Consider the following 57,671-nt stretch of genomic DNA (forward strand, 5'->3'; position numbering starts at 1 on the left):
CAAGCTCGCCGGCGGTGTCCATCGCCTCGACGGCCAGCTCATGGTCGTCCTCGACGTCGATCGCGTCCTCGAGCTCGAAACCAAAGTGCAGATGGCTGCGTGAGCCAACGAAACATCGAAGCCGGAGAACCAAAATGAAGACCTGCTTGGTGGTTGATGATTCCAGCGTCGTTCGCAAGATCGCGCGCCGGATCCTGGAAGGCCTGGAATTCCAAGTCACCGAAGCCGAGGACGGCTCGAAGGCGCTCGAGATCTGCCAGCGGCAGCTACCCGATGCGGTGCTGCTCGACTGGAACATGCCCGTGATGGACGGCTTCGAATTCATGGGCCACATGCGCCGCCTGCCCGGCGGCGACCGGCCCAAGGTGGTGTTCTGCACCACCGAGAACAACGTGGCTCATATTGCCCAGGCGCTCAGCGGCGGCGCCAACGAGTACATCATGAAGCCTTTCGACAAAGACATCATCGCCGACAAGTTCGCTGAAGTTGGTTTGATCCCGGTCGGACAAGCCATGGTCTGAGTGTGTCTGGCCCGCGTATTTAGGCCAGAGTGTTCCAGTACAGCTTCGAAGAGGCCATCCGTGACCCCGACCGAGTATGAGTATCTGCGTAAGTTCCTAAAGGACAATTCCGGTCTCGATCTCTCCGCAGACAAGCAATATCTGATCGAAAGCCGCCTGCTGCCACTGGCCCGCAAGGCCGGACTCTCCGGCATCGGCGAGCTCGTGCAGAAGCTGCAAGGCGGCTCGCGCACGGTGATCACCGACGTGGTCGAAGCCATGACCACCAACGAGACCTTCTTCTTCCGCGACAAGGTCCCGTTCGATCATTTCCGCGACACCATCATGCCCGAGATTATCAAGGCGCGGGCCGCCCGCCGCAGCATACGGATCTGGTGCGCCGCCGGCTCGACCGGGCAGGAGCCCTATTCGCTGGCGATGTGCCTGAAGGAAATGGGCGCGGCCCTCACCGGCTGGCGCATCGAGATCATCGCGACCGATCTGTCGCAGGAGGTGCTGGAGAAGGCCAAGGCCGGAATCTACAGCCAGTTCGAGGTGCAGCGCGGTCTGCCGATCCAGATGCTGATGAAATATTTCAAGCAGACCGGCGAGACCTGGCAGGTCAATCCCGAATTGCGGGCGATGATCCAGCACCGGCAGCTCAACCTGCTGCACGATTTCGCGCAGCTCGGCACCTTCGACGTCATCTTCTGCCGCAACGTGCTGATCTATTTCGATCAGGACACCAAGATCAACATCTTCAACCGGCTGGCGCGCCAGATCGAGCCCGACGGCTTCCTTGTGCTGGGGGCGGCCGAAACCGTGGTCGGCCTGACCGATACGTTCCGGCCTATTCCGGAGCGGCGCGGCCTCTACAAGCCGAACGATCCGCGTGCCGCAGCCGCCAAGCCGGCTCTCGCCGGCGCCGCGCCGCGCATGGCGGCCATGGCAGGGCGATAGACATGGCCGAGGATGGCAAGGGTACGGAACGCGTGACTTTCAGTCGCGGCTACGATGTCTGCATCATGGCCATCGACGGCACCTGGCGCCGCGACTGCAAGCTCAACGCGATCTCGGATACCGACGCCATCCTCACGGTGGAAGGCTCGATCCAGGGGTTGAACCTGAAAGAGTTCTTCCTGCTGTTGTCGTCCACGGGCCTCGCCTACCGCCGCTGCGAGCTGGTCCGCGTCAACGGCGCCGAGATGGACATTCAGTTCCTGCGCGGCAAGAACAGGAAGAAGCGCGGCGCAGCCGGCGGCCGCGACGAAGCGGCGTGATCTGCCCGCATCCGTCGCCGTCTTTTCCGGCCCGTTGCTTCACATTTTCTGAAAACATCCGAATGAATTCGCGACAGGACCTTTACGTGGCCTAAGCGCGAACCGTGTATCCATCGATGGTCCCAATCTCAGGATACTGAAATGCCCAGAAGTTCTCTTTCCCCCATCACCTCAAACCTGCCCGACGGCGCCGAGCGGCGTGCGCTTCAGCTCCTTGTGGTCGATGACGACGCCACGCAGCGCAGCCTGATCACGGTCGCCGCCAAGCAGGCCGGCCACGAAGTCACCGTGGCGCCGTCAGTGGCGGATGCGATCGAGAAGCTCCGCGCCGCGCGCTTCGACTGCGTGACGCTCGATCTCGTGCTGGAGGATGGCGACGGCATCGACGTGCTGCGCGAGATGGCGGCGGCGAAGTTCGGTGGCGCCGTGATCGTCATCAGCGGCATGGACGGCAAGCGTCGCAGCGCCGCCCGCAGCTTCGCCCGGTCCGTCGGGATCGAGCTCCAGAGCCTGCCGAAGCCGCTCGACCTCGCGGCCTTGCGTATCAGCCTCGCCAATCTCGGTAAGACCGCGATGGGCCTTCCGGCGATCCATACCTGGGGTGGTGTCGCCACTGACGCGATCGTGGAACGGCACCGCGCCTAGGCCGCGGAGCTGCCATGCGGCCGCTGCGCCGCGCTGATCGCGATTTATGCCGGGCTACCGGATTCCGTGAGGCATTGCAGGGCGTGGCCAAGGCCCGCCCGGCAGGTGTTGAGGGCGGCGCTCGCCGTCGCATAGCGCGGCGTGACGTCGTCGAGCACGAAAATGCCGGTGGAACCGGCCGGATCGCCGTTATCGTCGTGCGCCAACCCCATTTCCAGCAGGCCAGCTTCCATCATGGCTGCGTCGATCAGGCGCATGCTGCTCTCGATCCGTGTGATCAGGGCGCGAAGATCGGCAACGATCAACTGACGGCTGTCAGTTTCAGGCATCGCGATGAGCGGGGGTGTGCTAGCGAAATTTAGCATGGATATTCTCCGTACCCCGCAATTAGGCACCCTGCCGCTACTTGTGCGTTAAGTCCATGTCCCGTACAAATACGGGTGGGCCGAATCCGCGCCGAACGCCATAACGGTTGGCGCGGACGCGAGTCCTTCATGCCAACTGGATGTGGCACATGGCCGAACAAAGCTCTCGCGGTGAAATCTTCGTGGTCGACGACGACCCTGCCGTTCGCGACACCCTGTCGATGGTGTTGAAGGCGGCGGGCTATGAGGTGATCTGTTTTGCGGACGGCGCAGCGCTGCTCTCCGTCGCGCGAAACCGCACACCGGCTGCGATCCTGCTCGACGTGAACATTCCCGGAAAGTCGGGCCTCGACATTCTGAAGGAGCTGCACGGCGAGGATTATCCGGCGCCGATCTTCATGATCTCCGGGCAGGGCGACATCGCGATGGCGGTGGGCGCGATCAAGAGCGGCGCGCTGGACTTCATCGAGAAGCCCTTCCGCGGCAGCGAGATCGTCGGCCGGCTCGACGAGGCGATCGGCGCCTATGCGCGCAGGCAGGCGGAGAACGCCTCGCCGAAATTCGGCTCCCTGCATTTCCCCGGACGTGAGCCGCTGACGCGCAGGGAGCGCGAGGTGCTCGAGCAGTTCGCCTCCGGTGCGTCCAACAAGGAAGCCGGCCGCACCCTCGGCATCAGCCCGCGCACCATCGAGGATCACCGCGCCAACATCATGAAGAAGCTCGGCGCGCGCAACGCCGCCGATCTGATCCGCATCGTGATGACCGCGGCCCAGCGCGCGTCGTAACTCGTGCCCCGGACGCAGCGCATCACGCAATGATGCGCTGCGTCCGGGGCCCATCTCTCAAATTTCACCGCTGATAGTTCTGGGTCCCGGCTCTGCGTCGCAGCGTTGCACGCTGCGCCTTGTTCGGGACACAAGAGCAATCAAGCGCTCAGCGCCTTGCGGATGATCCGCGCGAGATCCGATTTGCGATAAGGCTTGGCCAGCAGCAGAACGCCGGAATCCAGCCGGCCGTGATGGATGATCGCATTCTCGGTATAGCCTGACGTGTAGACCACCCTGAGATCGGGGCGTGTCTTCATCAGTTCGTCGGCGAGCTGCCGTCCGTTCATCTTGCCGGGCATGATGACGTCGGTGAACAGCAGGTCGAACGGCTTGCCGGCGGCAACGATCGCCAGCGCCTCCGCCGCGTTCGCGGCCTGCAGGGTGACGTAACCCAGCGCATGCAGCTGCGCCAGCACGTAATCGCGCACCAGCCGGTCGTCCTCGACCACCAGGATCGTCTCGTGTCCACCCTCGATCGTCGCCGGCGTCACGCCCTCGCCGATGGCTGTCGGCGTCGTGCCGGGCGGCAGATACATCTTGATCGTGGTGCCGTGGCCTTCCTCGCTGTAGATCTTGATGTGGCCTGCGGACTGCTTGATGAAGCCGTAGACCATCGACAGCCCGAGCCCGGTGCCCTTGCCCGGTCCCTTCGAGGTGAAGAAGGGGTCGAACACCCTGGGCAGCATGTTTGCAGGGATCCCGGTGCCGGTGTCGCTCACGGCGATCAGCACGTAATGGCCGGGACGGACGTCGTTGCCGCTGGCATAGACCTCGTCGAGATAAGCGGCGCCGGTCTCCACGATCAGCTTGCCGCCGCCGGGCATGGCGTCGCGGGCATTGAGCGCGAGATTGAGGATCGCAGTGGTGAGCTGGTTGGGATCGACGATCGCAACGCAATTCTCGTCCTCGAACACCGATTCGATCTGGATCTGCTCGCCGAGCGTCGGCCGCAACAGCTTCGCGGTGTCTACCACCAGCGAGTTGATGTCGATCTCGCGCGGCTGGAGCGGCTGCTTGCGCGCGAAGGCCAGCAGGTGCTGGGTCAGATCGGCGCCGCGCGCGGCGGCCTCGTCGATCATCTTCGTGATGGCCGCAAGCTGCGGCTCCTTCTCGACGGCCTCCGCGAGAATCTCGATCGTGCCGGTGATGACAGTGAGGATGTTGTTGAAATCGTGCGCCACGCCGCCGGTGAGCTGGCCGACCGCCTCCATCTTCTCGGCATGGCGGATGCGCTCCTCGGCGGCGATCTTGTCGGTGAGGTCGCGGTAGAAGACGTTGAACAGCAGGCCTTCGCGGCGCTTCAGCGCGGTGACGCTCAGCTCGGCCTTGAATTCCTTGCCGTCGCGGCGGCGGCACATCAGCTCGCGGCGGCGGTTCAGCGTCCTGCCGTCCTCGTTCTCCAGGAATTGCTTCAGGCCGGCCCTGACCCTGTCGCGTTCGCTCTCGGCGACGATGAGGTCGATCGTGCTCTTGCCGAGCACCTCGTCGCGGCGCCAGCCGAACAGCTGCTCGGCCTGCGAGTTCCAGTTCAGGATGCTGCTGGTCTCGTCGGTCTGGATGAAGGCGTCGAGCGAGGTCTCGACGATGTTTCGGGCGAGTCGCTCGCTCTCGCGCAGCGATTCCTGCGCGAGCCGCGCTTCCGTCATGTCGCGCCCGACGAAGAAGAAGCGCTGCGCCTGCTCGGACCAGTTGCCGAGCCAGGACAGCCAGACCTCGTGCCCGCTCTTGTGGAAGCAGCGGGTGTCGGCGAGCTTGGGGCGCTCGCCGCGCCGCAGCGCGCGCATGTCCTCGCGCGATTGCGCCAGATGGTCGGGGTGAACGAAGTCGGCGCCGCTGCGGCCGATCATCTCGTCCGGCCGGTAGCCGAGAATGGTCTCGCTGCTCGGGCTGATCTGCGCGACATGGCCCCGCGGGTCCATGACCATGATCAGATCCTGCGAGGTGTCGAAGATCTGCCGGCGCTCTTCGCGCTGCTGCTGCAACTGCCGCTCGGCCCGCCGCGCCTCGGTGAGACTATGCGCGGTCCCGGAGACGCCGATGATCTCGCCGGACGGCCCCCGGATCGGCGAGAGGCTGAGCGAGATTTCGACCGGCGTGCCGTCCTTGCGCAGGCGCACCGTCTCGAACCGCTCGATCGGCTCGCCCCGCGCGATCCGCGCCAGATAGCCCTTGCCATGCTCGCGGCGGTCGGGCGGCACGATGATCGCGGTGGATTTCCCGATCGCCTCACTCGCCGAATAACCATAGAGCCGTTCGGCGGCCGGATTCCAGCCCGTGATGATGGCATCGAGCGTTTGCATCACGATCGCATCGTCGGATGATTCGACGGCGGCGCTGAACAATTGCTCGCGTGCTGCATGATGGCTTCGTGCGGCCTCGGTGCGTCGATGCTCGCGGATCTCGCGCTCGAGAGCGGCTGTCTTCGCCCGCGTCTCTTCGACCATCTGGGCGAAAGCCCGCGCCAGCACGCCCGTCTCGCCGCTCGCATCGACGGGAATGTCGGCTGGCCGTCCGTTGCCGATGGCCTCCACCGCCGCGGTCAGGCGACCGATCGGACGAGTTAGCGAGCGCGCAAGCAGCACCGCGAGTAAGGCCGCGGCGAGGACAGCGAGGATACCGACGAGTAAGGACGTTCTTTGAATCGCCGCCGGTACGAGGCCGAACACCGGCGCGGGGATCGTCTCGATGATTGCGACCCATTCTTTGCCCACGAGCAGCGCCGGCGCGATCGCCGCCCCGCTCGGCCGGCCCGACCCGTCGGTCATGAGGCGCGTGGATCCCTCCAGCGTACCGGTCAAGGCACCAAAATACGGAAAGTCCTTGCGCCAGTCGTTGGGACGATCATGCAATGCGCCGAATTCTCGCGTGCGATCCGGATGAACGAGATAGTCGCCGCGCGAATTCACGATGTAGATCTCGCCCCCCGAGGTCGATGTCGCGCGGACGCGGTCGAGCGCCGGACGCATGTCGATATTGGCGATGATGATGCCGAACGGCTTGCCATCCGGCGTGAACAGTGGCGTTGCGACCCGCAGCGTCGGAACGTGCAGGGCGGTGGTGCCTCCCTGGCGGGTCGCGAGATCGATGGGTGAAACGTAAATCTCGCCCGGCGCCAGACGTATCGTGTCCTCAAAGTACGTTCGTTCGCCCTTGCGCTCCAGTTCGCCGCTGGGGACGATCCGTGCCGTTCCATTCGGGCCAGAGCGGTCGACGCGGACCAGCTCGCGCTGATCGTCGTCGAGACCGATGATGCGAAACTGCCCGTAGATGGGTTTGGCCTCGATCTCGGCCGCGAGCCGCGTGGCGATACGCTCGCGCCAGGTTTGCTCCGAGACGCCGTCTGAAGGGTCAATTCCACCGGCCACGTGAGCGCGGATCAGGCCATTGATCGCCGCGGCAGAGCGATAGCCGATCAAATCGCCGCGGGCCCCGGCAACATAGGATTCCAGATTGGCCGCGAGCAGGCGCGATTGGGCCCCGACCCGCTCCAGGACGCGCGGAATCACCGCTTGCGTGGTGTTGCGAAAGCCGAGCCATCCGACTGCGGCCACGGTGACCGCCACCAGCAGGATCATCGCGATCGCCAGCCGCGTTGCGAGCGTCATGCGGATGTTCGCAGGGCTTCCCGGATGACCGCGCCTGGTCTGGCCTGGAGCAGAAGCGCCGCCGTCATCGGTGGCCGGAGCTGACATCGGACCCCTCCGGCTCGCCTGCTTTCAGGCAGCCATCGACCGCGGCGAGCAGGGCGTCGGGCCGGAACGGTTTTTGCAAACTTGCCACCGCGCCGAGCTTGGTCGCCATCTTCAGGAAGTCCGGCTCCGCATAGGCATCCGGCGTGATCGAACGGCCGGAAATGACGATGATCGGAATGGCCGGCGCCAGCACCCGGATGTGACGCATCGTCTCCAGCCCGTCCATGCCGGGCATGAAGATGTCGAGAAACAGGAGGTCGAACCGGCTGGCCTCGAACAGCGCAAGTCCCTTGCGGCCATCGCCCGCGACGGTGACGTGATGACCGGCCCTCTCCAGGAGCAGCCGGATCGTGAGTTGGACGGCCGGGTCGTCATCCACAATCAGGATGTTGGCCACGTCAGAATTCCTCCGGGTCGCATGGCACGCTCCCGCGACCTCAAATCAAAGCAACAAATGCGAAATTGTTGCGCGGATTCTGGCCGCGCCGCAAGCGCCTCGCGTCTGCCGCGATTGCCTTTCCCTGGCGCGCCGGTAGCCAACGCCGTCGAATACCATACGCACTCTTGCGTGCATATGAGTTCAAATTTCGGCTCCGAATACCGTAACCCATTTCAAAAACGAGAGATATTACTCTCGCCGTAGTTGTACGGAACCTCGGCCTTCACGATGGATTAAAGGCCGTGGACTACAATCTCCGATAGTTTCCGAACGTATTTCGCGCATTTCATTTCCGCATTCTGGCAACCGACGAAGCCGTCTCCCCAACCGGCATCAGCACGAGACCTCTCATGTTCAAATCGATCGCGAACACCGGAATTCGCACCCGGCTGCTCGGCGGCTTTGCGTTGATCTGTGGCCTGCTCGCGGCGACCGTGATCTACACCGTTGCCGCCGTCTCGGACATTTCGTCGCGGATCAGGGCGGTGGTGGACCAGCGCGCGCCGGTCGCGATCGCCAGCACGGAGCTCGTCGGCAATCTCTATTCCACGCTTTCGACGCTGCGCGGCTACCTGCTGACGGGCGATGCGCAGGGCAAGCGCGACCGGGCCGCGGTCTGGGCCGAGCTCGATCGCACGGCCGCCGCGGTCGACCGCATGGCGGAGGGCTTTTCCAATCCGCAGAACAAGACCAACTGGAGCGAAGCCAGGGCGCTGATGGCGGAATTCCGCCAGGCCCAGGACAAGGCCGAGCTGGCTGCCTTCACCCCATCGGCCTATCCGGCGAGCGAGCTCCTGGCGAAGGAGGCCGCGCCGCTGATCGCGACCATGTTCGCCGAGATCACCGCGATGATCGACGAGGAGGAGGCGCTGGAGGCGACGCCGCAGCGCAAGCGTCTGCTCAAGACCTTTGCCGATGTGCGCGGCAATCTCGCCGCCGCGGGATCGCAATTGCGCCTGTACGTGGCCTCGGGCGAGGCCGCCGATCGTGACAAGTTCGAAAAGCCGCTGGCGACCTTCAGGGCCGCGCTCGCATCGGTCGGCACCCAGGCGGATCTGCTCACCGAACGGCAGGCGACCGCTTACCGGGCCATCGTCAAGGCGAATGAGGCCTTCACCCCGCTGCCGCAGAAGATCTTCGCGCTCCGCCAGACGCCGCAATGGAACATGCCGGTCTTCATCCTGTCCACCGAAGCCGCGCCGCGCGCCGCCCGCATCCTCGATCTGCTCGACGGCCGCAAAGACGCTGACGGCAAGCGCTCGGGCGGTCTGAAGAGCGACCAGCAGTCGAAGCTCGCCGACGACGCGCGCAATGTGGCCGACGCGGTCGAGCGGTTGCTGCTGCTGCAATGGATCCTGCTCGCCGCGGGGCTTGCGCTCGCCACAGTGATTGCGATCCTGGTTGCGCGCTCCATCACCCGTCCGATCGTCGAGCTGGTGAGCGATTCCGCGCGCCTGTCCGGCGGCGACACAAGTGTCGAATTCAGGACCGCCGAGCGCGGTGACGAGATCGGCGTGGTCTCGCAGGCGGTGGCCAAATTCCGGGACAATGTGATCGCCCAGCAGCAGGCGGCGGCGTCTCTCGCGCGCGAAGCGGAAGCGCGCGAAGCCGCCAACCGCAACATGGAGGACGCGGTCGAGGACTTTCGCGCGACCTCGCGCGACCTGCTCGCGCTGGTCGGCGAGAATGCGGGCACCATGCGGCAGACCGCGGAGAGCCTCGGCGGCATCGCCAATCATGCGACGAGCCAAGCCGCGTCCGCAGCGACCGCCTCCGAACAGACCGCGGTCAACGTCCAGACCGTCGCCGCGGCGGCCGAGCAGCTCGCGGGCTCCATCGTCGAGATCGGCCGGCAGATCGAACTGTCCAACAAGACCGTGCGCTCTGCGGGCGAGGTGACCGCGCGCTCGGAGAGCGAGATCGAGGGGCTCGCGCAAGCCGCGCAAAGCATCAGCTCGGTGGTCGATTTGATCCAGGCGATTGCGGCCCAGACCAACCTGCTGGCGCTCAACGCCACCATCGAGGCCGCGCGCGCCGGCGAGGCCGGTCGCGGCTTTGCCGTGGTCGCGTCCGAGGTCAAGGCACTGGCCGACCAGACCCGCAATGCGACGCAGGAAATCGCGCAGCACATTGCCGCGATCCAGAACTCGACCGGCAGCGCGGTCGCCTCCGTCAAGGAGGTCGCAACCGCCATGCGCCGGATCGACGAGGTGACCGCGGCGATCGCCAGCGCCGTGGAAGAGCAGGGCGCGGCGACGCGCGAGATCTCGCAGAACGTCCAGATGGCGGCATCGGGGACGCAGACGCTGGCAAGCAGCATCGGCACCGTCTCCGGCGCCATCGCGGAAACCAACCGCTCGGCCGATGACGTGATGGGGGCCGCGAACCACGTCTCGGGGGCGGCCGAACGCCTCGCCACCGAGGTCCAGGCCTTCTTCGTCAGGCTGCGCACCGGTCCGACGGAACGGCGCAGCGGCCGCGACGCGGCCTGATTCAATCGGTCAGATATTCCGGATAATGGCTCCGGATCTTGTCGAGTTCGCTCAGCGTGCCTGACAGATGCTTGCGCAGATGCTGTTGGGCGGCGTCGGCGTCGCCGGCCTCGATCGCGCGGGTGATCAGCTTGTGGTGACGGACGATGTTCTGGGCCTTGCCGGGCGAGGGCAAATGCAGCCGGCGCAGCCGGTCGATATGTCCGCTGCGGCTACGCACCAGCGTCCACAGCTCCTGCTTGCCGGCCGCGGCATAAAGCTGCGCGTGAAAATCATTGTCGGCGGCGATGAAGCTCTCGAAGTCTCCAGCCTTGGCGAACTGCTGCTGAAGCGCGATCACATGGTCGAGGCGGAGGACCAGGGCCTGGTCATGTTGCTCCGCGAGCAGCCGGACGATTTCGAGCTCGAGCGCCTGGCGCAGGAAATGGGCCTGTTCGGCGCGGCCGACATCGACCCGGCTGACCACGGTCGCGTGCTGTGGAAACACGTCCACGAGCCCTTCTTCCTCGAGCCGCATCAGGGCGTCGCGGATCGGCGTCGAGCTGACGCCGAATTGCGCGGCGAGATCGGTGCGTGACAGCGGCGAGCCCGGGGGCAGTTCGAGCGCGAGAATGGCGTTGCGCAGCCGCTCGAACACCTGCGGCGCGGCCTGCCGGGCCCGGTCGAGCCGCGCGCCGGGGCGGGTCGCGCGGGGCGCGGGATGGGCTGTTTCCATGACGACGGCTCCGGCGGACTTGCCTTTAATGCACTAATGCATTAGTGCATTAGCAGGATCGCTCGTCAATGGCGGTCGGAGGAAACGAACAATTATGATCAAGCCATTCCAGCGTGGCGCTGCCGCCATCGCCCTGATCGTCGCAACCGTGCTGGCGGCTTCGCCGGCGCGTGCGCAGCAGAAGTCCGAGATCGCGCTGTCGCGCCAGCCCGGCATTTTCTACATGCCGAGCCACATCATGGAGAAGCTGAAGCTGATCGAGAAGCATGCAGCTTCACTCGGCGTCGCAGGCATCACCACCAAATGGATCACTTTCTCCGGCGGCGGCGCGCAGACCGATGCGCTGCTCGCGGGCGGCGTCGACATCCTCAACACCGGCACCGGCAATCTTCTGCTGCTGTGGGACCGCACCCGCGGCGGGGTGAAGGGCATCGTCGCGACCTCGGCGCAGCCGATGACGCTGATCAGCCGCGACGCCAACATCAAGTCGATCAGGGATTTCGGCCCCTCCGACAAGATCGCGGTGCCGACCGTCAAGGTCTCGACCCAGGCGATCGTGCTTCAGATCGCGGCCGCCGAGGCCTTCGGCGCCGATCAATGGTCGAAGCTGGACGCCAACACCGTTCAACTCGGTCATCCCGACGCCTATGCGGCGCTGTCCAATCCCAAGCACGAGGTGCACAACCACTTCTCGATTCCGCCGTTCACCTTCCTGGAGCTGAAGAACGTGCCGGGCGCGCATATCGTGCTGTCATCGCCGGATGTGATGGGCGGGCCGCTCAGCCAGGCGCAGTTCTTCACCACCACCAAATTCGCCGAGGCCAATCCAAAGATCATCCAGGCCGTGCGCGACGCGACCAAGGAAGCGCAGGCCCTGATCCGCAGCGACACCAAGCAGGCGGTCGAGATCTACAAGGAGATCACCGGCGACAAGACCTCGGTCGAGGAGCTGCTCGATCTGCTCAAGGAGCCCGGCATGATGGAGTGGAATCTCGAGCCGCAGGGCACGATGAAGTTCGCCGCGCATCTGTTCAAGACCGGCACGCTGAAGAGCCAGCCCAAAGCCTGGACGGATTACTATCTCCCCGTCGCGCACGATCTGAAGGGCAACTGATGGCGCTGCTCGACGTCAGCTCCGTGACGCTGCGCTACAAGACCTCCAGCGCAGTCGTCACCGCCACCGAGAGGGTGAGTTTCACGGTCGACAAGTCCGACCGCTTCGTGCTGCTCGGTCCGTCCGGCTGCGGCAAGTCGACCCTGCTCAAGGCCGTCGGCGGCTACATGACCCCGAGCGAGGGCCGCATGACCATCGGCGATCGCGAGATCCACGGTCCCGGCGCCGACCGCATGATGATCTTCCAGGAGTTCGACCAGCTGCTGCCCTGGAAGAGCGTGCTCGCCAACGTCATGTTTCCGCTGCTGACCGCGCGAAAGCTGTCGCGCAGGGACGCCGAGGCGAAGGCACGGGCCTATATCGAGAAGGTCGGCCTCACCCGCGTGGTCGATGCCTATCCGCACACGCTCTCCGGCGGCATGAAGCAGCGCGTCGCGATCGCGCGGGGCATGGCGATGGAGCCTGATATCCTCTTGATGGACGAGCCGTTCGCGGCGCTCGACGCCCTGACGCGCCGGACCTGCCAGGATGAGCTGCTCCAGCTCTGGAGCGAGACCAAATTCACAGTGCTGTTCGTGACCCATTCGATCGCGGAAGCGATCCGCATCGGCAACCGCATCCTGTTGTTGTCGCCGCATCCCGGCCGCGTCAAGGCCGAGGTGATCGACGTCGACAAGGTCTCGAACGAGGACGGCAGCGCCGGCCGGCTGGAGAAGGAGATCCACGATCTCCTGTTCGCCGGCGAAGCCACCGCGCATTGAAGGAGCCTCTGATGGGCGAAGCCAAGATATTGCTGCGGACCGAGCCTGCCGCCGCCAGTTCAGCCGCGGGCGAGGTCGAGCGCAAGCTGAGCGTGCTCGAGCTGTTGTGGAACGACGGCTTCGTCCGCAAGTCGGTGATCATCCTGTTCCTGGCGGCGGTCTGGGAAGCCTACGGCGTCGCTCTCGACAATCCGCTGTTGTTCCCGACGCTGCACGATACCGCCATCACGCTGTTCGACCGCGTCAAGGACGGCACCATTCCGATGCGGGCGTGGACGTCGCTGAAGGTGCTGTTCATGGGCTATTCGGCCGGCATCGCGCTCGCCGCGATCTTCACCGTGCTCGCGATCTCCACCCGGATCGGCACCGACTTCCTCGAGACGGTGACGGCGATGTTCAACCCGTTGCCGGCGATCGCCCTGCTGCCGCTCGCTTTGATCTGGTTCGGGCTCGGCAACGGCAGCCTCGTTTTCGTGCTGATTCATTCGGTGCTGTGGCCGGTCGCGCTCAACACCCACTCCGGCTTCAAGAGCGTGTCCAACACGCTGCGCATGGTCGGCCGCAATTACGGCCTGCGCGGATTGCCTTACGTGGCGAAAATCCTCATTCCCGCGGCCTTCGGCTCGATCCTGACCGGTCTCAAGATCGGCTGGGCCTTTGCCTGGCGCACGCTGATTGCGGCCGAGCTGGTGTTCGGCGTGTCCTCGGGGCAGGGCGGGCTTGGCTGGTTCATCTTCGAGAACCGCAATCTGCTCGACATACCCGCGGTGTTCGCGGGCCTCTTGACGGTGATCATCATTGGGCTCTTTGTCGAGAACCTGATCTTCCGCGCCATCGAGCGGAACACCGTGCAGAAATGGGGCACCCAATCATGACCAAGAAGAAAATAACGCCCGACCAGCTCCGCAGCGCGCGCTGGTTCGCGCCCGACGATCTGCGCTCGTTCGGCCACCGCTCCCGCACCATGCAGATGGGCTACGCGCCGGAGGAGTGGAAGGACCGGCCGATCATCGCGATTCTCAACACCTGGTCGGATGCACAGCCCTGCCACATGCATTTCAAGTCGCGCGTCGACGACGTCAAGCGCGGCATCCTGATGGCCGGTGGATTGCCGCTGGAGCTGCCGGCGCTATCGCTGTCGGAATCGCTGCTGAAGCCCACCACCATGCTCTATCGCAATCTGCTGGCGATGGACGCCGAGGAGCTGCTGCGCAGCCATCCCGTCGACGGCGTGGTGCTGATGGGCGGCTGCGACAAGACCACGCCGGCGCTGCTGCTGGGTGCGACGTCGATGAACATTCCGGCGATCTATCTGCCGGCCGGCCCCATGCTGCGCGGCAACTGGAAGGGCAAGACCCTCGGCTCCGGCTCGGACGGCTGGAAATATTGGGACGAGCGCCGCGCCGGAAAGATTTCCGACAAGGACTGGCTCGATATCGAGGCCGGCATCGCCCGCAGCTACGGCACCTGCATGACCATGGGCACGGCCTCGACCATGACCGCGATCGCCGAAGCGATCGGCATGACGCTGCCCGGCGCCTCCTCGATTCCCGCGGCCGACGCCAACCACATCCGCATGGCCTCTGAATGCGGCCGACGCATCGTCGAGATGGTCTGGGAGGATCTGACGCCGAAAGTGATCCAGACGCGCAAGGCGTTTGAAAACGCCATCGCGGTGGCGATGGCGATGGGCTGCTCGACCAATGCGATCATCCATCTGATCGCGCAGGCCCGCCGCGCCGGCCTCGACATCGGCCTCGACGATTTCGAGAAGGCCAGCCGCAAGGTGCCCGTGATCGCCAACGTGCGGCCGAGCGGCGATGCGTATCTGATGGAGGACTTCTTCTATGCCGGCGGCCTGCCGGCGCTGATGGGGCAGATCAAGCCGCATCTGCATCTCGATTGCATCACCGTCACCGGAAAGACCATCGGCGAGAATATCGAAGGCGCCGAAGTTCACAACGACGACGTGATCCGCGGAATCGACAATCCCATCTACAAGGAGGGCGCGCTGGCCGTGCTCAAGGGTAATCTCGCGCCCGACGGCTGCGTGATCAAGCCGAGCGCCTGCGCGCCGCGCTTCCTCAAGCACACAGGCCCCGCGCTGGTGTTCGACGACTATCCCTCGATGAAGAAGGCGGTCGACGATCCCAATCTCGATGTCACCGAGGACCACATTCTGATCCTGCGCAATGCGGGGCCGCAGGGCGGCCCGGGCATGCCGGAATGGGGCATGCTGCCGATCCCGACGAAACTGGTGAAGCAGGGTGTGCGCGACATGGTGCGCATCTCGGATGCGCGCATGAGCGGCACCAGCTACGGCGCCTGCATCCTGCACGTCTCGCCGGAATCCTACATCGGCGGCCCACTGGCGCTGGTGCAGAACGGCGATCGCATCACGCTCGACGTCGCCGCGCGCACCATCAATCTCGACGTCCCCGAAGCCGAGCTGGAAAAACGCCGCGCCACTTGGAAGCAGCCCGAGCGCCGCTTCGAGCGCGGCTATGGCTGGATGTTCACCAAGCACATCAAGCAGGCCAATGACGGCTGCGACTTCGACTTCCTCGAGACCGATTTCGGCGCGCCAATCGGCGAGCCGTCGATTTATTAGCCCCACTGTCATTCCGGGGCGCGCCCCTTGGCGCGAGCCCGGAATCCATACTCCCGATCGTGGTTATGGATTCCGGGCCTGGCCCTGCGGGCCATCCCGGAATGACGAAAGAGAGAGTTCGACCAAATGACAAAACTTTCCGAAGCCACCCGCAACAAGCTCAAATCCGTCTCCACGGCCACCGTCGCCACCGCGCTGTTCAAGCGCGGCCTGCGCATCCAGATGATCCAGGACGTGCATCCGCTCGGTGCCGACCAGCCGACCATGGTCGGCGAGGCCTTCACCCTGCGCTACATGCCGGCACGCGAGGATCTCAACACCATCGACGTGTTCAAGGATCGCTCGCATCCGCAGCGCAAGGCGGTGGAGGATTGCCCGGCCGGCAGCGTGCTGGTGATGGACAGCCGCAAGGACGCGCGCGCGGCCTCGGCCGGCGCGATCCTGGTGACGCGCCTGATGAAACGCGGCGTCGCCGGCGTCGTCACTGACGGCGGCTTTCGCGATTCCGCCGAGATCGCCAGGCTCGGCATCCCCGCCTATCACCACCGTCCCTCGGCACCGACCAACCTCACGCTGCACCAGGCGATCGAGATCAACGTTCCCATCGGCTGCGGTGACGCTCCGGTATTTCCCGGCGACATCATCCTCGGCGATGCCGACGGCGTGATCGTGATCCCCGCGCATCTCGCTGATGAGATCGCCAACGAGACCTTCGAGATGACGGCGTTCGAGGATTTCGTCACCGAGGAGGTCGGCAAGGGCCGCGGCATCTTCGGTCTCTATCCCGCCACCGATCCGCAGACGCTCACCGATTTCGCGGAGTGGCGGAAGAAGAACGGCCGGTAAGGCCAGCGCCAAACCGCGTCAAGAAACAGGCCGGCCACATCAAGCGCCGGCCTTTTATCACCAGGGAGGATTTTATGAATTTCACGCGACGCAATCTCGTGGCCGGCGCTGGCGCAGCAATGACGTCCACGCTTCTGGCCCGCGCCGCCGGCGCCCAGTCGTTCCCGTTCACGCCGAACCAGCGCTACCCCGACCCCGCCGTCCAGATCCTCGATCCCAGCTTCACAAAATATCGGCTCTACTCCTCGACGGTCGAGCAGGTCGCATCAGGCATGCGCTGGGCCGAAGGCCCGGCCTATTTCCCCGAGGGCGGCTATCTCCTGTTCTCCGACATTCCCAACAACCGGATCATGAAGTTCGACGAGAAGACCGGGCAGACCAGCGTGTTCCGCGCCAATGCCAATTACGCCAACGGCAATGCGAGGGATCGCCAAGGCCGTCTCGTCACCTGCGAGCATTCCGTCACCCGCCGCATCACCCGCACCGAAAAGGACGGGAAGATCACCGTGCTCGCCGACAAGTTCGAGGGCAAGCGGCTGAACGCGCCGAACGACATCGTGGTGAAATCCGACGACAGCATCTGGTTCACCGATCCCTTGTTCGGCATCAACGGCGAGTGGGAGGGCAAGAAAGAGAAGGCCGAGCAGGCCACCACCAACGTCTACCGCATCGCCAAGGACGGCAAGATCAGTGCCGTCCTCACCGACCTCGTCAATCCCAACGGCCTCGCCTTCTCGCCGGACGAGAAGAAGCTCTACATTGTTGAATGGAAGGGCACGCCCAACCGCAGCATCTGGAGCTACAATGTCGGCGACGATGGTTCGCTCAGCGGCAAGACCAAGCTGATCGACGCCGCCGACCAGGGCTCGCTCGACGGTGTCCGCGTCGACCGCGACGGCAATCTCTGGTGCGGCTGGGGCTCCAACGGCGCGCTGCAGGGCGAGCCGACCGATGTCGGCGGCCGCAAGGTGTTTCAGCTCAGGGCCAAGCCGGAAGATCTCGACGGCGTCATGGTGTTCAACGCGGACGGCAAGCCGCTCGCCTTCATCAGGCTGCCCGAACGCTGCGCCAATCTCTGCTTCGGCGGCCCGAAGAACAACCGGCTTTATATGGCGAGCAGCCATTCGGTGTATGCGCTGTATGTCGAGGCGCACGGGGCGGTGTGAGTCTTCGCCTCTCCCCGCGCTGCCGTAGGGTAGGCAAAGGCGCATTTGCGCCGCGCCCACGTTCTGTTCGAAACGGTCCGAGATCGTGGGCACGCTTCCGCCGTCGCTCTGCGAGCTACGGCGGACAAGTCGCTTTGCCCACCCTACAAGATTGTGGGTGTGGCTACACCCCGGCCTGCGCCATCCCCGCCGCCCACAGCGCGAACGCATAGACGATCGCCACCTCATCCAGCCGATCGAACCGGCCCGACGCGCCGCCATGGCCGGCGCCCATGTTGGTGCGGAGCAGGACAGGGCCGCCGCCCTTCATGGTGGCGCGCAGGCGCGCGATCCATTTGGCGGGCTCCCAATAGGTGACGCGCGGATCGGTCAAGCCGCCCATCGCCAGGATCGCCGGATAGTCCTTTGCCGCGACATTGTCGTAGGGCGAGTAGGACAGGATGGTTCGAAAATCCTGCTCGCTCTCGATCGGGTTGCCCCATTCCGGCCATTCCGGCGGCGTCAGCGGCAGGGTGTCGTCGAGCATGGTGTTGAGCACGTCGACGAACGGCACTTCGGCGACGATGCCGGCGAACAATTCGCCGGCGCGGTTGGCGACCGCCCCCATCAGCATGCCGCCGGCCGAGCCGCCATGGCCGACGATGCGTTTTGCGCTCGTGTACTTCGCGGCGATCAGCGCCTGCGCGCTGGCGGCGAAATCGTCGAACGAATTCGTTTTCTTCTCGCGCTTGCCGTCGAGATACCAGCCCCAGCCCTTGTCGGCGCCGCCGCGGATATGGGCGATGGCGTAGACGAAGCCGCGGTCGACCAGCGACAGGCGGTTGGCGTTGAAGGAGGCCGGCATCGCCATGCCGTAGGAGCCGTAGCCGTAGAGCAGCAGCGGCGCCGTGCCGTCGAGCTTGAGCCCACGACGGTAGAGGATCGACACCGGCACCTCGGCGCCGTCCTGCGCCTTCGCCGTGATGCGCGTGGTGACGTAATCGGCCGCATCGTGGCCCGACGGGATCTCCTGGCGCTTGCGCAAGGTGCGCGTGCGCTTGCCCATGTCGTAGTCATAGACTTCCGACGGCGTCGTCATCGACGAATAGGCAAAGCGCAAATTCGTCGTCTCGAATTCGTAGGAGCCCATCGTATCCAGCGAATAGGCGGCCTCATCGAAGGCGATGGCATGCTCCTCGTTCGAGACGAGATCGCGGATCACAATCGCCGGCAGCGCATTGGCGCGCTCCAGCCGCACCAGATGCCCGGCATAGAGATCGAGGTCGATGAGGTAGATGCCGGGACGATACGGGATCAGATCGCGCCAGTTCTTGCGCTCGGGCGAAGAAAGCGGCGCCGTGACGATCTTGAAGTCGATGGCGTCGTCGGCATTGGTGAGGATGAAGAGCTGGTCGCCGCGGTCGGCCAGCGAATATTGCACGCCTTCCTCGCGCGCCGCGACGAGGCGCGGCGGCGCCTCTGGGTTGGCGAGATCGATCAGCCGCTGCTCCGAGGTCTCGTGGTCGCCGCCGGCGATCACGCAGAAGCGGCCGCTGGTGCTCTCGTGCAGATGGGTGAACCAGCCGGCATCCTGCTCTTCGTAGACCAGCGTGTCGTCGGCCTGCTTGGTGCCGAGCCTGTGCCGCCACACCTGCATCGGCCGGTGATTGTCGTCGAGCTTCACATAGAAGAAGCTCTTGCAATCCGCGGCCCAGACGACGCCGCCATCGGTCTCCTCGACCACGTCGTCGAGATCCCTGGCCGTTGCCCAGTCGCGCACGCGGATCGAAAAATATTCCGAGCCCTTGGTGTCGGCGCTCCAGGCCTGCAACTTGTGATCGTAGGAGTGCCGGCTGCCGCCGAACCTGAAATATTTGTGATCCTTGGCGAGCGCGTCGCCGTCGAGCACGATCGCACCGTCGCCGCCGTCGCGCGGCATGCGGCCGAACAGCTCGTGCTGTCCGCCCTCGCGAAACCTGCGGAAATAGGCGAACGGGCCGTCGGGCGAGGGCACGCTGGAATCGTCCTCCTTGATCCGCCCGCGCATCTCCCGCACCAGCGTCTTCTGCAGGGATGCGGTGTGGCCGAGCAGGCTCTCGGTGTAGACGTTCTCCTCATCCAGATATTTGCGGATGTCGGGATCGAGCACCTTGGGATCGCGCAGCACCTCCTGCCATTGCGCGTCCTTCAGCCAGGCATAGTCGTCGGTCACGGTGATCCCGTGCCGCGTGAAGGAATGCGGCCGGCGCGGGGCGACGGGGGGCTGGGAAGGGGTTTTGGCCTGGGTCACTCGGTCCTCATCTCAATACGTGTTCCATCTTATATCGTCCCGCTTCCACGAATTGCCAGCGCAGCCAAAGACAGGAACGTGCCAAGTCGCCGGGTTGTTGATGGGGCGCTTGTATGCTTTACGGACCAAAATCCCCGCCGCTGGTCCAGCCTGATGCTGTTCAACTCCTACCCGTTCATCCTGTTGTTCCTGCCGGTCGTGCTGGCCGGCTATTTCTGGCTCGGGCGGCGCAGCAATCTCACCCCGGTGATCTGGCTGGCGCTGGCCTCGCTCGCCTTTTACGCCATCGGCAACTGGCAGTTCGTGGCCCTGTTGCTGCTGTCGATCGCCTTCAACTACGGCGTCGGCCATCTCCTGATCGTCGCGGAGCTCGGCCCGTCAGGCCGAAAGGTGGCGCTCGCGCTTGGTGTCGCCGGCGATCTGCTGGTGCTCGGCATCTTCAAATATGCCGGCTTCGTCACCGAGAACGTCAATGCGCTGTTCGGCTCGCATCTTGCGGTTCACATCCTGTTGCCGGTCGGCATCTCCTTCTACACCTTCACGCAGATTGCGTTCCTGGTGGACGCCTATCGCGGGCAGGTCGCGGCCTATGCGCTGCCGCATTACGCGCTGTTCGTGACTTATTTCCCGCATTTGATCGCCGGGCCCATCCTCCACCACAAGGATATGATCCCGCAATTAGAGCGGAAGGAGACGAAGCATCCGGACGGACATCTCATGTTGTGCGGTGTCATCATCTTCGCCATCGGCCTGTTTAAGAAGACCTGTCTTGCCGACGGCGTCCAGCCACTGGTCGCGCTCGCCTTCGAGGCGCGCTTGCCGAGCTTCGACCAGGCCTGGCTGGGCGCACTTGCCTACACGTTCCAGCTCTATTTCGATTTCTCCGGCTATTCCGACATGGCGATCGGGATCTCGCTGATGCTCGGCATCTTCCTGCCCGTCAACTTCAACTCGCCCTACAAGGCGACCAGCATCGTGGAGTTCTGGCGCCGCTGGCACATGACGCTGTCGCAATTCCTGCGCGATTATCTCTACATCCCGCTCGGCGGCAACCGCCACGGCCGCTTGCTGCGCTATGTCAATCTGATGATCACGATGCTGCTCGGCGGGCTCTGGCACGGTGCCGCCTGGACTTTTGTCATTTGGGGCGCACTGCACGGGGCCTATCTCTGCGTCAATCACGCCTTCAACGCCCTGATGCCAACCATTCCGTCGGCCCTTGCGCGCCCGGCTCGCATCGCCGGAGCAGCGCTGACGTTCCTTGCCGTCGTCGTCGCCTGGGTGTTCTTTCGCGCCGAGAGCGTTGCGTGGGCGCTGCGGGTGCTCCACGCCATGGCCGATCCCTCGAACATCCTCTTCGGCCGTGAGGAGATCGCAGCGCTGGTGCTGGTCGCCGTCTACGCCGCGCTGGTGTGGCTGGCGCCGAACACGCAAGGCATCTTGGGATACGATCATGCCAATCGCCGGGTCGGCGAGAATTTGCGGGCAGGGCGCATGCGGCCGCTGTTTCTCTACGGCGCATCGCTGGTGCTTGCGTTCGGCATCTTGGGCATCCAGAGCCACAGCGAATTCATCTATTTCCGGTTCTGATGCGCAGGCCGTTCACCAGTCTCAATCGCCTTCTGCTCGCGTGCATTGCATTCGTGCTCGGTGCGGCCGTGCTCACCTACGTCGTCGATCCCCTGCAGCTGTTCCGCCCCTCGCGCACCGCCTTCTATTCCGATGACACGCGCGTGCAGAATGCCGGGCTGATCCGCAGCCAGACATTCGACACCGTTTTCATGGGCACCTCGCTCGCGATCCATTTCCGCCAGAGCGACATCGACCGCGCGCTCGGCGTTCGCTCGCTCAAGCTGGCGATGACCGGCTCCAACTCGCGCCAGCAGGGTTTTGTGCTGGAGCAGGCGATCGACCGCGGCGCAAGGCGCGTGATCTGGGCCATGGACGATTTCATCTTCGTTGATGCGGCCGACATCGAGGCCGATCCCTATCTGTCCGTCGATCTCTATCGCGGGACGGCCAAGGGTATCGCGTCCTATCTGTTCAGCGCGGCGATGGCGAAAGACTCACTGTTCGCGCTGCTGCGCTCGGTCCCGCCGTTGCACGGGCCGCTGACCCGCGCGGCGCCGTTTCTGCCCGTCAAGTTCGCGCTGGCTGATGTCGACGACATCTACGCGCTGCCGCGTGATTTCAACATCGCGCGCGAGTATAATGCGAAGAGGACGCTCGCCGCCTTCGCCTACATCACGAGCCCCGTACGCAGCCGCTTTCTCGGCGAAGGCTACGGCTATGAGGCCATGGCCAGGCATTTCGAGCGCGATGCCGTCGGCCTGATCACGCGCCACCCCGACGTGACCTTCGACATCTACTTCCCGCCCTATTCGATCCTGCAATTCGTCGCGATGCGCGATGCCTCGCCCGAGACGCTGAAGATCGTCACCGATCTGACGGCACTTATGGCGCAGCGCCTGACGCAGCTTCCCAACGTGCGCCTGCACGATTTCCGCGCGATCAAATCGGTGACGCACGATCTCGATAATTACGGCGACGTCATCCACCATTCGCCGGCGGTCGATGCGAAAGTACTGCAGTGGCTGAGAAGCGGGGAGTATCGGGTCGATCCGAAGACGCCGACGGCGTCGCTGGATGAGCTGAAGGCGCAGGTCGGGGCGTATCGCGTGCCACGAGCGAGCCTGCCGTAGCCCGCATGAGCGAAGCGACATGCGGGGGTCTTGCAAGATCCCGGGTGTCGCTTCGCTCACCCGGGCTACAAGACCGTGTTCACAGGGACGACAGCGGCGCTTACACCGCCACCTCGTCGCCGAGATACGCCACCGCGGCTTCCAGTCCGCCCTTGCCGTGCGGGATCTTCAGGGCGTTGAGGCCGATCTCGATCACCCCGAGCGTGCCGAGCAGCATCGGCGCGTTGACATGGCCCATATGGGCGATGCGGAAGGCCTGGCCCGAGAGGTCGCCGATGCCGGTGCCGAGCACGACGCCGCACTTGTCCTTGCAATAGCGTTGCAGCACCGCGGGATCGTGGCCGTTGCTCATGGTCACCGTGGTCACGGTGTTGGAGCGCTCGTTGGCCTCTGCCACGTTGAAGCCGAGCACCTGGCCTTCCGACCATGCGCCAACCGCGCGGCGCGCGGCTTCGCCGAGCAGGCTGTGGCGGCGGAAGGCGTTCTCAAGGCCTTCCTCGTGCAGCATGTCGATCGCCTTGCGGAGCGCGAACAACAGATGCACCGGCGCGGTGCCGGCGTATTTACGATAATTCTCGGTGCCCTCGCGCTCGCTCCAGCTCCAATAGGGCGTCGACATGTTGGCCTTCTTGTGCACCTCGAGCGCGCGCGCATTGGCGGCGACGAAGCCGAGGCCGGGCGGCGTCATCAGGCCCTTCTGCGAGCCGGACATCGCAACATCGATGCCCCATTTGTCCATCTCGAACGGCATGCAGCCGAGCGAAGCGACGGTGTCGACCATGTACAGCGCGGGATGGCCGCTGGCCTTGATCGCCTTGCCGATCGCCTCGATGTCGTTCTGCACGCCCGAGGCCGTGTCGACCTGGACCACGACGACGGCCTTGATGGTGTGCTCCTTGTCGCGGCGCAGGCGCTCCTCGACCTCGTGCGGCCGCACTGCGCGGCGCCAGTCTCCCTTGAGCACCTCGACCTCGGCGCCCATCAGCGCTGCCGCATTGCCCCAGCCGATCGCGAAACGGCCGCTCTCCAGCACCAGCACCTTGTCGCCGCGCGACAGCACGTTGCTCAGCGCCGCTTCCCAGGCGCCGTGGCCGTTGGCGATATAGATGTAGGACTTGCCCTTGGTCGCAAACAGTTTCGAGATGTCACCGAGCAGGCTCTCGGTCAGGTCGAGCATCTCCTTGGAGTAGATGTCGATCGCCGGACGGTGCATCGCCCGCAGCACCTCGTCGGGCATCGTGGTGGGCCCGGGGATGGCCAGAAACTCCCGGCCCGCGCGAACGGTCATTGCTGTCAGTCCTTATTGCCAGAGAACAGATGGGTGGGTCGCTGTAACAACGGTTTTACGCGGGGCGAGGGCCTTGGAAAAGCGTCCAAAATGCAGGTCTGGTTATCGCTTCGTCTCGCGGCAGCCGGCGGCTTCCGCCTCCTCGACCGAGCAGAACCAGCGGGTGCCCTTGCTGATCTTCATCTTGATCTGGGTGTACCAGCGGCTGGTTGGCTGGTGAAAGATGCATTCGCCGGCGCTGTTGACGTTGCCCTTGATGGTGCAGTCGGGGGAAGGCGCCACCGGTCCCGAGGCCGAGGCGAGCAGCACCGCATGCGCCCCGTCGGGCGGCTTGGTGGCGCCGAGGATGACGGTCTTCTTGTTGCGGACGCGCCAGTCCCAGGGCGCGATGAAGGCACCCTGCCACATCCCGGCTTTTGCCTCGCGCGCGGCGGCCTCGTCGGGCTCGTAGTCCTTGGAGATGCGGGTGTAGGCCAGCGCCCAGCCGCTGCGCACCAGCCATTTCTGGATATCCTCGCCGCCGACCTCGCAGCGCGCCACGGTGCGGCCGCGCCGGTCGATCGAACGGGTGTGGCAGACCCAGCTCTTGCCCTCGGCATATTTGGCGAGCTCGTCGCGCGCCGCGACGCCGCAGGTCCAGCGCTCGGCCTTGGTGTTGAGGCAGAGCTGGTCGACCGCAGGCGCGTCGATGCCGCCGAGCCGGATCCGCGTGTTGCCGATCACGACGGCATCGCCGGCGCGGACTTTTGCGGTGCCGGTGATGTCGGCGGCCTCGGCCAGCGACGGGAGAGCGAGCAAGGACAGCGCAATCAGGATCTTTCGCAGCATGCCGTTCCGCGTGTGATGAAAATCTCGATAGATCGCGCAATTGTGGTCGGCTTTTGGCCGTCGGGCCAGCGTATGCCTAACAGATAGGCTTTCAACTTCCCGTCATTGATCGACGGTCACTCGGCTCGTGTCCCGGACGCGGTGCGGCGTGCAACGCCGCTCCGCAGAGCCGGGACCCAGAAATTTACAGACACATCTCGCGGAGGCATAGGCCCCGGCTCTGCAGCGCACCGCCGAAGGGGCGCTGCGCTGCGTCCGGGGCACGGATACAGTGTGCCCTCACCCCCGCGTCATCGCCCGCTTCGCCACCGCCAGTCCCATCAGCACGAATGCCGACGTCACCTCCGGCCCGCCCACCAGGATCCGCGTCGGCGTCTTCATCTTGTTCCACTCATAGGCGCGGAACGGGCCGCGGCGGCCGCCTTCGCCGAGACCGGCGACGATCACGTTCAGCGCCGGCGCGAAGGCGCGCGGGTCGGCGCCGAGATGGCCGAGCGCGATCAGCGCCAGCGCCGCGTCGAACACGTTCATCTCCGCCGCCATCAGCTCGCCTTTGACGTAGGACAGCACGCGATGGCGGATGAAGTCGAAATCGCCGGCGGGATCGATCGCGGCCTGCGCCGCCAGCGGCAGCGCCAGGAACGCCGCATAGCAGCGGCCGAAATAGGCGCTATAGAGCTCGGGCAGATAATAGATGTGCGAGCGCGGATTGGCGAAGGCGCCGCTCGCCGCCAGCCGCTTCTGGAAACCGATGATGCGATGCACCGTGGCGAGCCGCGACGGCGTCTCCAGGACTCTCCAGCGCGCGAGGTTGCGAAAGCTCACCTCGAGGATGTCGAGATTGAGCGTCGGATCGAGATCGTTGCCGTAGGGACGCTCGCCCTTGAGGTTGTCGATCCAGGTCGCGACGCCGCCCTCATAGTCGATATTGTCGTTGAGCGGCACGGTCACGCGCGGTTCGTTGACGCCGGCGCGCACCTGGTAGCCGGCGTAGAAATCCAGCAGCGGCTGATTGATGATCTCATCAAGGCAGCCGGCCTGCGTCGCAGCGGAGATCGAGCAGGCCGTGGTGTCACAATCCGGCACGTAAACGCCGAAGCCGAGATCCTGCTTGATCTGCGCGAAGTAACGCGAAAAGCGCGGATGCGGTGGGGGCGCCAAGGCGGTGACGACGTTGAAGCGCGCGCCGTCGATGCCTTCGACCTCCTCGCGGCTGATGTTCACGCAGAAATCCACCATGTCCGCGATGGCGCGCTGGGCCGCGATCTTGTCGGCCGGCGAGGCGAGTCCGGTCTCGCCATAGCTCAGCAGTGCCTCGATGAAGAACGCATCGTAATAGGCCGAGCGGTGGCGGATCTGCACCGGTTCCCACATCGGCTCCGCGACCCCTCGCCAGGGCGGATTGACGACGGCACGCGCTGGCGAGCGCGCGATGAAGACACGGGCGAGGTTGAACAGCAGCGAGGAATTCTTGTAGCCGCGCGCATTGAGGCCCGTGAGCGCCATGATCAGCTCGCGGCCGCGGAAATCAGGATCGCCGATCAGGTTGAAGGCGGCGTAGGTCGGCAGGAAACCGTTCTTGCGGTACGAGCCGAGCAGATGCTGCGCGCAGTCGCGGATCACGCCGTCGATCTGCGCCTCTGGCGGCGCGGAGCCGGTGAACATCGCCGGCGGCGGCTTCGGATGGTCGAGCGCGATGCTGTCGACGAGATCGGCGACCGGCTGGCCGACCGCCGCCCAGTCGGGCTCGGTCTCGTCGCGGGCGCGCGCCAGCGCCTCGCGCAGCGCCGTCAGCCTGGCCTCGTCACGCAGCTCGGGCAGCCCGGCCCGCCGCAGCAGCACCCGCAACGCGGGATTGCCGAGCGCGGTCTTGTAGAATTTGGCCAGGTGCGGATCGCCACTGGCCGTAACAGACAATACGGGATCGCACACATCGTAAAGCGAGGGGCCGTCCTTCCGGGCAGTCAGCGCCCGGCAGGCGGCGCCGGCAAAATAATGAAGGCTCATGAAATACCTGGTCGCGGGGCCTTGGTCGGGGACCGGCGCGCTCCCATCTGCGCGCCGCCCCCTTGCCAAGTCGTTGAAAAGGCTACCCGGATTCGCAGGAAATTCAAATGTGATGGAGGTCACGGAAAAAGCCGGCACGAAGGCTGCATGATCGAGGCTCGAAAAGGGGTGCCGGGGGGCAAAAACGCACAAATCTGGCCTGGAGAATTAACGAACATCTTCAGCCGCTTAGTTCAATTTTTGGGCAATCTATTGCCGGGGAGGCGATATCCGGTTAAGGGTTTGTTTGGTGCGGCGCCGCAAATTGCGCGCAATTCGGGGGCACATCCCCGGCCAATCCCTCAAACCTAAAGACGCTATCGCGCTACTCAAACAGTGTGCGCGCGCTTGGCTGGTCTTTGGCACTGACAGGAATGAAGCGAGATGAATGTTAGGCAGCTCGACATTTCCCGACGCACGATCGCGTTGGCCGCGGCCCTCATCGGCACGGTGTCGCTCGTGATCGGCGCCCATGCTGCTCTCAACATGCGCGCGATCGACGCCGCCAAGGCCGTCTCGACCGACCAGATCACGGGCTCGATCGCACAGACCTCGCGCCTCGCCCTGGTCATCGGCAATGGACATTATCCCGACGCCAGCGCGCCGCTGACGCAGTCGATCAACGACGCCCGCGCGCTGTCCTCGTCCCTGCGCAAGAACGGTTTTGACGTCGACATGGTGGAAGACGCGACCAAGGACGACATGGTCCGCGCCGTCAATCGCCTGAAGTCCCGGATCAAGCGCGACACCGTCGTCATGCTGTTCTTCGGCGGCTACGGCGTGCAGGCCGGACGCGAGAGCTACATGCTGCCGGTCGACGCCGTGATCTGGAAGGAAAGCGACGTCCGCCGCCAGGGCGTCTCGATCGACGGCGTGATCGACATGATGAAGGAGCAGGGCGCCAAGGCCAAGCTCGTCGTCGTCGATGCCTCGCGCCGCAATCCTTACGAGCGTCGCTTCCGCTCCTACAGCCACGGACTCGCGCCGATCAGCGCGTCCGACAACGCGCTGATCCTCTCCTCCGCTTCGCCCGGCAAGGTCGTCGACGACGGCAAGGGCGAGCACAGCGTGCTGGTCAGCGAGTTCCTGAACAACCTCAGTGCGAAGGGCAGCGCCGAAAGCGTCTTCAACAAGACCCGCGTCGCCATCTCCCGCGCCAGCGAAGGCGACCAGGTCCCGACCGTCTCCTCTTCGCTGCTCGAAGATGTCCACTTCGGCGAAGCCGGCGGCTAGTTTTTTCGAGGGCGCGCGAGCTCTCGTAGGGTGGGCAAAGGCGCAAAGCGCCGTGCCCACCATTTTTCTCCGTCATCTCGATAGAAGACGTGGGCACGCTTCGCTTTGCCCACCCTGCGAGACCGTCTGCTACTTCGCCGCTTCCGCGGCCATCACCGGGCGCACCGGATCGCCTTCGCGCAGGAGCGCGCCGGCGCGGGCGACGACGACATCGCCGTCGTTGAGGCCGTCACGGACCTCGATATTGCCGCCCGACATCAATCCGACCTCGACACGCTTGGTCTCGACGCGGTTGCGGCGGATCACCTGCACCACGGTGCCGGCGGATGAATATTGCACAGCGGTCAGCGGCACCGCGACGTTGCAGCTCTGCCCGGTCTTGATCAGCGCGCGTCCGCTCGCCTTCAGCAGCAGCCGCTTCTGCGAGGAGATGCCGATATAGACCATGCCCTGCTGGATGTTCGGCTCGACGGTCGGGCCGATGCGGCGCACCTTGCCGTCGATGTCGCCGGCGCCGGCGATCCGCACGGTCGCCGGCTGATTGACCGCGAGCTTGCGCATGTCGGTGGTCGCCACCAGACCGACGAGATCGTATTCGCTGCGCGCCACGATCGTGAACAAGGCCTCGCCCTTGGCCGAGGCAAAATTTCCGATCTGGGCGGTCGACGTCGCGATCACGCCCGCCACCGGCGCGGTGACCTGCAGCGTGCCGCCCTCGGGGAGCGCCAGCCGCGCCAACACCTGGCCGGCGGTGGTGGTGTCGCCGGCTTCCGCCAGCACGTCCGTGACCTTGAGGCCCGGCCGTTCGGGGCGCACCGACGTCTCCTCCCGCGCGATGATCGTGCCGGTGGCCTCGACGATGTCGGAGAAGCAGGATTTCGCGACCTTCAGCACCGTGACCGCCGGCCCCTTGGGCGCGTCGTCATCGGCGGCTCGGGCCGGATATGGACCGAGGACGAGCATCCCTGCGACGGCTGCGGGACACAGGCTTCGAGCAACGGCACGGGGCAAATGACGCATCGGAAATTCCACGGGGGCTATGCCTCCAATCGATAGCAGATGACAGGGCTGCGGACTACGGCAGCGTTGTCCCAAAAAGGAAGGCCACGCCGCCGCGGGTCGTCGCAGCAAGTCTTTGATTAGTCGCGGGATTGGAGAACAGGTTCGCTTTTCCCGGGCGGGCGCGCGGCGGTCGGCACTACTCCCAAAGTGCCGTCGATCACGGTCTTCTCATCTGCCAGGGCCGGCTGTATGGACCTAGGATCAGGATGACGCGGCACTGCGGCCGCAAGCTCAGGGTCGAGGTGGGATGCAACGGTTCGTTTGCGAGCAGAATATCGTTCATTTCGAGCGGCTGCTCAATGAAACGACCGACCCGACGGTCCAGAACACCGTGCGCGCGCTGCTGGCATCGGCCAAGCGCCAGTTGGCGCTGCTGAACTCGGCGGCATCCGGGGCCGATACGACGCCGTTCGAACAGCGCCGGCGGCAGCACGGCGACACCGACACGATCCGGCAGCAATTCCAGCCCGAATTCGATGCCTCACCGCATCCCTATATGCTGCTGGACCCGGGGCCGGGCCTCGTGATCATCGACATCAACGATGCCTATGCAGCTGCGACCTTGACCAGCCGGGCCGAAATCGTCGGCCGCTCGCTGTTCGAGATATTCCCTGATAATCCCGACGATCCGCTCGCTGATGGCGTCAGCAATCTCTACAGCAGCTTGAGGATCGTCGGCGAAACCGGGCGGGCGCATGCCATGGCGATCCAGCGTTACGACATCCGCGATCCCGGCGGCACCTTCGTCGAGCGTCATTGGCAGCCGATCAACTCGCCGATCCACGACACGACGGGCCATCTGGTCTATCTGCTGCACCACGTCGAAGACGTCACGGCTCAGGTCACGGCACAAGTCGCGGCGCGGGCCTAAACGGCCCGTCAGCCGCGGCGCTCACCCAGCAGCTTGCCATTGGCCCGGTCGATCAAATGCAGACGCGTGCAGGCCGGACAGGACACCGACACATGCGTGCGGTCGGCCGGCTCGTCGCCGAGCCGATGCTGCACGTTCATGCCGGTCTGCGGGCATTTGAAGACGATCTGACGGTCCATGACCGAAGATATGACGACAAGGCGCGCCTTCCGAAATTACGGATGATTACGTAGGTCGGCGGCGGCGCCCCCTCACGGCAGGTTCAGGAACTCCACCCAGTTCGGCTTCTTGCCGGTGGGGTAGGATTTCAGCCTGGCCAGCGCGCCGCTGCCCTGGTCGATCGCATAGACCGTCATGCTGTCGGAGAGCTCGCCGACCGCCGCGAGGTAGCGGCTAGAGGGATCGATGTGGAAGCCGCGGGGCTGTTTCTCGGTCGGCACGCTGCCGATCGTGGTCAGCTTGCCGCTGGTGGCATCGACCTTGTAGGCGGTGAGCGTGTTGGTGGTGCGCTCGGAGGCGTAGAGGAAGCGGCCGTCCGGAGTGATGTGGATGTCGGCGGCCCAGGGTTTTCCGTTAAAGCCCTCGGGCAGCGCAGTGGTGCGCTGGATCTCGTCCCATGCGCCGCTCCTGGCCTCATAGGTGAACGCCGCGACGTCGCCGTTCAACTCGTGGATCAGATAGACGAACTTGCCATTGGGATGGAATACGAAGTGCCGCGGCCCGGATTTCTCCGGCACCTTGTGGGCCGGAGGGTCGTTCGGCGTCAGCGTGCCGGCCGTGGCATCGAACGCGAAGCCCAGCACCTGATCGGAGCCGAGATTGGTCGCGAACGCGAAGCGGTTATCGGGCGAGGGCAGGAAGGCGTGCGCGTTCAGCCCGGTCGGGATCACCTGCTTCGGCTCGCCGGCGACGCCGTTTGCAAGAAGCGGATTCAGCGCGACCTTGTTGCCGCCATAGGAGGCGCTGAACAGGAATTTTCCGCTGGGGTCGACGGCGATGTTCGCCATGCTGTCGGCGAGCGGTCCGTTGCCGATAGGGCTGAGTTGGCCCGTCTTGGGATCGATCGCAAAGCTGACCGCCTGGAATGGCTGCGAGCGGATGCCGGCGATCAGCACGCGGTGGTCGGGCGTGATCGCGAGCGGCGTCGAGGAGCCGGGCTTGTCGACGCCCTTGAAGGTGGCCGTCTGCACCGGAATCATCTCGCCGCTCTCGGTCATCTTGAACACGCTGATGTCGTTGCTGTCGGCATTGCCGATATAGGCGAAGGTCTCGGCCATGCCGGCGTGGACTCCAGAAATGAGAGTGAGGGCTGCGAACAGGGTGGTGGCGATCGCAGCGCGTGGCGCTTTGGATGCGATGCGTCGGGTCGGTCTCAACATGGGCTCCTCCTGGCGGCCGCGGGTCGCGGCCTTGTCGTTTTGCCGGCGAGGATAGCGGGCGGCGCGCCGCTGCACCAAATTCCAGTTGGGATTGATCGATGCCGAAATTGTATCGGTCGCCGGAGAGGGGCTACCGCATCGCCGCGGTCCGGGAGGGCAGATGCGGGCTGGACGGATGCGCGGGTGGTCCGAGCACGGTCCAGACGGCGACCGCAACCAGAGCGGACGTCAGGATGGTCCAGGCGATGAGCCGTTTCCGCATCTGGTCGAATCCGTCGCTGTCATGAAGCCGCGGGGCACCGGAATCGTGCACTGCAAACCGCGGCAATCCTATGAACTCGTTCACAGGCGAAAACGGCTGGCGCAAGGCGAACCAATGCCGCGCGAGCGCATTGAACCGGCATGCCCCGTGAAAACGATCTCGAAGGTAAGCCCGACATGGGCGGCAAGCATGGCGGTCAAGCCGGCCAGCCCAAGTCGCCGCCGCGCCCGCACCGAGGCGAACATGATGAGGACGTCGTGGCAAAGCGCCACACCGGCCAAACCGATCACGCGTCGCCGCCGACCAAGTCAAAATAGCGCTTCGCCGCGCGGTCGTGCCGCGCCGCGCGTTGGGAACGGCAGCATCGCTGTGCCGTTACCCCGGTCCCGCGGGCGTGACAGATGAAAACGGAGGCTGGCTCGTGTTTTGGATTTATTGGAACACCGCCTGGTCGCTGATCATCAGCGGCATCATGGTCGCCACCATCGTCAGCCACCCCGACGCGGAATTCGTCGAGATCACCGCGGCAAAGCAGAAGCTCTGAGCCCGCGCCAGAAGTCGTCGGCGATGCGCGTGACGCAATGTCGGCCAATGCCCGTCGGCCGGCGTGCCCGTCCCTCTCAGCGAAGCTCCGGCGACCGCATGAGGTCAGCCTGGGTCGATGACCGTCTTTGACCCTTTGCGGACGCCTTGAAGCATTGTCTCGATTGGCTTGTTCCGCTTCAATTGCCGGCGCCGCCGTACGCCTAAACGGTCGCGACGTCCGCTTGCGGGAGGTGAGCCGAGCAGGCCATCTAGCGCGCGCGGGCCTGTTCTCTTTCTTCTGTTGTAGGTTGGCGATCTCGCATGCAGAGTTTGCCGCCGCCGTGCATGCCCTTCGTGGCGGACACATGCCAGCCGGGCCTCGTGTAATGTCGTTGTGCCATCGGATCGGGAATCCAGCCCGGCGAATATGACCCACGGTACACGCCGTGACTGCAGAAGCAGTAGACACCAACAGGCGTGTACCGAGTACACGGTCCCGTTCCGGCCGTGGGAGTGGCAGCAAGCGCACCCGAGCTAACCGACACGAAAAACAGCGTCAGAATAGTCTTCATATTAAACCGGTTGAGCAGGAATGGCCTGAAACAGGCTGGAGTCTGCAGAACTCCCGGCTTGGCATCAAGCGGAGAATATACGCGACGACTCGCTCACTGATGCCTTGGTCAAGAGCAAAAGCGGGCCTTCTAGCAGCGAATGAGTCGGCTACTGGACCAAGGCAGACGGACTCGGCGTCGGCCCTGATGTCCGCCTGGTCGGGGGAGCGCACATTCCGACAAAGACGCAGCATCGCGTCGCTAAGCCGCCACCGCCTGCGCGGCCAGCAACTGCTTCAGCTTCGCCGCCGGCACGGCCGGGCTGAACAGCCAGCCCTGCATCTGGCTGCAGCCGAGCTGGCGCAGCACCTCGCGCTGGGCTTCGGTCTCGACGCCTTCGGCGGTCGTCGCCATGTGGCGGGCGGCGGCCATGTGCACCACGGCCTGCACGATCGGGGAGGAATCCTCGGATTGACCGATGTCGCTGATGAAGCTGCGGTCGATCTTGATTTTGTCGAACGGGAAGCGGTGCAGATAGCTCAGCGAGGAATAGCCGGTGCCGAAATCGTCGAGCGCGATGCGCACGCCGAGCTCGCGCAGCTGCTGCAGGATCGTCAGCGCCTCCTCGTCGTCGCGGATCAGCACGGTCTCGGTGATCTCGAGCTCGAGCCGGCCTGGTGCAAGTCCGGACTCCGCGAGCGCGGCCGCGACCTTCAGCGCCAGCGTCCGCGAGCGGAACTGCACTGGTGAGACGTTGACGGCGATGTGAATCTGGCCGGGCCAGGAGGCGGCCTCACGGCAGGCCTGCTTCAGCACCCATTCGCCGATCTCGCCGATCAGTCCGGTGTCCTCGGCGACGGGAATGAAGTCCGCGGGCGAGACCATGCCGCGCTCGGGATGGCGCCAGCGTAGCAGCGCTTCGCAGCCGCTCACGACATTGGCCGCGAGATCGACCAGCGGCTGGTAGTGCACCTCGAACTCGCCGCGCGCCAGCGCCTGACGCAGATCGAGCTCGAGCTGACGGCGCAGCCTCGCCTTGGCGTCGTATTCCGGCGTGAAGACGCGGTAGGTGCGGCGTCCCTCCGACTTCGCCGCGTACATCGCAAGATCGGCGCGCTTGAGCAGGTCGTCGAGATTGTCGCCGTGGTCGGGCGCGATCGCGATGCCGATGCTGGCATCGGTCGGGATGTCCTGGCCCTTGCAGTCCACCGGCGCGCGCAACGCGCTGAGAATATCTTCCGCCAGCGCCGACAGCTCGGCCGGATCGCGAGTACCGGCCTTGACGATGGCAAACTCGTCGCCGCCGAGCCGCGCGACGAGGTCGTTCCCGCTGACGCAGGCGCGCAGGCGGTTCGCCACCTGCCGCAGCAATTCGTCGCCGACCTCGTGTCCCAGCGAATCGTTGACGCCCTTGAACTCGTCGACGTCGATATAGAGGATCGCGAACGGCTTGCCCTGGGCAAGCTCCGCCACGCGGCGTTCCAGATGGCCGCGCATCAGCACGCGGTTGGGCAGGTCGGTCAGCGCGTCATAATGCGCCATATGCGCGATGCGCTCGTCGGCGCGGATGCGCGCGGTGACGTCGTCATGGGTCGCGAGCCAGCCGCCGGCAGCGCCGGGCTGGTTCTTGATCTCGATCAGGCGGCCGTCCGCGGTCTCCACGATGGTGCTCTGGGTGCGTCCGATATGGCTCAGAATGTCGTCGCAATAGGTCTCGACGTCGCCGTGGAACGAGCCGGTGTCATGGCGGTGCCGGATCACGTCACGGAAAGTGGCGCCGGGCTTCACCACCTCAGGGGACAAGCCATACATCTCGATGTAGCGCCGGTTGCAGACGATCAGCCGCTCGTCCTGATCGAACATCAGGAGCCCTTGCGTCATCGTGTTCATCGCGGTGTCGAGCCGCTGCTTCTCGAGCGAGAGCCGGTTCGTCACCTGGCGGAAGATCAGGAACAGCGTGAGCACCAGGAGGCCGATCGACAGCACGGCGACGGTGACGAAGAATTTCGTCTGCGTGCGCCAGGTCGCAAGCGTCGCATCCAGCGACTTGGTCGCGACCACGACCAGCGGCTCGCCGGCGAGCAGGCGCGAGGCGACGATGCGGTCCTTGCCGTCGATCGGGCTCGCGATCTGCATGGAGACGAAGGTGCGATCGAACACCGCCATCTGCTCCGGCGTGCCCTTGCGAAAGTTCTGCCCGATCATCGCATCGACACGCGGAACGCGCGCCAGCAATTGACCGTTCTGGTGGTGCATCGCGATCGAGGATTCCTCGCCGAGCCCGGTCGAGGCGAAGAAGGATTCGAGCTGCTCGGGCGCGATCGCGCGCGAGACCAGCCCAAGGAATTCGCCATGTGGCCCGGACACGCGCCGCGCGAACACGATCGCCGGTCCGTTGCCGATCCGGCCGTTCACCACCTCCACGTCCTCCTGCGCGGTCGGATCGTTCTTGAGGCGATTGAAGTAGCCGCGGTCCGCGACCGAGACGTCGGCGACCGGCCAGCGCCGCGACGAGTTGATCAGCATGCCCCTGGCATCGAACACATTGGCGCCGGCAACGTCGGACCAGCCGCTGGCTTTGGCACGCAGCACCTCGTGCATGGCGAGCGTACCCATCTCGCTGCGGAAGACGTCGGCGGATTCGATGCCGCGGCTCTCGAGCTCGGTGACGATGCTCTTCTGGAGCACCGCGAAATCCTCGAACTCGCGGTCGAAATGCCGGGCGAGCAGGCGCACAGCGTTTTCAAGGCTGTCGCGGCCGCTCTCGATCGCATTCTGCCGGAAACGGTCGACGGTGAGCGCGGTGCCGATTGCGGTCGCGGCCATCAGTACGAAGCCGCCGACGATCAGCCATGTCAGTGGCGCTCCCCGCCAACGACGGAGCAGCGCGCGCACGCGCGCGGTCCATCGGATCGATGTGGCCATGCAGCCCTCCCGTGGGATGCAAGGTGCAGCAAAACCGACAAGACCCCGTTACCAGCGAAGGTTAGGGAACTATGAATCGGAACGGAATCAGTGGGTTGGTTCCATCGCGGAGTTGGTGCGCAGTCCCGTAGGGTGGGCAAAGGCGCGTTCTTCGCGCGCCGTGCCCACCATCTGTCTCGATGGATAGAGGTGGTGGGCACGCTACGCTTTGCCCACCCTACGAGACTACGAGATTGCGAGACCTCCATTCACCGCTTGATCTCCCAGTTCAGCGCTTCCGCGTTGCCCTTGGCGAACATCTTGGGGACATCGAACTGGCCGGTCTTGACGTCATAGCGGCATTTCCAGTCCGCGAGCCCTTTCACGGCGACGTTCTTCGGATGCTTGTCCATTTCGCCTGACAGCGAGATCAGCAGGTAGCGGTTGTCGGGCCAGTCAACGCCGAGCCAGCGATAGGCAGTTTCGGTGCCCTTCATCAGATTGGCCGAGATATGGTAGTCGAGCTTCATCTTCTTCGTGTCGGGACGGCTGTGGAAATAGGCCCATGCGAGATCGCTGAGTGACTTCTTCGTCGCGCTGACGAAGGCGCCGTTCTCGACATGATAGAGAAACAGATCCTGCGAGCCCGAGCCGGTCTTCTGCATCCGCACCAGCCATTGCGAGTCGCTGGTGAAGCGGAAGCCCGCGCCGTAGCCCTGCTCCGGCCTCAGCTCCGTCATCTGGTCGCCGCGTCGCGCCCAGACCTGCCATTTGACGCCGAAAAGGTCTTCACTGTCCTTCATGTATTGCTCGAGCCTGGTGGCACCGTCAGGCGAGATGAAGGCGAGGTCGGCATTGTCGGTGAGGACGAAGCCCGGCGGCGGGCCAGAGGCTGCGAGCGCGGGGGAGGCGGCGAGCGTCAGGGCAAGCGCCAGCCCGAGGGCCAGACTTGGGGCGGAACGGCAAAATGCGGTCACGGGAAAATTCCTCAAAAAATGCCGCGATGCGGTCTCGCGTGATTTGACGCCGGCGGGGTGGCGCCGGTTCATCCCTGAGGGCCGGGACGGAGGTCTCATCCCATCGAACGTCTTGCTGCCGCAGCCAATTCGGCGCACCTTGCCACCCTCGGCTGATTTGCCATCCAAGGTTCTTTTCCGATGATGACCGCATCCAAGGCCTTCATTGCTCTTTGCCTGCTCGCGCTGGTCGGCACCGTGCTGGTGATCGGCCCGACCGAGCTGCGCCGCCTGCTGCCGGACGGGACCAAGACCGCCGTCGCCGCCAAGCCCGAATCCAAGGTCGAGGCCAAAGTCGAAGCCAAGGCCGAACTCAAGCCCGAGCCGAAACCGGAACAGCCAAAGCTTGCCGCCGCCACGCCGCCTGCACCTGCACCCGCGGCGGCCCCTGAGCCGAAGGTGGCCGCGCTGGCCGAGACCCAGAAGCAGGTCACGGCCGCGCTCGCCGATCTTGCACCGGTCAAGCCGCCGCCGGCGGTCGCCGACACCGGCCCGCGTTTCGACGTCGCCCGGGTCGACGATTACGGCGAGGCCGCGGTGATCGCGGGCCAGGCCGCGCCGGGTGCGAAGGTCGAGCTGCTGCGCGACGGCAAGCCGCTCGATACGGTGGTCGCCGACGCTTCAGGCCAATTCGTCATGACCCCGCCGCCGCTTCCCGCCGGCTCCTATGAACTGACGCTTCGCGCCAGGGCGCCGGATGGCACCGTCACGCAGTCCAGCCGGACCATGCCGGTGACCATCGCCGAGGCGGCGTCGCCGCCCGCGCGTCCGGCACCGGTCGCGAGGCAAGACGTGCGGCAAGACGCGAAGCAGGCCGAGAAGTCGGACGACAAATCGGATGTCGTGGCTTCCCTGCAGTCGGCCTCGCCGCATCTGGCCTCGGCATCCGACAGGCCGGCCCGGCCGAGGCTGATCGGCGCGCCGAAACCCCGCGTCATGGCGCGGGCGCCAGCGGCGACGACCGTTGCATCGGCCTCGCCGGCGGACGGTCTCATCAGCGCCGCGCCGGCGGAGACAGGCAGCCGGGTGATTTCCCGCGGCGACAGCCTGTGGGCGCTCAGCCGGCTCGCCTATGGCGACGGCGCCCGCTACGCCGTGATCTTCAAGGCCAACCGCGACAAGATCCATAATCCCAATCTGATCTATCCCGGCCAGACGTTTGTGATGCCGCAAAAGGCGGAGTGAGGGAGCGGTCTTTCCTCGCGTCTTTGATGCAGGGCTATAATATTTGTGCCTGCGGCCATCCTTCGAGACGCCCGCCTTTGGCGGGCCCTCAGGATGAGGATGGAGTGCGGGGCAGCAGCTTCAATAGACGCCAATTGCCGCTTAGCCTCATCCTGAGGAGACCGCGAAGCGGTCGTCTCGAAGGACGAGGCGCGCGCTCAGGCCGTCGCCAAAGCGTCATCTGCGCAGGTGCCGGGATAGGTAAGTCATCGCCCCGCGACGCTTTGCCCTGTATCCCCAAGGAACATTTGGTTCCCCGGCGCGTCATCTCGATGCGACGCAGTGCGCGCTTTGCGCTGGGAGGAGGCCGAATTGGTCAGGTCAGCGGTCGTGTCAGGACGCATGGGACTGGCGCTGGCGGGCGCGACCATCATGATTGCGGCCGTGCTGCTGCCCGGTAAGGCTGAAGCGCAGTTCGGATTGCGCGGCGGTCCGCTTGGGGTCGCACGCTTCGCCGTCGGCCATGTGATCGGCATGTCGCGCTTGCGCCATTCCCGCATGGCGGTGCGGGGCGGCCGATACCGCTCCGCCGCGTTGAGGTCGCAAGATCCGCGTCAAGATCCGCGCGGCGCCGAGCGCGGCCAACAGTCCAATCCTTACGTCCTGCGTGCGGCGCTCACAGCGCAAGCGGCGTTGTCGGGCTGGCAGGGCGGCCGCCGCCCGCAGGGCTGGTGGCGCCATCCCGACGGCAGCTACGGCTGGGTCGGCCCGGTGTTCTGGCCGTTCGCGCATGACGATCTCACCAATGCCGTCATCTTCGGCGATGCGACCAGTCTCTCGCTTTACGGCTATGGCGACATCTACGCTGCGATCTTCGCGCCCTACGCGGCGACCGAGCTCGCCGCCTACACCGCACCGCAAGGCCGGCGCGGACGAAGAGTCCCGACTGCGGAGACCCTGTGCGAGGCCAGTGATACCGGCGGTCTACCGGTCGACCGCATCGCCGCCGCCCTGCAGCCGAACGAATTGCAGCGTGTGGCGCTCGACGAGCTCGCGACTGCCTGGACCAATGCGCGCGACACCATCCGCGCCGCCTGCCCGGCGCAGGTGCCCGCCAACGCGTTGGACCGGCTGGGGCTGATGCAGGCGCGCATCGAGGCCATGATCAAGGCAACCGACGCCATCGAGGCGCCGCTGTCGAAGTTCACTAGGTCGTTCGATGACGATCAGAAGGCCCGGCTCAACGCTCTCGGCAATGAGCGCCGTGCCGCGCTCGCGGCCATGCAGCGCAAGGATACGAGCAAGGATACGCAGGCTTCGAGTGCCTGCGACCCCAACAGCGATCCCCGCTATGACGAAAAGCTGCAGCGTCAGTATGAGCAGCTCGTGCAGCAGCAATGGCCGGCAGATGATGTCGCCTCGACGCTCCGTCTCGACGACACCGCCCGCGCCCGCTTCGAGGTGCTCCAGGACACCACCCTGCGCACCATGGAAACGCTCAGCGCCTGCCCGTCAAAGACTCCCGAGACACCGCAGGCCCGCCTCACCGCCGTGAAAGCGCGGCTGCAGACGATGCTGCAGGCCGTGAACGGCGTCACCGATGCGCTCGACGATTTCGAGGCCGATCTGAGCGACGAGCAGAAGGCCGGCTTCGAAGCGATCGGGCCGAAGCGGGGGGCGTGATCAGTCGCACGCCCAGTCGAACTTCATGTCTTTGAAGTCAAGCTGCGCGTTGCCGCTGCCGAAATTGTAGCCGCCGAAATATTCCTCGAACTCGATGTAGAACGGGCTCATCTCCGGCACCGCCTGGCACGGCCGCATGGTGCCGCCGAGATGGTTGCGGGCGTGGTCCTTGCACCAATCGTGCAGGCGGTAATTGTCGGCGGTCGGAACGCCGCCCTCGAAGTAATAATAGGACTGATAACCGGTCGGCGGGTTGCGCGGGATGTGCGGGTCCTGCGGGGCCTTGCCGGCGTTGGGATCGGTCGCGCGCGGCATCAACGCGATCGCGAGGTTCTCGGCCAGCTCGGCGCGCGGCGGGCCGGCGAACATCTTCTGCGCGAAGGGCGGCGCCGTCTCGAAGAAGGCACTGGCGCCGCCTACATCGAGCCAGCGCGGCCGGTCGGCCGTCGCCAGCGCAAGCGGCGCGGGCGGTGTCGCGAACGGGCCATCGTATTCGCTTTTGGTCAGCAGCAGCGCGCCATATTCGTAGTCGAGAATGTCGGTCATGCGCGACAGCCGCGGATGCGCCGGCAGAGCCTGCACGGCCTCGCGGATCTCGGGATCATCAGGCGCGCCGCCGTCATTGTGGTCGGGCGCGGTGGCAAAGAACGACACTGCAACGATGTCCTCGCCATGGACGCGGTAATCCTCAGGCAGCAGCAAGGTGAAGCCGTGCATCAGCGGATAACCGGTGACGGGATCGAGCGGCCATTGCTCGCTGCTGATGCCCGGCGGCAGGCCAAAGACCCAGCCGTGGTCGCGCGCGCGATCGGCGGGACGGTCCAGCATCTGCAGATCATAAGCACGCGAAGGCAAGGCAAGCGCCACAGTGGTCTCCATTGGAATCGCCTCGCGGCTGAGGCGAGAGTTAGTCGCGGGGAGGCGGGATGTGGTTCGGGGGGAGTGTTGGCACTGGCGTCTCCTCACTCTCCGCTGTCGTCCCGGCGAACGCCGGGACCCATAACCACAGGGAGAAGTTTGGCGAAGATGAGGTGTTCGGTACTTCTGCCTCCGCAACCGATAGATCACGCGGTATGGGTCCCGGCGTTCGCCGGGACGACCCCGGGGAGGTGGGTCCTCGACTGTTTCTCATAACCCATTGATCCGACAACTCCCGTCTACTGTGCATGGGGTTGTTTTGAAATTCCGAGAAAGCTCGATATCCCATTTCGTCTTCGAATAATCCAAATTTCGCTTTACTAGAATAACGAAACACCCTATGCTCCCTCTCAACTCATCCCATGGTAAGGGACGGATCGCGATCGTCAGGGTTCGTGGGGTGAGGGGCGGTGGACGCGGGCGGCGTTGGTGCCAGATGCGGTCGCAGGGCGGGTTGTCCCCGTGAGCGATCAGCGGGCGCGTGTACGACGGTGCTGCCTGCGTACGGCAAAATCGTGTGGTCGTGACGCCCGAATATCCGGCGTCAAGTCTTGCAGCGGTGCGCTGGTCCGACCGGACCTGTGCATCCCATGAAAGCCGCAAGACGACGGTGGCAAAGGGATCGTCTCACCGGCGAGAGCGCGACATAAGCCGTTTCAACCATCGCGCAGGGAAGGCCGGGCATTCGGCCACACCTGTTTCTCCCCTGTGAGCGACTATCACGCACTCATGCACAGGGGTCTTGCGGGTGCCAGCCGGTGCCCGGTCTTCCCTGCGCCCTTCCATTTCGAAGGGTGGCTAGACCAAGCAAAACCCGGGCGCCAGGCGCTGCGGGATCGCGAAACGCTGTCGGTGAGCGAAAGCAGGCAACGCTTCACCATGCGAGGGAGCTACCCGCGCCGACGCACCGCTGACGCATCCACCACGTTCTCGACTTCCTCGCGCCAGTTCAAAATCTCCATCGCGAGCACGGGATGATTGAAACCCTTGAGCTGGAGATCATCGAGGGCGCGCGCTTCCACCCAGGGCTCGACGATGCCATAGACGCGGCGGCTAACCACGATCTGGTTGGGCTTGGCCTCGCCGCAGAGGCGGGAGGCGAGGTTGGTGACGCTGCCGATCGCGGCATATTCCAGCCGCTGCTCGAAGCCGACCTGGCCGAGCGTGGCGTAGCCGACCGCGATGCCGATGCCGAAGCCGAGGCTGTGCCCGCGGTTGCGCCAGCGCTCGGTCAGCGGGCCGATGGTGTCGCGCATCTCCACCGCCATCTTCACGGCGCGCTTGGTGTGGTCCTCGAACTGGATCGGCGCGTTGAACAGGATCATCACGCCGTCACCGGCATATTTGTCGAGCGTGCCCTCATATTTGAAGATCAGCTTGCCGAGCGCGGCGTGATATTCGCGCAGCACGTTCATCGCCTCTTCCGGCTCGGTCGCTTCCGTGAACGCGGTGAAGCCGCGCAGATCGCAGAACACCACGGTCACCTCGCGGCGCTGGCTGGTGAGCAACCCTTCCGGGCTGTCGGAGGAGGCGATCAGCTGCGCCACCTGCGGCGCCAGGAAACGCTCCAGCTTGCGGATGCGCTCGATCTCGCCGAGCTGGGTCTTGACGCGCTCCTCCAGCGACTTGTTCCAGTTCTTCAATTGCTCGGTCTGCTCGCGCAGCTTGTCGGCCTGGGCGCGCACAGTCTCGTTCGCTGTCTCCAAGGCGTGGCTCTTGTGGTCGACCTCGGTGAACAGCCGCGCATTGCGCATCGCCAGCACGGCCTGGTTGGCGAAGGTGCGCATCAGGCCGATGATGCTGGCGGCGAACTCGCCACCAGGGCGGCGCAGCACCACCAGCGAGCCGAGCGTGCCCTGCTGGTCGACCAGCGGCACCACCAGCACCGAGTGGAAGCCGGCAGCGATGGCAACCTCGCGCAGCGGCTGCTCGGCGGCCGCACTAAGTTCGGCGATCGCGATCGGCTCGCAGCTCGCGGCGGCATCGCTCAGGATGTTCTCGCCTTCGTCGATGGTGAGATGGGCGCCGTCGGCCGATTTGTCGATGCCGTTGGCCTCGACCAGATTGAAGCGCCGCGTCTCGGCATCGAAGCCGTAGATCAGCACCGCATCGGCATGGGTGATCTCGATCGCGCGCGCGGCGATCGTCGGCAGCACGGCGTTGAGATCGAGCGAGGAGGCGACGGCGCGGCCGACCTCCTCCAGCACCTTCAGCTCGTTGATCGACTGCGCCAGATCTCGGGTGCGCTCCTCGACCTTGGTCTCCAGGTCCGAATAGGTCTCCTGGATCTGGCCGGCCATGCGGTTGAACTGACCGGCGAGATCTTCCAGCTCGTCCGAGGTGCGCACTTCGATGCGGTGACTGAAATCGCCCTCGCCGAGCCTGTAGGCGCCGTCGCGCAGCGCCGTGATCGGAATGATCATGCGGCGGGCGAGCAGCGTGCCGGCCAGGATCGCGACCATCAGGCCCATGCCGATCAAGAGCGCGATGCGCACCAGCTGGTCGCGGATCGGCGTCAGGGCCTGCGTGGTCGGCTGCTCGAACAGCACGCTCCAGCCGAGTTTCGGCACCGTGCTCGCGGCGCTCATCACCGCATGGCCGTTGAAGTCGGTGCCCGAGCTGTCCGCCTCATGGCCAGGTGCGATCGCGGCCGCCACCTGCGGCAGCTTCGACAAATCCTTGCCGACATCCGGCCCTTTCGACGACGTCGCCAGCACGCGGCCGCGGGGATCGACGACATAGGCAAAGGCCGCCTTGCCGACTTGGGCGTCGGACAGGAAGTCGGAGAGAAAGCTGAGATCGATCTCGGCCACGGTGACGCCGGCATTGAAGCCGGAATGCGCCACCGAGATCGACATGAACGGCGTCCGGTCGGCGAACCAGGCCGGCGCATAGCTGACGCCGCGGGCGACGGTGTCGGTGAAGCGCATGTCGCGGGAGAGGTCGGCATTGCTGCCGGTCGTGGTCGACTGGCGCGAGACGCGCAGCACCTCGCGGCCCTCGCCGTTGAGCTGGAACAGCTGGTTGACGACCGAGACCTGGTGCAGCAGCGATGCGTAGTCGGCACGGCGCTTTTCGAGGGTGTCCTGGCTCGCCCGCGTCACCCAGCTGATCTGGCGATCGAGCTCCGAGATCGACTGCTCGATCCGCCGGGCGGCGGCTTGCGCCTTGTCCTCCAGCCCGTCGGTCAGCTGTGTCTTGGTGGCGCGGTAGGAGATCCAGGTCTCCATCGCGCCGTTGACGGCGAGCACGAACACGACGAGGCCGACGAGGGAGACGACGTATTTGGCGAACAGGCCCTCGCGCAGAAACCGTGTCTTGTCGTTCGCTCCTGCCATCCCGATCCTCTCGCGCCGCCATCGACGCCGGCGCTCACGGGCCGTGCAGGCCCTTCCCGGCCGTTCTATCACAATTTGGGCCAAAGGACCGCCGCGCGGGCCGGGGACCGGCCGGCGTGGTTACTCCCTGTGGACGCCGGGGCCGGCGGAAGGCCGGTGAATTGCCCAGCGTCATCCGTTCGGAGGAAGCCGGTGGCGGGGAAGCTGATGTAAGGGGATTGCCGTGGAGCCCAGCCCGCCAATCCGCCAATCACCGGTTAAAGAGTTGCCGCAGCACGTCGTTCATTGGCTGACTGTCCTGCTGCGCGACCGGCGGGTCCTCAAGGGCCGGAGCCGCGGGCGAGGCCTGCGGCGTCGGCGTGGACGGCGTTGCCGGCAGGCTGCGGCTGCGGCCGGTGCCTGGCGCGGCGCCGGTGCTGCTTCCGGCGCCATTGGAAAGCCCCTGCTGAATCAAATTGCCGATGGCTTCGCCCAAGGGACCGCCGAGCAGATTGTTCTGGCCCGGCTGCTGGGCTTGCGGATTGGCATTGCCGCCGGGTGCAGTCGTGCCGCCGAGGCCAAGATTACTTCCAAGGCTGCCCAGAATGTTGCCGAGCCCGGCGCCGTCAGGGCCGAACAGGCCCTTGCCCATCTCGCGCAGCTTGGCATAGGCGGCGTCGGGATTGTCCAGCATGCCGGCCATGTCGGGGTAGATCTTGGGCTGCGACCAGCTGCCCTGGATCATCACGGGAATGCCGAAGCCGACCGGCTCATTGGCGCGGCCCTGACCTTCGGTCGTCATCACCAGCTTCGGCTCGACGCGAAAGCCCATCATCTTGGTGTCGAGGGCGATGGTGCCGGCGCCGGTCACGCGCACCAGCGGTCCGATCAGGTTGAGATCGGTCGTCACCGCCTGGCCCTTGTCGATGCGGAACGAGGCCGAGAGCTGCGACAGGTCGGTGCTTTGCTCCTGGCCGGCATTCTGGTTGTCCTGCCAGCCGGACAGCGTGCCCGCCGTCAGCGAGCGGATCATCTGCGCGACATTGATGCCGCGGATGGCGCCATCCTGGAAATTGACGAAGGCCGTGCCTTGCATGTTGGCCATCAGCGCGCGCTGGCTGGTGCCCGCGCTGCGAAGAGCGAGCTTGGCCTGCAGCTTGCCGTCGATGCGGTCGAATTCGGCAAGGCCCTGAAGCAGCGGCAGCGCACGCACGCCGACGAGATCGGAATGCATGGCAAAGCTCGGCGCGCCGGTGGTTGCATCGAGGATCACCTCGCCCGAGACCTGGCCGCCATAGGCGCCGAGATTGGCGGTGCCGGCCTTCAGCACACCGCCGGCGAGCTTGGCATCGAGCGCCAGCGGCGCGATGCGGGCATCGCCGATCACGGCTTCGTTCGCGGAGATCCGCACCTGCGCATCGACATAATTGAGCCCCGAGACGTCGATCGGCGCATTGCTCCAGGGCTGCCCGGCTGCGCCCTCCGGCGATTTCGCCAGCGGAATCGCCAGCCGCTGGAAGTCGAGGTCGAGCTTGACCAGCGGCTTGCTCGCAATGTCGACGGAAGCCCAGCCGTTGAATGTGCCCTCGCCGAGCCGGCCATTCACGCCGTTGATCATCACGACGTCGCCGTTCATTCGCATCTCGGCATGACCGGTGAGCTGAGACTTCAACACGTCGGGCATGTCGATGGCGAAATCGACCGGGATCGTCGGCCGGTCGGCGGGCGGCGCCGGCGTGGTCGCCTTGATGTCGAACTTGGTCGGGTGGTCGCCGACGCGCGCGGTGCCGGTGACATTGACCTTGCGGTCACGGCCGATGGTCGCCTCCGCGTTGATGGCACTGATGCGGCCCTCGACACGATCGCGCACGCGCGAGAATGCGACTTCGCCGTCAGTGACCTTGACGCGGTCGATGGATGCGCCGCCGACATCGAGCACAGGCGGTTTCGACGAGCTCCCCGCATTCGGCAAGCGTTCACGCAGCAGCGGCTGGTAGAGCACCGGATGGGTGACGATCAGCTCGCGGATCTCAGGGCGGCCCGACCAAACGCTGGAGAGCGACATGTCGGCCTGCACGCTGTCGACCGTCACGCGCGTGATGCCGCTGCGATCCCGGGGGTCGGCAAGCGAGAGGTCGTTCAGGGTGACGTTCAGCGTCGGCCACAAGCTGATCTTGGTGGTACCGTCGATCGACAGACGATAGCCGGTCGCGCTCTCGACCCGCGAGGCGATCGTCGACGTCAGGAGGCCCGATGGGATTCCGACCACCAGCAGGAGTGCGATCACGATGATGACGGCGGCCAAAGCCGCGCCGGCGAATTTTACTGCTCTCATCTCGACTTTCCACTGACGGACAATCGGCGTCGAATCTCGCCGGCTATCCATCCTTCGCGGCCGAGTTTATCCCCGGACGGGAAGCGGCTCCAAGCGCGTAAAAATAGTCAGGGGGTGCTGCAAAGTTATGTGACTTATGACACACTTCCCCGACGCGGTTTTACGCGATCCTGATCGTGACGGTTTCAAGCGATTTGCCAAGCGTCTGACAAGATGACTGACCAGGACTTCACAAGGACATTGAAATGAGCAAGCAGGCCGAATTTGCGGTCATTTTGAAGATGAACGCGATGTTCGCGGATCTCGGTGCAGACGAGCTCCAGCGGCTGTCCAATCTCTGTCACACCCAGCACCTGGGGAACGGCGAGGTACTGTTCCAGAAGGGCGATGCCGGCAACGCGCTGTTCGGCGTGCGCCGCGGCCAGGTCCGCATCGAGACAGGTGCCTCCGACGGCAGCCGGCTGACGCTCAATTTCATGGGCCCGGGCGACCTGTTCGGCGAAGTCGCAGTGCTGGACGGCCAGAATCGGACCGCGGATGCGACCGCGGGCGAGGCCAGCGAATTGTTCGTGCTGCGGCGCGAAGATTTTCTCAGCTTCCTCGAGCGCGAGCCGAAGGTCGCGATCAAGATCATCGCATTGCTGTGCCAGCGCATCCGCTGGCAGAGCGAGCGCATGGAGGAATCCATGCTGCAGCCGCTGCCGGTGCGCCTGGCGCGGCGGCTCTGCGCGCTCGCCGCCGATTTCGGTTCCGAGGTGCACATCTCGCAGGAGCAGCTCGGCGTCTTCGTCGGCGCCGCCCGCGAGAGCGTCAACCGCCAGCTGCAGGCCTGGCGCAAGGAAGCGATCCTCGATCTCCAGCGTGGCCGCATCCTGCTGCGGAACATGACCAAGCTGACCGCGATCGCGCGGAACGAGTAGGGCGCAGCCGAACGTAGCCTACGAATGCAGGGCTTGCCGGTGCAGACAGCAGGATCGAGCGTGATCCGCGCGAAAGCTATTGGGGTAACATAGCGCCTTGAAGGCGCCCTGCGTTGACGCGCCCCTCCGGCCGCTCGCCTAAATTTTACTCCGCAGCACGGTGGGCGACGTCTTTCGGTGCGGGCGCGGCTCCGTGATGATTGTCCGTCTCGGCGTCCTCGCTGTGCACGATCAGCCGCTTGGCGAAGCGCCAGATCAGGGCGCCGAGATCGTCCATCACCATGAACATCGCGGGCACGAACACCAGCGACAGGATGGTCGAGAAGATCAGGCCGCCGATCACCGCGAGCGCCATCGGCGAGCGGAACTCGCCGCCGGCGCCGACCGCGAGCGCGCTCGGCATCATGCCCGCGGCCATCGCGATCGTGGTCATCACGATCGGCCGGGCGCGCTTCATGCCGGCGTCGATCATCGCCTCTTCGCGCGGCTTGCCGGCGCGAATGGCTTCGATCGCGAACTCCACCAGCATGATCGCGTTCTTGGTGACGATGCCCATCAGCATCAGAATGCCGATCCACACCGGCGTGGTGAGCTGCTTGCCGGTGATGAGCAGGGCCGCGATCGCGCCGCCGATCGAGAGCGGCAGCGAGAACAGGATGGTGATCGGCTGCAGGAAGGTGCCGAACAGCAGCACCAGCACGGCGTAGACCATCATCAGGCCCGCCGTGATTGCGGTGGCGAAGCCGTCGGACAGTTCGTTCAGGCTTTCGGCGTCGCCGGAGGGAGAGACCTTCACGCCCTTCGGCCGGCTCTTCATCACCGGCAGGTCGTAGATCTTCTTGGTGGCGTCTCCGAGTGCGGCGGAGCCGACGAGGTCTGCGGCGACAGTCGCCTGCCGCTCGCGATCGTAGCGGTTGATGCTGGTCGGACCCTGGTCGAGCTTGACGTCGGCGATGACCGAGAGCGGCACGCCGCCCTTCTCGCCGTGCTCGCCGAGCGGCACGCGCAACTGTTCCAGCGTCTTCAGGTTGCCGCGCGCGGCATCCTCGAGCTGCACGCGGATCGGCACCAGGCGGTCGCCGACGTCGAACTTGGCGAGCGCGGGTCCGACATCGCCGATGGTGGCGACGCGGATGGTCTGCGACAGGCTTTCGGTCGAGACGCCGAGCCGCGCGGCGAGATCGGCGCGCGGTTCGACGCGCAGCTCGGGCCGCTCCAGCGTGGTTTCCGAGATCACGTTGGAGATGGTGGGAATCCGCTTCATCTGCGTCGCGAGCTCGCTCGCGAAATTGTTCACGATGTTGGCGTCGACACCGGTCACGACCAGCGAGATGGCGCGCAGGCCGTTCTCGTCGAGGAACCAGAAGCGGATGTCGGGGATGTTCTCCAATTCCTGGCTGATCGAGAATTCGAGCTCGCGCTGGGTGATGTCGCGGGCATCCTTGGGCGTGTAATTGATGATCAGCGCGGCGCGCCGGACTTCCTGGGTGCCGGGCGGGACGCGCCCGCCGTCGACGAAGATGCTCTTCACCTCGGGCCGCTTGCGCAGGCGTGCGACGATGTCCTCGGTGACCTTTTCGGTATAGGCAAGCTGGGTGCCTGGCGGAAGCTCGAGGGCCAGCAGTGAGCGCGAACTGTCCTGCGCAGGCAGAAAACCCTGCGGCAGCAGCGTAATGCTCCAGATTGAGGCGGCGAAGACGCCGAAGCCGACCAGCACCGTGATGAAATAGTGTTTTACCGACCAGGCCACGATCCTGTGATAGGACCGCAGCACGCGGCCGGGCGGCGGCTCTTCGTGAGTGCCAGGCTTGAGGAAGTAGGCGGCGAGCACCGGCGTGACGAAGCGCGCCGCGAGCAGCGAGAAGAACACCTGCACCGAGACGGTGATGCCGAACTGCTTGAAGAACTGTCCGGCGATGCCTGACATGAAGCTCGCCGGTGCGAAGATCGCGATGATGGTGAGCGAGATCGCGATCACCGCGAGGCCGATCTCGTCGGCGGCTTCGAGGGCGGCACGATAGGGCGACTTGCCCATGTTCATGTGCCTGACGATGTTCTCGATCTCGACGATGGCGTCGTCGACCAGAATACCTGTCGATAGCGTGATGGCGAGGAAGCTGACGAGGTTCAGCGAGAAGCCGAGCAGGTCCATCGCCCAGAACGCCGGGAAGATCGACAACGGCAGCGAGATCGCGGCGATGATGGTGGCGCGCAGGTCGCGCAGGAACAAGAGCACGATGACGACGGCGAGGATGGCGCCTTCGAACAGGGTGGAGATCGCCGCGTGGTAATTGCCGTTGGTGTATTCGACCGAGGTGTCGATCACCTTCAGGTCGACGTCGGGATAGGCGGCCTTGAGCGCGTCGACGCGCTTCTGCACAGCCTCGGCCACCTTCACGTCGCTGGCGCCCTTGGAACGCTTGATACCGAGCGCGACGATCGGCTCGCCGTTGAAGCGGGCGAAGGTGCGGCGGTCCGCGATGGTGTCGGTGACGGTGCCGAGATCGTCGAGCCGGACCTCGCCGCCGCCGAACAGCGGGATCATGGTGCCGGCGAGATCGCTCAGCGTCTTGGCGCCCGCGAGCGTACGGATGGCCTGGTCGTTCTTGCCGATCTCGGCGCGGCCGCCGGCGACGTCGACATTGGTGCCGCGCAGGCTCTGGCTGACATTGACCGCGGTCAGGCCCATTGCCTGCAAACGGTCCGGGTCGAGCGAAACCAGGATCTCGCGCTCGACACCGCCGATGCGCTCGACCTGGGCGACGCCGCGGACACCTTGCAGCGCGCGCTTGACCACGTCGTCGACGAAGTAAGAGAGTTGCTCGGGCGTCTTGCCGGGCGAGATCGCGGCATAGGTGACGATCGGCAGGCCGATGACGTCGACGCGCTGGATCAGCGGCTCGGTGACGTTCTGCGGCAGGTTCGAGCGCACACGCGTCACCGCGTCCTTGACGTCGTTGAGCGCGCGGTCGGTATTGGTCTCCAGCGCGAACTGGATGGTCGTGACCGACACACCATCGGTGATCTGTGAGGTAATGTGGCGCACGCCCTCGACGCCGGAGACGGCGTCTTCGACCGTCTTGGTCACCTGCGATTCGAGTTCGGCGGGCGCCGCGCCGAACTGCGAGACCACGACCGAGATCACGGGAATGTCGGCCGAAGGCAGCCGCGTCACCGCGAGCTTGGTGAAAGACACCCAGCCGAGAATCAAGAGGATGATCGAGAAGACGACCGACGGCAGCGGATTCCGGATCGACCAAGCCGAGATATTGAGAGCCATCAGCGTACCCGCGTGCGATCGAGTTCATCGGCGAACATGGTCTTGATCTGGTCGCCGTCATGGAGCGAAGAGCCGGCGTCGGCTACGACGATTTCGCCGACGTCGAGGCCTTCCAGGATTTCCGTCGCGTTGTCGGACGAGAGCCCGACCCGCACCTTGCGCGTCTCGATCGTGTTGCCCTTGACGACCTGAATGGTGAGATGGTCGATCGCGGTCTTGGGGATCGAGACGCCGCAGCTTCGCTTGGCGTCGATCGAGGCGCGCGCGAACACGCCGACCTTCAGCGACGGATTGTTGGTGACGCTGATGCGGACGCGGCCGAGCTGCGTGGCGCGGTCGATTTCGGGCGCAACCAGCCGGACCCGGCCGATCAAATCGGGCGCGTCATCGCGGCTGATCCGCACGGTGGCGCCCGAGCTGAGCTTGGGCATGTGCACCGCCGGAACCTGAGCATCGAGCTCGATCTCGTTGTTGACGGCGATGCGGAACATCGGGCCAGCCTGCGGGGAAGCGGGCGCGCCGACGATGGTGCGGACCTCGGTGATGAGGCCCGGCGCAGGTGCCTTCAGCGAGATCGGGCCTTGCGGACCGGGTCTCTGCGGCTGCCCCGGGATCTGCGGCGGCGCGGTCAGGCGCGCCAGCTCCTGGTTGTCGGCAACGACGGTGCCTTCGGTGACGAAGAGATCGGTGACCTTGGATCCTTCCTGGTCGGCGATGACCACCGCCTCGCGGCGCGGCACGAAGAAGCCGGTCACCCGCACGAGGTCGGAGAAGCAGGCATTGGTCGACTTCGTCACGATGACGAGCGCCTCGCTCTGCGTTTCCTTCGGCTCGGCGCGCTTCCGATGCTCGAACAGGTAATAGCCGACGCCGAGCGCGACGACGAACACCACCGTTCCGGCAGGCTTGAGATATTCGGAGAGGTTCATCGCCGGATCATCCTGGCCTGACTCACGGCCAACCGCGCGAGGCCCATCGAGAGCGTTTCCCTGAAACAAAGCGGCGTCCCGCAAGGCCGCGGGACGCGCTTTGGAGGCGAGACTTTACACCACATCACGACTTGTCACTTCAAAGGATTACGTCGTGCTCACTTCGATGCGGTGGTCTTGTTTTCCATGTTGACGACCTGCACGCGGCGGTTGGCCTCCGCCATCGGCTGGCTCGGATTCTTCAGCTTGCTCTTGCCGTAGCCGACGGTGACGAGGTCGGTGGCGGAGATGCTGTACTTGTCGACGAGGTAGCGCTTGATCGCATCCGCGCGGCGTTCCGACAGGTCCTGGTTGTAGGTTTCGCCGCCGGCGGCATCGGTGTGACCGGCGACCACGAAGGTGGAGCCCTTCAGGTCGGGACTGGTCAGCGCGCGACCGAGCGCCTGCACGGATGGCATCGACTTGGCGCTGATATTGGCGGAGTTGTAGTCGAACGTGATTTCGAGATCGATGTTCGGCTTGTCCTTGGCGACCGATGCGATTTCCTCGCGCTCGGTCGAGGACAGCGAACGCGTCGAGCGGCCGCGCACCGACTGGATCAGCTTGCTCTCGGCCGCGTTCGGCGCGGGATCGGCCTGCGGGGCGATCGAGAGGCCGCGGGTCAGGGGCTTCTTGGCCGGCGGCGCCAGCGCGCGGACGATGTCATCCTCGGTGACGTTCTTGCTGTTGCCGTCGTCGCCGGCGAAGGCGGGCGAGGCCGGCAGCGACAGCGCGGCGCCAAGAGCGATGATGGACAGGATCGCGGTAAGTCCCTTTGCAGCCGATTTCATAACCAGTCCCTCCTGCGCAGCCAGCTCGCGCGGTTCCAAAATTCCTGCCAAAATTCCTGCAATGAGCCCCCCGGGGAAGGCCGCCTGCGGCATCCGTTCGTTAGTCTTCCCTGGGCCACCAGGGGTTCGAGGCGCCGCCTGCCTCAATTCAAAAAAATACTAGCGCACTCCGTAGCTTGCGAACTCCTGAACGATGTTCGGATCCATTGCCTTGGCATTGGCGATATCAAGCGCGCCTTCCTGGGCGGAGCCATTGCGCTGCTTGGCGAGGCCGCGTCCGTAGAGCGAGGAGGTCAGGCGCGGGTTGATCCTCAGGGCCGCATCGAAATCGGCGATGGCATTCTTGACCGCGCCCGATTTGAGGTTGACGAGCCCGCGGCTGTCCAGCGCGTCGACGAAGTTGGGCCGCAGCCGCAACGCCTCGTTGCAATCCTTCAGCGCGCCCTGGAGGTCGCCGACCACGGTGCGGGTCCAGCAGCGGTTGTTCAGTGCCTCGACATCCTTGGTATTGATCCGGAGCGTGTCGTCAAAATCCTTGATGGCAAGGTTGTAGGCGCCCTTGCTGGCATAGACCTGGCCACGCCGGTACAGCGCGTTCACGTCATCAGGATTGGCGGCGATCTTGGAGGTCAGGCTCTTGATCGTGGGATCGTCGGCCAGCGCGGCGGCGCTCGGCCCGCTGTCGGTGCTCGGTGCCGGAGCGGGATCAATTGGTTTTACCGGCGGTGGCGGCGGGGGCAGGGCGGCCTCGACCTGCGGCTTCGGCGTGGGGGCCGGCGCGGGCGCAGGCGCAGGTGGAGAAGCCGGCGCGGGTGCCGCCGTGGTGTCGGCCGGCTTCGGCGGCGGAGGCGGTGTCGGCGGCGCGGGTGGTGCCGGCGGCGGGTTGTTGGCGACAACCGGCGGCGGCGCGGGAGGCGCGGGCGGCGTCGCCGGTGCCGGACGCGATCCGCCGGCTCCCGGGCTGAACGAGAAATCTTCGGCCAATGAAGAGGATATCCAAGGCACCTGCTCGCCGCGCGAAGCGCGGGTGACGCCCATCTTGGTCCGGTTCAGCGTCTCCTCGGCCATCAGGTCGGGGACCCGGATTTCCTTCAGGAGCTCCTGGACGAACAGGCTGTGCTCGCCGCCGGCGTCGGAGACCACCGAGGCCAGCGCCGCCGAATACATCACCAGCGTTCCATTCGGCGCGATGACCGGGGTTAGGCCGGCCGAGAAGCTGCGGAACCGGCGCTCGAACGGATTGCGCCTGCTAGCGTCGATCAGCGCGATCTTGACGCCGGCGCCGCGGGTGTTGAGCTCGCCAAGGACGGTCTCGAGGCTGAAACCGTCGCGGCGCACGTCGGACTCGGTCCAGATCTGCGCATCGATCGGCAGCATGTAGCTCTGGCGCGCCGACTGGATGCCGAAGCCGCTGAAGAACACCAGCGCCACCGATCCCGGCTTGATCTTGCCGTAGAGCTTGTCGAAGGCGCGGCGCATGCCGTCGCCGGTCAGATTCTCGCCGATCTCGACCGAAAAGCCGTCGCGCTTGAGCTCGTCGGCGACGTCACGGGCATCGTTGATCGGTTCCTTCAGCGGGGCATCCGCATCCGGATATTTGGCGTTGCCGATGACCAGCGCAAAGCGGTCACCGGCCGCAAGCGATGGGGCAGTCGGGACGAGCGAGACGAGCAAGGGCAGAAGAAGAAGGAAGCGAATTTTCATAATCAGCGCGGTCCAGCCAAAAAGGCGCCGTTACCAGCTTGCGCCGCGGCGACCTTAACTTACGCTTCCTGCATTATCAAACCGGGGACGGGGTGCGTCAACTGCTTGGAGATTCGGCGTTATCGCGACGATTGACCGCAACGCCTGGGTGCGCCGCAGGGGGAATAAACAGGCTGTCATGTTTGTGCTCGACGTGATCCGGCTCGATCTTACCGGCGGCACGTTAGGGCCTCCATGGCGACGAAAATGTGATTGGTCTCACATTGAAAGGCCTACCGCCGTGATGCGGCGCGGCGTTTGACCTTTGCAGCGGAGAATGGCTTGGTGCGCAGGATCGTGCCGAAGATCCACTCAGAAAAGCAAAGCAAAAGCAAAAACCATGGGAAACGCCTACGAGATTTACGCCCTGCGCTATGCGACGATGTCGCCGCGCACCCCCAGCATGAACTTCCTTCAGCCCGATCCGCATGACAGCGCGGCGCAGGACCTCGACTATTTCGTCTGGCTGATCCGCGGCGGCGGCCGCGACATCCTGGTCGACACCGGCTTCAATGCCGAGGAGGCGAGCGCGCGGGCACGCAAGCTGACGCTCAATCCGGTCGATGCGCTGGAGCGCTTTGGCGTCGCGGCGTCAAGCATTCGCGACGTCATCGTGACGCATCTGCATTACGACCATGCCGGCAATCTCGATCGCTTCCAGAATGCACGCTTCCACCTCCAGGAGCGCGAGATGGCCTACGCGACCGGGCGCTGCATGTGCAACGGACTGCTGCGACATCCGTTCTCGGTCGAGCACGTCACGCAGATGGTGCGCCACGTCTATGGCGAGCGCGTCACTTTCTATTCGGGCGAGGGCGAGGTCGCGCCTGGCGTCACCGTGCATCGCGTCGGCGGCCATTCCGACGGCCTGCAGGTGGTCAAGGTCGAAACCGCGCGCGGGCCGGTGGTGCTGGCGTCCGATGCCGCGCATTACTACGCCAATCTGCAGCGCAAGAGCCCATTCCCGATCGTCTACAATGTCGGCGACATGGCACAAGGCTGGGAGACGATCGAACGCCTCGCCGGCCATCCTGATCGCTTCATTCCCGGCCACGATCCGATCGTCACGGAGATCTATCCGCGCGCCAGCGACAAGGTCGACGCCTGGGCGCTGCATCTGCCGCCGTCGCGGTCGTTTGCGAAGTGACGGCGAAGCCGTCATTCCGGGGCGCGCGAAGCGCGAACCCTCGGGCGGCAGATATGGTTTCAACGAGTGCCGGCAGGATCCACACAAGCAACGATATCGCGGGGAGATTTTCGAGCCGCTAGCTCCGGGGGAGAGAATACCGCCAGGTATCCTCCGTCCCCTGCGAGCTTATATGTGGCGATCTCGCGATAGTCGACGGCGGTCAACTCGCAGCGCAAGAGCGCAATTGGCGTGCCGTGCTTCGACGTCGGAAGCTCAAGATCGACAATTCCGACCCGCGCACTCTGCTTCAAGGCGGGCGCGAGATTGTAGAGGAAGGCATAGGGTTGGGCTATCTCGTGGTACATATGCACAAGGATTGCGGCATCCAGTGAAGAAGCGGGCAGACGCGGGTCGTGTGGTTCGCCGAGCGCGAATTGCACGTTCGTCAACTTCAGAAGTTTTGTTCGCCTGGCGAGTTCGACGAGGTAATCCCGCGTGACGTCCTGGGCAACGACAGAGCCGGCGGGTCCGACGAGGTGCGAGAGCCTGACCGTGTGGTAGCCACTGCCTGCTCCAATATCACCGACTGTCATACCTGGTTTCAGGTCAAGAACGCGTGCGATTTGGCCGGCCTCATCGAGGGCGTCGCGGCGCTCCTCGGCGGAGCGGCGCGGGCTGACGATTCGTGCGACAGGGCGCTGCGGTGAGGGAAACTCGTTTGCAGCGACTCCGGGGGGAGCCAGATAACCCATGTCGACGGCGTATGCGCGAGTTGCAGCAAAGGCCACAAGTAGCATCGCTATATACGCCACTGCCGTCACGGGCCTACCAAGCTTTCTCAACCGGACTCCCAAAAGCCAACGTCTGCGCCTCTATGAGTACGCGTCCTAATACGCCTCTTTCGCGTCGGCCTCTTTGCTGGTCTGGATCAGATCGAGACTCTCCTCGATCTTGCCGAGCAGCGTCGAGAGCTGCTTGCGCTCCTGTGCGGTGAGGCACGCCAAAATCTCGTCTTCCCGCCGCAGCAGCTGCGGGAATAGCTCTTCATAGAGCGCGCGGCCCTTCTTCGTCAGTTGCAGGCGGAATTCGCGGCGGTCGGCTTCGTTCTCGACCCGCTCGATCAGATCCTCGTTGAGCAGCGCAGTCACCGCGCGGCTGATGGTGGATTTGTGCGTGCGGGTGCATTGCGCGATGTACTGCGCGCTGCAGGCATCGTTGCGGAACCCGAGCGTGGCGATCACGCGCCAGGCCGGAATGTCGAGACCATGCCGTTCCTGATATTCGACCGAGAGTGCGGAACTGACTTCCGCTGCGAGCCGGTTGAGGCGGAACGGCACGAACTTGAACAGGTCGAGCCGTGCCTTTGGCCGCACGGAGGCCTCATCGGCTTCGCGTGCCTTCACTGCGATGTCGCTGGATGTCCTCGCCAAGGAGCGCGCTCCGAATTCCAGTTGACGGCCGGCCGGCTCCGGTCCAAAATAGTTGCACGTGAGACTATCTAGCAGATCAGTCCTCTCCTGACCAGAGCCGAGGTTCGAGTATGGCGCAGGCCAAGACTCTTCAGGTCAAGACGCATCAGGCCAAAGCCCAGTTCGGCTATCGCCGCCATGCCGATCAAGACCGCGCCGGTCAAAGCCCGGCCGAGCATCCCGTCGTGGTTGTCGGCGCCGGCCCGGTCGGGCTGTCGCTCGCGATCGACCTCGCCCAACGCGGCCAGCGCGTCGTCCTTCTGGATGACGCCGATCGCATCGGCGAGGGCTCGCGCGCGATCTGCTTCTCGAAGCGGTCGCTGGAATATTGGGACCGGCTCGGCGTCGGCGACCGCATGGTCGCCAAGGGCGTGGTGTGGAGCGTCGGCCGGATCTTCCACGGGGAGTCCCTGCTCTACCAGTTCAACCTCCTGCCCGATGAGGGCCACAAGCGGCCCGCCTTCATCAATCTCCAGCAATACTACGCCGAAGCCTATCTGGTCGATCGTATCAGCGACCTGCCCGAGATCGACTTGCGCTGGCGCAACAAGGTGACGGCGCTGGAGCAGCGCAATGACGGCGTGGCGTTGACGATCGAGACGCCGGAAGGCGCCTATCGTCTGCACGCGCAATATGTGATCGCCTGCGATGGCGCGCGGTCTTCGCTGCGGCAGATGGTCGGCGCCGAGTTTGCGGGACAAGTGTTCGAGGACCAGTTCCTGATCGCCGACGTCAAGATGACCGCCGAATTCCCGACCGAGCGCTGGTTCTGGTTCGATCCGCCGTTCCATGCCGGACGTTCCGCGCTGCTGCACCGGCAGCCCGACGATGTCTGGCGCATCGACCTCCAGCTCAATCGCTACGCCGATCCCGTCGTCGAGAAGAAGCCCGAGAACGTGCGGCCGCGGATCGCGCGCATGCTCGGCCACGACAAGTTCGAGTTCGAGTGGATCTCGCTCTACAAATTCCAGTGCCGGCGGATGGCTCGTTTCATCCATGGGCGCGTGATTTTTGCGGGTGATTCCGCGCATCAGGTTTCGCCGTTCGGTGCCCGCGGCGCCAATTCCGGACTCGAGGACGCCGAAAACCTGTCCTGGAAGCTCGACCGCGTGCTGCGGGGCACCTCGCCCGCAAGCCTGCTCGAAAGCTATCACGCCGAGCGCAGCATGGCGGCCGACGAGAACATCCGCGAATCCACCCGCTCGACCGATTTCATGGCGCCGAACTCGCATCAGGAAGCGCGGCTGCGCAAGGCGGTGCTGTCGCTGGCCAAGGAGACCGAGTTCGGCAAGCGCATGGTCAATGGCGGGCGGCTGTCGGTGCCGTGCTGCTACGCCTCCCCGTTGTCGTCGCCGGATGCAGATGTGTGGGGCGGCGGACCGTCTCCCGGCTGCTCCATGCTCGACGCGCCAATTGCCGAGCAAGCCTATCTGACGGACGCCTTCCGCAAGGGTGGAACGGACTTCACCCTGCTCTCGTTCAACAATGGCGCGGCGATTGATGTGCCCGACGGGGTCAAGGATGTTCGCATCGGTGGCGAGGGCGGACTTGCCGATCCCACGGGC

46 protein-coding genes and 1 pseudogene (1 of these 47 running past the window's edge) are annotated in these 57,671 nt (G+C 65.1%); 23 read left to right on the plus strand and 24 right to left on the minus strand.

The features are described 5' to 3' along the window. The 5 genes and pseudogenes from RAD10_RS37650 to RAD10_RS37670 all read left to right on the plus strand — a co-directional run. Positions 1 to 103 (plus strand): annotated as a pseudogene (locus RAD10_RS37650) (chemotaxis protein CheW); the annotation flags it as partial. Positions 104 to 134: 31 nt separating this feature from the next. After that, positions 135 to 521 (plus strand): response regulator, encoded by a 387-nt coding sequence (locus RAD10_RS37655; protein WP_461621416.1) that lies wholly within the window; start codon positions 135 to 137, stop codon positions 519 to 521. 60 nt (positions 522 to 581) lie between these two features. Continuing rightward, positions 582 to 1,460: a CheR family methyltransferase gene (locus RAD10_RS37660; RefSeq protein WP_461621417.1), complete on the plus strand. Its 879-nt coding sequence runs from the start codon at positions 582 to 584 to the stop codon at positions 1,458 to 1,460. A gap of 2 nt (positions 1,461 to 1,462) precedes the next feature. Continuing rightward, positions 1,463 to 1,780, plus strand: a complete 318-nt coding sequence (locus RAD10_RS37665; RefSeq protein WP_018321617.1) for a hypothetical protein — start codon at positions 1,463 to 1,465, stop codon at positions 1,778 to 1,780. Between the two features lie 141 nt (positions 1,781 to 1,921). Beyond that, positions 1,922 to 2,425 carry a response regulator gene (locus RAD10_RS37670; RefSeq protein ID WP_461621418.1) on the plus strand — a complete coding sequence of 168 codons (504 nt, stop codon included), beginning with the start codon at positions 1,922 to 1,924 and terminating at the stop codon, positions 2,423 to 2,425. 44 nt (positions 2,426 to 2,469) lie between these two features. Here RAD10_RS37670 and RAD10_RS37675 read toward each other — a convergent pair whose 3' ends face one another. Further along, the gene (locus RAD10_RS37675; RefSeq protein ID WP_461621419.1) at positions 2,470 to 2,790 is read right to left on the minus strand and encodes a hypothetical protein; all 321 of its coding nucleotides are present in this window, start codon (positions 2,788 to 2,790) and stop codon (positions 2,470 to 2,472) included. 149 nt (positions 2,791 to 2,939) lie between these two features. On the opposite strand from RAD10_RS37675, the gene RAD10_RS37680 reads away from it, so the two are divergent. Beyond that, positions 2,940 to 3,575, plus strand: a complete 636-nt coding sequence (locus tag RAD10_RS37680; RefSeq protein WP_026202588.1) for a response regulator transcription factor — start codon at positions 2,940 to 2,942, stop codon at positions 3,573 to 3,575. A 140-nt stretch (positions 3,576 to 3,715) separates the two neighbouring features. Here RAD10_RS37680 and RAD10_RS37685 read toward each other — a convergent pair whose 3' ends face one another. Both RAD10_RS37685 and RAD10_RS37690 read right to left on the minus strand, forming a co-directional pair. Further along, positions 3,716 to 7,309, minus strand: coding sequence for a PAS domain S-box protein (locus tag RAD10_RS37685; protein ID WP_461621420.1), 3,594 nt, complete (start codon positions 7,307 to 7,309; stop codon positions 3,716 to 3,718). Further along, complete coding sequence (locus tag RAD10_RS37690) at positions 7,287 to 7,706, minus strand: response regulator (protein ID WP_095425507.1); 420 nt, start codon at positions 7,704 to 7,706, stop codon at positions 7,287 to 7,289. Before RAD10_RS37690 ends, RAD10_RS37685 begins: the two co-directional genes overlap by 23 nt. A 392-nt stretch (positions 7,707 to 8,098) precedes the next feature. Here RAD10_RS37690 and RAD10_RS37695 point away from each other — a divergent pair, with 392 nt between their 5' ends. After that, positions 8,099 to 10,240 (plus strand): methyl-accepting chemotaxis protein, encoded by a 2,142-nt coding sequence (locus tag RAD10_RS37695; protein WP_461621421.1) that lies wholly within the window; start codon positions 8,099 to 8,101, stop codon positions 10,238 to 10,240. A gap of 1 nt (position 10,241) precedes the next feature. Here the strand turns inward: RAD10_RS37695 and RAD10_RS37700 are convergent, their stop codons facing one another. Further along, the gene (locus tag RAD10_RS37700; RefSeq protein WP_461621422.1) at positions 10,242 to 10,955 is read right to left on the minus strand and encodes a GntR family transcriptional regulator; all 714 of its coding nucleotides are present in this window, start codon (positions 10,953 to 10,955) and stop codon (positions 10,242 to 10,244) included. 94 nt (positions 10,956 to 11,049) lie between these two features. On the opposite strand from RAD10_RS37700, the gene RAD10_RS37705 reads away from it, so the two are divergent. From RAD10_RS37705 to RAD10_RS37730, 6 genes are all read left to right on the plus strand, one after another. After that, on the plus strand, positions 11,050 to 12,069 hold the full coding sequence (locus RAD10_RS37705) for an ABC transporter substrate-binding protein (protein ID WP_461621423.1): 1,020 nt from the start codon (positions 11,050 to 11,052) through the stop codon (positions 12,067 to 12,069). Continuing rightward, entirely contained in the window at positions 12,069 to 12,830 is a 762-nt protein-coding gene (locus RAD10_RS37710) for an ABC transporter ATP-binding protein (protein ID WP_018321609.1), read from the plus strand. Before RAD10_RS37705 ends, RAD10_RS37710 begins: the two co-directional genes overlap by 1 nt. Before the next feature lie 11 nt (positions 12,831 to 12,841). Next, positions 12,842 to 13,705, plus strand: a complete 864-nt coding sequence (locus RAD10_RS37715) for an ABC transporter permease (RefSeq protein WP_461621424.1) — start codon at positions 12,842 to 12,844, stop codon at positions 13,703 to 13,705. Beyond that, positions 13,702 to 15,441 (plus strand): L-arabinonate dehydratase, encoded by a 1,740-nt coding sequence (araD, locus tag RAD10_RS37720; protein WP_461621425.1) that lies wholly within the window; start codon positions 13,702 to 13,704, stop codon positions 15,439 to 15,441. Before RAD10_RS37715 ends, araD begins: the two co-directional genes overlap by 4 nt. A 126-nt stretch (positions 15,442 to 15,567) precedes the next feature. After that, positions 15,568 to 16,287, plus strand: a complete 720-nt coding sequence (locus RAD10_RS37725; protein WP_461621426.1) for a ribonuclease activity regulator RraA — start codon at positions 15,568 to 15,570, stop codon at positions 16,285 to 16,287. 74 nt (positions 16,288 to 16,361) lie between these two features. Beyond that, positions 16,362 to 17,453, plus strand: a complete 1,092-nt coding sequence (locus RAD10_RS37730) for an SMP-30/gluconolactonase/LRE family protein (RefSeq protein ID WP_461621427.1) — start codon at positions 16,362 to 16,364, stop codon at positions 17,451 to 17,453. Between the two features lie 163 nt (positions 17,454 to 17,616). Here the strand turns inward: RAD10_RS37730 and RAD10_RS37735 are convergent, their stop codons facing one another. After that, a complete protein-coding gene (locus RAD10_RS37735; RefSeq protein ID WP_461621428.1) occupies positions 17,617 to 19,722 on the minus strand; it encodes a S9 family peptidase in 2,106 nt (701 codons plus the stop codon). Positions 19,723 to 19,875: 153 nt separating this feature from the next. Between RAD10_RS37735 and RAD10_RS37740 the strand changes: the two genes are divergently transcribed. Together RAD10_RS37740 and RAD10_RS37745 are read left to right on the plus strand one after the other, a co-directional pair. Beyond that, a complete protein-coding gene (locus RAD10_RS37740; protein ID WP_461621429.1) occupies positions 19,876 to 21,312 on the plus strand; it encodes an MBOAT family O-acyltransferase in 1,437 nt (478 codons plus the stop codon). Beyond that, entirely contained in the window at positions 21,312 to 22,424 is a 1,113-nt protein-coding gene (locus RAD10_RS37745) for a hypothetical protein (RefSeq protein ID WP_461621430.1), read from the plus strand. Before RAD10_RS37740 ends, RAD10_RS37745 begins: the two co-directional genes overlap by 1 nt. A gap of 100 nt (positions 22,425 to 22,524) precedes the next feature. Here the strand turns inward: RAD10_RS37745 and RAD10_RS37750 are convergent, their stop codons facing one another. The 3 genes from RAD10_RS37750 to RAD10_RS37760 form a co-directional block, all read right to left on the minus strand. Further along, positions 22,525 to 23,712 carry a pyridoxal-phosphate-dependent aminotransferase family protein gene (locus RAD10_RS37750; protein ID WP_461621431.1) on the minus strand — a complete coding sequence of 396 codons (1,188 nt, stop codon included), beginning with the start codon at positions 23,710 to 23,712 and terminating at the stop codon, positions 22,525 to 22,527. A gap of 102 nt (positions 23,713 to 23,814) precedes the next feature. Beyond that, positions 23,815 to 24,540, minus strand: coding sequence for a thermonuclease family protein (locus RAD10_RS37755; protein ID WP_461621432.1), 726 nt, complete (start codon positions 24,538 to 24,540; stop codon positions 23,815 to 23,817). Positions 24,541 to 24,819: 279 nt separating this feature from the next. Further along, positions 24,820 to 26,547 (minus strand): hypothetical protein, encoded by a 1,728-nt coding sequence (locus RAD10_RS37760; RefSeq protein WP_461621433.1) that lies wholly within the window; start codon positions 26,545 to 26,547, stop codon positions 24,820 to 24,822. A 423-nt stretch (positions 26,548 to 26,970) separates the two neighbouring features. On the opposite strand from RAD10_RS37760, the gene RAD10_RS37765 reads away from it, so the two are divergent. Then, positions 26,971 to 27,819: a caspase family protein gene (locus tag RAD10_RS37765; RefSeq protein ID WP_091966504.1), complete on the plus strand. Its 849-nt coding sequence runs from the start codon at positions 26,971 to 26,973 to the stop codon at positions 27,817 to 27,819. 129 nt (positions 27,820 to 27,948) lie between these two features. Here RAD10_RS37765 and RAD10_RS37770 read toward each other — a convergent pair whose 3' ends face one another. Beyond that, positions 27,949 to 28,839: an efflux RND transporter periplasmic adaptor subunit gene (locus RAD10_RS37770; protein ID WP_461621434.1), complete on the minus strand. Its 891-nt coding sequence runs from the start codon at positions 28,837 to 28,839 to the stop codon at positions 27,949 to 27,951. A gap of 289 nt (positions 28,840 to 29,128) precedes the next feature. Between RAD10_RS37770 and RAD10_RS37775 the strand changes: the two genes are divergently transcribed. Next, positions 29,129 to 29,752: a PAS domain-containing protein gene (locus RAD10_RS37775; RefSeq protein WP_461621435.1), complete on the plus strand. Its 624-nt coding sequence runs from the start codon at positions 29,129 to 29,131 to the stop codon at positions 29,750 to 29,752. Positions 29,753 to 29,760: 8 nt separating this feature from the next. Here the strand turns inward: RAD10_RS37775 and RAD10_RS37780 are convergent, their stop codons facing one another. The 4 genes from RAD10_RS37780 to RAD10_RS37795 form a co-directional block, all read right to left on the minus strand. Further along, positions 29,761 to 29,931, minus strand: coding sequence for a hypothetical protein (locus tag RAD10_RS37780; RefSeq protein ID WP_018321596.1), 171 nt, complete (start codon positions 29,929 to 29,931; stop codon positions 29,761 to 29,763). Between the two features lie 72 nt (positions 29,932 to 30,003). Further along, a complete protein-coding gene (locus RAD10_RS37785) occupies positions 30,004 to 31,131 on the minus strand; it encodes a lactonase family protein (protein WP_461621436.1) in 1,128 nt (375 codons plus the stop codon). Between the two features lie 130 nt (positions 31,132 to 31,261). Continuing rightward, positions 31,262 to 31,393, minus strand: coding sequence for a hypothetical protein (locus RAD10_RS37790; RefSeq protein WP_256379454.1), 132 nt, complete (start codon positions 31,391 to 31,393; stop codon positions 31,262 to 31,264). A gap of 80 nt (positions 31,394 to 31,473) precedes the next feature. Beyond that, a complete protein-coding gene (locus RAD10_RS37795; protein WP_461621437.1) occupies positions 31,474 to 31,683 on the minus strand; it encodes a hypothetical protein in 210 nt (69 codons plus the stop codon). Positions 31,684 to 31,814: 131 nt separating this feature from the next. On the opposite strand from RAD10_RS37795, the gene RAD10_RS37800 reads away from it, so the two are divergent. After that, complete coding sequence (locus tag RAD10_RS37800) at positions 31,815 to 31,937, plus strand: hypothetical protein (RefSeq protein ID WP_256375112.1); 123 nt, start codon at positions 31,815 to 31,817, stop codon at positions 31,935 to 31,937. 793 nt (positions 31,938 to 32,730) lie between these two features. Here the strand turns inward: RAD10_RS37800 and RAD10_RS37805 are convergent. Further along, positions 32,731 to 35,394, minus strand: coding sequence for a bifunctional diguanylate cyclase/phosphodiesterase (locus RAD10_RS37805; RefSeq protein WP_461621438.1), 2,664 nt, complete (start codon positions 35,392 to 35,394; stop codon positions 32,731 to 32,733). A gap of 248 nt (positions 35,395 to 35,642) precedes the next feature. Then, positions 35,643 to 36,350: a hypothetical protein gene (locus tag RAD10_RS37810; protein WP_461621439.1), complete on the minus strand. Its 708-nt coding sequence runs from the start codon at positions 36,348 to 36,350 to the stop codon at positions 35,643 to 35,645. A gap of 180 nt (positions 36,351 to 36,530) precedes the next feature. Here RAD10_RS37810 and RAD10_RS37815 point away from each other — a divergent pair, with 180 nt between their 5' ends. After that, on the plus strand, positions 36,531 to 37,574 hold the full coding sequence (locus RAD10_RS37815; RefSeq protein WP_461621440.1) for a LysM peptidoglycan-binding domain-containing protein: 1,044 nt from the start codon (positions 36,531 to 36,533) through the stop codon (positions 37,572 to 37,574). Between the two features lie 381 nt (positions 37,575 to 37,955). Beyond that, positions 37,956 to 39,236, plus strand: coding sequence for a Spy/CpxP family protein refolding chaperone (locus RAD10_RS37820; protein ID WP_461621467.1), 1,281 nt, complete (start codon positions 37,956 to 37,958; stop codon positions 39,234 to 39,236). Here the strand turns inward: RAD10_RS37820 and RAD10_RS37825 are convergent, their stop codons facing one another. From RAD10_RS37825 to RAD10_RS37835, 3 genes are all read right to left on the minus strand, one after another. Continuing rightward, a complete protein-coding gene (locus RAD10_RS37825; protein WP_461621441.1) occupies positions 39,237 to 40,115 on the minus strand; it encodes a hypothetical protein in 879 nt (292 codons plus the stop codon). It lies immediately after the preceding gene. Between the two features lie 929 nt (positions 40,116 to 41,044). After that, positions 41,045 to 43,492 carry an adenylate/guanylate cyclase domain-containing protein gene (locus RAD10_RS37830; RefSeq protein WP_461621442.1) on the minus strand — a complete coding sequence of 816 codons (2,448 nt, stop codon included), beginning with the start codon at positions 43,490 to 43,492 and terminating at the stop codon, positions 41,045 to 41,047. 250 nt (positions 43,493 to 43,742) lie between these two features. After that, positions 43,743 to 45,806 carry an AsmA family protein gene (locus tag RAD10_RS37835; RefSeq protein WP_461621443.1) on the minus strand — a complete coding sequence of 688 codons (2,064 nt, stop codon included), beginning with the start codon at positions 45,804 to 45,806 and terminating at the stop codon, positions 43,743 to 43,745. A gap of 245 nt (positions 45,807 to 46,051) precedes the next feature. On the opposite strand from RAD10_RS37835, the gene RAD10_RS37840 reads away from it, so the two are divergent. Further along, positions 46,052 to 46,726 carry a Crp/Fnr family transcriptional regulator gene (locus tag RAD10_RS37840; protein ID WP_028143892.1) on the plus strand — a complete coding sequence of 225 codons (675 nt, stop codon included), beginning with the start codon at positions 46,052 to 46,054 and terminating at the stop codon, positions 46,724 to 46,726. A 145-nt stretch (positions 46,727 to 46,871) separates the two neighbouring features. Here RAD10_RS37840 and RAD10_RS37845 read toward each other — a convergent pair whose 3' ends face one another. From RAD10_RS37845 to RAD10_RS37860, 4 genes are all read right to left on the minus strand, one after another. After that, positions 46,872 to 50,006: an efflux RND transporter permease subunit gene (locus RAD10_RS37845; protein WP_461621444.1), complete on the minus strand. Its 3,135-nt coding sequence runs from the start codon at positions 50,004 to 50,006 to the stop codon at positions 46,872 to 46,874. Further along, positions 50,006 to 50,935 carry an efflux RND transporter periplasmic adaptor subunit gene (locus RAD10_RS37850; protein ID WP_028143894.1) on the minus strand — a complete coding sequence of 310 codons (930 nt, stop codon included), beginning with the start codon at positions 50,933 to 50,935 and terminating at the stop codon, positions 50,006 to 50,008. The genes RAD10_RS37845 and RAD10_RS37850 overlap by 1 nt, the downstream gene beginning before the upstream one ends. Before the next feature lie 158 nt (positions 50,936 to 51,093). Beyond that, the gene (locus tag RAD10_RS37855) at positions 51,094 to 51,765 is read right to left on the minus strand and encodes an OmpA family protein (protein ID WP_091966518.1); all 672 of its coding nucleotides are present in this window, start codon (positions 51,763 to 51,765) and stop codon (positions 51,094 to 51,096) included. Between the two features lie 159 nt (positions 51,766 to 51,924). After that, complete coding sequence (locus tag RAD10_RS37860; RefSeq protein ID WP_461621445.1) at positions 51,925 to 53,469, minus strand: caspase family protein; 1,545 nt, start codon at positions 53,467 to 53,469, stop codon at positions 51,925 to 51,927. Between the two features lie 379 nt (positions 53,470 to 53,848). Between RAD10_RS37860 and RAD10_RS37865 the strand changes: the two genes are divergently transcribed. Further along, a complete protein-coding gene (locus RAD10_RS37865) occupies positions 53,849 to 54,655 on the plus strand; it encodes an N-acyl homoserine lactonase family protein (protein ID WP_461621446.1) in 807 nt (268 codons plus the stop codon). A gap of 59 nt (positions 54,656 to 54,714) precedes the next feature. On the opposite strand, the gene RAD10_RS37870 is transcribed toward RAD10_RS37865, so the two are convergent. Together RAD10_RS37870 and RAD10_RS37875 are read right to left on the minus strand one after the other, a co-directional pair. Continuing rightward, positions 54,715 to 55,434, minus strand: a complete 720-nt coding sequence (locus RAD10_RS37870; protein WP_461621447.1) for a methyltransferase domain-containing protein — start codon at positions 55,432 to 55,434, stop codon at positions 54,715 to 54,717. 90 nt (positions 55,435 to 55,524) lie between these two features. Further along, the gene (locus tag RAD10_RS37875; RefSeq protein WP_461621448.1) at positions 55,525 to 56,067 is read right to left on the minus strand and encodes a MarR family winged helix-turn-helix transcriptional regulator; all 543 of its coding nucleotides are present in this window, start codon (positions 56,065 to 56,067) and stop codon (positions 55,525 to 55,527) included. Positions 56,068 to 56,177: 110 nt separating this feature from the next. Between RAD10_RS37875 and RAD10_RS37880 the strand changes: the two genes are divergently transcribed. After that, positions 56,178 to 57,671 carry the 5' portion of an FAD-dependent oxidoreductase gene (locus tag RAD10_RS37880; protein WP_461621449.1) on the plus strand. It continues 138 nt past the right edge of the window, so only the first 1,494 of its 1,632 coding nucleotides appear in the window; the start codon lies at positions 56,178 to 56,180; the stop codon falls past the right edge of the window.

This window comes from Bradyrhizobium sp. 23AC (genome assembly GCF_054863025.1).

Bases quoted from the DNA above. Each gene is read 5' to 3' on its own strand.
- RAD10_RS37725 (WP_461621426.1), top strand. From the start codon at position 15,568: ATGACAAAACTTTCCGAAGCCACCCGCAACAAGCTCAAATCCGTCTCC.
- RAD10_RS37700 (WP_461621422.1), bottom strand. From the start codon at position 10,955: ATGGAAACAGCCCATCCCGCGCCCCGCGCGACCCGCCCCGGCGCGCGG.
- RAD10_RS37680 (WP_026202588.1), top strand. From the start codon at position 2,940: ATGGCCGAACAAAGCTCTCGCGGTGAAATCTTCGTGGTCGACGACGAC.
- RAD10_RS37695 (WP_461621421.1), top strand. From the start codon at position 8,099: ATGTTCAAATCGATCGCGAACACCGGAATTCGCACCCGGCTGCTCGGC.
- RAD10_RS37760 (WP_461621433.1), bottom strand. From the start codon at position 26,547: ATGAGCCTTCATTATTTTGCCGGCGCCGCCTGCCGGGCGCTGACTGCC.
- RAD10_RS37775 (WP_461621435.1), top strand. From the start codon at position 29,129: ATGCAACGGTTCGTTTGCGAGCAGAATATCGTTCATTTCGAGCGGCTG.
- RAD10_RS37790 (WP_256379454.1), bottom strand. From the start codon at position 31,393: ATGCGGAAACGGCTCATCGCCTGGACCATCCTGACGTCCGCTCTGGTT.
- araD (WP_461621425.1), top strand. From the start codon at position 13,702: ATGACCAAGAAGAAAATAACGCCCGACCAGCTCCGCAGCGCGCGCTGG.
- RAD10_RS37665 (WP_018321617.1), top strand. From the start codon at position 1,463: ATGGCCGAGGATGGCAAGGGTACGGAACGCGTGACTTTCAGTCGCGGC.
- RAD10_RS37745 (WP_461621430.1), top strand. From the start codon at position 21,312: ATGCGCAGGCCGTTCACCAGTCTCAATCGCCTTCTGCTCGCGTGCATT.
- RAD10_RS37870 (WP_461621447.1), bottom strand. From the start codon at position 55,434: ATGCTACTTGTGGCCTTTGCTGCAACTCGCGCATACGCCGTCGACATG.
- RAD10_RS37710 (WP_018321609.1), top strand. From the start codon at position 12,069: ATGGCGCTGCTCGACGTCAGCTCCGTGACGCTGCGCTACAAGACCTCC.
- RAD10_RS37815 (WP_461621440.1), top strand. From the start codon at position 36,531: ATGATGACCGCATCCAAGGCCTTCATTGCTCTTTGCCTGCTCGCGCTG.
- RAD10_RS37855 (WP_091966518.1), bottom strand. From the start codon at position 51,765: ATGAAATCGGCTGCAAAGGGACTTACCGCGATCCTGTCCATCATCGCT.
- RAD10_RS37655 (WP_461621416.1), top strand. From the start codon at position 135: ATGAAGACCTGCTTGGTGGTTGATGATTCCAGCGTCGTTCGCAAGATC.
- RAD10_RS37750 (WP_461621431.1), bottom strand. From the start codon at position 23,712: ATGACCGTTCGCGCGGGCCGGGAGTTTCTGGCCATCCCCGGGCCCACC.
- RAD10_RS37765 (WP_091966504.1), top strand. From the start codon at position 26,971: ATGAATGTTAGGCAGCTCGACATTTCCCGACGCACGATCGCGTTGGCC.
- RAD10_RS37820 (WP_461621467.1), top strand. From the start codon at position 37,956: ATGGGACTGGCGCTGGCGGGCGCGACCATCATGATTGCGGCCGTGCTG.
- RAD10_RS37675 (WP_461621419.1), bottom strand. From the start codon at position 2,790: ATGCTAAATTTCGCTAGCACACCCCCGCTCATCGCGATGCCTGAAACT.
- RAD10_RS37835 (WP_461621443.1), bottom strand. From the start codon at position 45,806: ATGAGAGCAGTAAAATTCGCCGGCGCGGCTTTGGCCGCCGTCATCATC.
- RAD10_RS37850 (WP_028143894.1), bottom strand. From the start codon at position 50,935: ATGAACCTCTCCGAATATCTCAAGCCTGCCGGAACGGTGGTGTTCGTC.
- RAD10_RS37785 (WP_461621436.1), bottom strand. From the start codon at position 31,131: ATGTTGAGACCGACCCGACGCATCGCATCCAAAGCGCCACGCGCTGCG.
- RAD10_RS37670 (WP_461621418.1), top strand. From the start codon at position 1,922: ATGCCCAGAAGTTCTCTTTCCCCCATCACCTCAAACCTGCCCGACGGC.
- RAD10_RS37780 (WP_018321596.1), bottom strand. From the start codon at position 29,931: ATGGACCGTCAGATCGTCTTCAAATGCCCGCAGACCGGCATGAACGTG.
- RAD10_RS37830 (WP_461621442.1), bottom strand. From the start codon at position 43,492: ATGGCAGGAGCGAACGACAAGACACGGTTTCTGCGCGAGGGCCTGTTC.
- RAD10_RS37685 (WP_461621420.1), bottom strand. From the start codon at position 7,309: ATGTCAGCTCCGGCCACCGATGACGGCGGCGCTTCTGCTCCAGGCCAG.
- RAD10_RS37840 (WP_028143892.1), top strand. From the start codon at position 46,052: ATGAGCAAGCAGGCCGAATTTGCGGTCATTTTGAAGATGAACGCGATG.
- RAD10_RS37730 (WP_461621427.1), top strand. From the start codon at position 16,362: ATGAATTTCACGCGACGCAATCTCGTGGCCGGCGCTGGCGCAGCAATG.
- RAD10_RS37825 (WP_461621441.1), bottom strand. From the start codon at position 40,115: ATGGAGACCACTGTGGCGCTTGCCTTGCCTTCGCGTGCTTATGATCTG.
- RAD10_RS37705 (WP_461621423.1), top strand. From the start codon at position 11,050: ATGATCAAGCCATTCCAGCGTGGCGCTGCCGCCATCGCCCTGATCGTC.
- RAD10_RS37715 (WP_461621424.1), top strand. From the start codon at position 12,842: ATGGGCGAAGCCAAGATATTGCTGCGGACCGAGCCTGCCGCCGCCAGT.
- RAD10_RS37740 (WP_461621429.1), top strand. From the start codon at position 19,876: ATGCTGTTCAACTCCTACCCGTTCATCCTGTTGTTCCTGCCGGTCGTG.
- RAD10_RS37860 (WP_461621445.1), bottom strand. From the start codon at position 53,469: ATGAAAATTCGCTTCCTTCTTCTTCTGCCCTTGCTCGTCTCGCTCGTC.
- RAD10_RS37865 (WP_461621446.1), top strand. From the start codon at position 53,849: ATGGGAAACGCCTACGAGATTTACGCCCTGCGCTATGCGACGATGTCG.
- RAD10_RS37845 (WP_461621444.1), bottom strand. From the start codon at position 50,006: ATGGCTCTCAATATCTCGGCTTGGTCGATCCGGAATCCGCTGCCGTCG.
- RAD10_RS37805 (WP_461621438.1), bottom strand. From the start codon at position 35,394: ATGGCCACATCGATCCGATGGACCGCGCGCGTGCGCGCGCTGCTCCGT.
- RAD10_RS37770 (WP_461621434.1), bottom strand. From the start codon at position 28,839: ATGCGTCATTTGCCCCGTGCCGTTGCTCGAAGCCTGTGTCCCGCAGCC.
- RAD10_RS37755 (WP_461621432.1), bottom strand. From the start codon at position 24,540: ATGCTGCGAAAGATCCTGATTGCGCTGTCCTTGCTCGCTCTCCCGTCG.